This window comes from Azorhizobium sp. AG788, assembly GCF_004364705.1.
GTDB classification, from domain to species: domain Bacteria; phylum Pseudomonadota; class Alphaproteobacteria; order Rhizobiales; family Xanthobacteraceae; genus Azorhizobium; species Azorhizobium caulinodans.
Genome location: NZ_SOBM01000009.1, coordinates 167021 through 222757, shown reverse-complemented (window position 1 = coordinate 222757; position 55737 = coordinate 167021). Strand labels below are relative to the sequence as shown.

The following is a 55737-nucleotide window of genomic DNA, read 5'->3' as shown; positions in this document are numbered from 1 at the left end:
TGATGCCGTTGTACTGGCTGCGCAGCACGATTTTGCGCTCGATGCCCATGTCCGGATTGGCCTCGGCGAGCTGGGCGCCGATGACGTTGTTGGAGCCGAGCAGGTCGGTCTGGCCGGAGATGAAGGCCTGGGCGGCGGTGGCGTCGTCGTCGAAGCGCATGATGGTGGCGCCCTTCGGCACGGCGGCGGTGAGCGCGGTGTCCTGCGTGGAGGCGCGGGCGACGGCGATCTTCTTGCCGACCGTCTGGTCGAGGGTCTTCACGTCAAGCTTCTTCGGGCCGAGGAGCTGGATCTCGATGGCCGAATAGGGAATGGAGAACTGCACCTGCTTGGCGCGCTCCGGCGTGATGCCGAAGGTGGCGACCAGCGCATCGACCTTGTTGGTCAGCAGGTAGGGAATGCGGTTCGGGCCGGTGACCGGCACGATCTCGACTTCGACGCCGAGATACTTGCCCATCAGCTTGGCGACGTCCGCGTCATAGCCTTCCGGCTTGCCCTGGGCATCGAGGAGGCCGAAGGGCGGCAGGTCCACGAGCATGCCGATGGTGAGCTTCTTCTTCGACAGGATGTCGTCGATGGACTGGGCCGAGGCGGCATGCGGCACGGCAAGGCCGGCGAGCGCCGCAAGGCCGGTTGCGGCGATGACGCGCCGCGCGGATTTCAGGACCGATCCGAGAAACATCTGCTTTCCTCCAGTTTTGCCCTGTGGGGCGGCATGTCCGGACTTTGGGCCGGTGTATCGGGGCCTCGCCTCAGCGCGAGACGGTGCCGAATTTCTTTTCGAGGCGACGGGAAAAGAGCGAGAGCGGCCAGCACAGCACGAAATAGATCGCCGCCACGATGCCGAACACGAGGAACGGCCGGAAGGTGGCATTGTTGACGATCTGGCCCGCGCGGGTCAGTTCCACGAAGCCGATGATCGAGGCGAGCGAGGTGCTCTTCACCAGCAGCACCAGGAAGCCGACCGTGGGCGCCACCGCGATCTTGGCCGCCTGCGGCAGGATGATCTCCTTCATCCGCGTGGTGTAGTGGAGGCCGAGCGCGGTGGCCGCCTCCCACTGGCCCTTCGGGATCGCCTGGATGCAGCCGCGCCAGATCTCGCCGAGGAAGGCCGCGCCATTGAGCGTGAGGCCGATGGCCGCCGCCATGAGCGGATCGATGGACAGGCCGAAGAAATTGGCGCCGAAGAAGACGAGGAAGAGCTGCATCAGCAGCGGCGTGCCTTGGAACACCTGGATGTAAGCGCCGGCGGTGGCGCGCAGCCACGTCCATTGCGAGGTGCGGGCGAGGGCCACGAACAGGCCGCCGATGGCTCCGCCCATGAAGGCGATGGCGGAGAGCAGCAGCGTCCAGCGCACGGCCATGAGCAGGAACAGGAACTCGGCGGAGGTGAACTGGCGGATCATGTCGCTTCCCCTCAGCGCGTGGCGTCGGACCGCGCGAAGACCGCGCGGTAGATGAGCTCGAAGACGGCGGCGAACATCAGCGACATGGCAAGATACATGGCGGTGACGACGATATAGATCTCGAACGAGCGGAAGGTCTGGGCCTGCAAGTTGTTGGCGATGGCGGTCAGTTCCTCCGCCGAGATGGCCGACACCACCGAGGAGGTGAGCATCAGCAGGATGAACTGGCTGGTGAGAGCCGGATAGATCGCCTTCAGCGCCGGGAAGATGACGATGTAGGTGAAGACCTGGACCGGCTTCAGCCCCAGCGCCAGCCCCGCCTCGATCTGACCCTTGTGGATGGTCTCGATGCCGGCGCGCACGATCTCGGTGGCATAGGCGCCGATGTTCACCACCATGGCCAGCAGCGCCGCCTCATTGGCGTCGAGCCGGATGCCCATGCGCGGCAGGCCGAAGAAGATGAGGAAGATCTGCACCAGGAAGGGCGTGTTGCGGATCACCTCCACATAGGTGTCCACCAGCCAGCGCACCGGGCGCGGACCGCCGGTCTTGCCGAGCGCGCAGACCACGGCCACCACGAGGCCGATGGCCATGGCCATGGCGGAGAGGCGGATGGTGAGCAGGGCACCCATCAGCAGTTCGGGCCAGGCGTTGAACACATCGCCGAACTGGAAGACGTAATTCATTGCGTGCTTCCTCTTGCGGGATCAGGCGGGGCGCGCGGCGGCGCGCCGGGCGGGCGGTTTGCCCGCGCCCGCCGTCCGCGCCGGAGCGCCGAAGGCGGCGCCGCAGGACTGGCGGATAACGAGGCGGGGCGGAATGATGATCTGCTCTGGCGGCAGTTGCGGGCTCTCGATCCGCCGGAGCAGCAGGCGGGCGGCCTCGCGGCCCACCACCCGCGGATCGGTGGTGAAGGTGGTGAGGGCGGGGCGGTGGAGGCCCGCCTCCGCCACGTCGTCGCAGCCCACCACGGCCACGTCCCGGCCCGGCGCGAGGCCATGTTCCGTCAACGCCAGCATGACGCCGAAGGCCACCACGTCATTGTAGCAGACAAGCGCGGTGGGGTGGTCTCCGGCCGCCAGCAGGCTGCGGGCGGCGGCATAGCCGTCGGCCCGGTCGAGCACGGGGCAGGGCACCACCGGTCCGCTCTTGAGCTTGTGCCGCCGCAGCGCCCGGCGGAAGCCGGTGAGACGCTCGGCCAGCGGCGAAATGCGACGCAGGCCGCCGATGAAGCCGATGTGGGTGTGACCGAGGGCGATGAGATGCTCGGTCACCATCTCCATGCCGGCGGCATAGTCCGGCCCGACATAATCGGTGGGAAAGCCCTCGATGCGCCGCTGGGCCACCACGCAGGGCACGCTGGTGCAATGGGCCTCAGTCAGCGCATCGGGGCGGGTGTGCTCGGCGGGCACCAGCACGATGCCGTCCACCCCATGTTCCTGCATGCGGACCAGGAGGCGGCGCTGGCGGGTGGCATCTTCCTCGGAATTGGTGATGAAGGCAGCATAGCCCTCGCCATCCAGCACTTCATCAATGCCGGAGGTGAACTGGGCATAGTTGGGCGTGATGATCTCGCACAAGACGAGGCCGATGGTGCGCGAGGCGCCCGAGCGCAGATTGGCGGCGCGGCGATTGTAGATATAGCCGAGCTCCACCATGGCTGCGTCCACCCGGGCGCGGGTGTCGTCGGCAACCAGCGGGCTCTTGCGCAGCACGAGCGAGACGGTGGCACGGGAGACGCCGGCATGGGCCGCGATGTCGTTGAGCGTCACGCGCGCCGGGGCGCCGCTGCCGGTGTGGCCGGCGCCGGCCGCAGATGGCCGCGAGGCATCGGGCGCTGGTCCCTTGCGCGTCTTCACCTTGGCGTTCTCCCCCGGGGCCTTGATGGCCGGAAAACAGGCAATGGACATGCTTTTCCAGGCTCTATTGAGCCGGAATGCAGTTCTCATTCTTCCGTGCATGCGGGATGCGAAACGGCGCCGCCTAGCGTTCTGCCCCTGCGGCGTGTGATTGTCTAACGGAGCGCTTTGGCGGTGGTCAACGACTTTTTTAGACCGATCTAAAACTTTGCCTGCGATGAAATCGCCTCGGTCCCTTCTTGCTGCGGTGCGAAACAGCGGTGGCGTTTCAGGTGCGAATATGCGGGAAGGCAGGCGCATTCACGAATGCCAAAGCAACGTCAGCGACGTTCGTGTACAAATATATCAATTTGGCAGCGCTTGCGTCTGCCCGGCCTGTTGCGCTGCAAAAATTATGACGTTCGCCTGTGGGTTCCGCCACGGCGCGTTGGGCGCCGTGGCGGAACACTTCAGCCGGCGCGGCGCGCCATATAGGCGCGCCAGCCACCGAGCGCGGTGATCTCCCGCGCGTTTTTCACCGCATGTGCCTCACAGAGGAAGCCGGAGGCTTCGCTTCCATCCTCCAGCCGCACCTTGCCGATGCCGAGCGGCGCCGGGATGCGGGCGACGAAGGCGCCGAAGGCGGCGGCGTCCAGTTCCCACACCTCCACATCGAGGCCCGGCCCCTCGAAGCCGGGCTCGCGCACGAGGCCGGGCTTCTCCGGCACCGTGCCGGGCAGGGCATAGAGGCGGTAGTCGGGCGCGGTGCGGCAGCGGCGCAGCAAGCGGCCGCCGGGCTCCGTCAGCTCGCGGTTGAGCGGCATGCCCGAGAGATGGGCGCCCACCACGACGATGGGCAGGGTGTTTGCGGTCTCGCTCATGCCACGGCCTCCAGCACGGCCACCACATCGCCGGTGCGCACGGTGCGGCCGGGCACCGCCCGCACCTCGCGCAGCCGGCCCGCCGCATGGGCGGTGATGGCGATTTCCATCTTCATGCTCTCGATGATGGCGATGGTCTCACCCGCCGCCACCGGGGCGCCGGGCTCCACCAGCACCTTCCAGACGTTGCCCGGCACATTGGCGCTCACCCCGAAGCAGCCGTCGGGAATGGCATCGGGCGCGAGCGCCGGGCCGCCTTCGTCGGAGACGAAGCTGTCGAGCCCCTCCGCCTTCCAGCGCGCCTTTTCTGCTTCGAAGGCGGCCTGTTGGCGGGTCTTGAAGGCAGAGATGGCGGCCGCGTCCCGCTTCAGCCCGGCGGCATAGTCCGCATAAGAGAAGCTGCCTTCCTCGATCCGCACCGGATAGGCCCCGTGCGGGAAGGCGGCGCGCGCTTCGGTCAGTTCCTGATGGGAGACCGGGAAGAAGCGGATCTGGTCGAAGAAGCGCAGCAGCCAGGGCGTGCCGGGCGCGAAAGCCGGGGTGGAGCGCCACGTGTTCCACATCTGGATGGTGCGGCCGAAGAGCTGGTAGCCGCCCGGCCCCTCCATGCCGTAAATGCACATGTAAGCGCCGCCGATGCCCACCGCATTCTCCGGCGTCCAGGTGCGGGCCGGATTGTATTTGGTGGTGACAAGGCGATGGCGCGGGTCCACCGGGGTCGCCACCGGCGCGCCGAGATAGACATCGCCCAGGCCCAGCACCAGATAGCGCGCATCGAACACGATATCCTTGACCGCCTGCTCATCGGAAAGTCCGTTGATGCGGCGGATGAACTCGATGTTCGAGGGACACCAGGGCGCGTTGGGGCGCACCAGCTCCTGATACTTGCGCATGGCGAGCTGGGCGTCGGGATCGTCCCAGGAGAGGGGCAGGTGCACGGTGCGGCTTGGCACCACCACATCTTCCGCCGCCGGCAGCGAGGCCTCGATCTCCTGCAACGCGCCCAGCAGGCGGGCGCGGGTGAGGCTCGTGCCGTCATAATGCAGCTGGAGCGAGCGGATGCCGGGCGTGAGGTCGATGAGGCCCGGCAGCTTCGCTTCTTCCACCGCCTGCGCCATGAGGTGGGCGCGCAGGCGCAAGGCGATGTCGAGCCGCATGTCGCCGAACTCGACCAGCAGGTTGTCGTCGCCCTGCCGGCGATAGACCACCTCCACCGGCCCGTCCGTCCGCCGCGCCACGATGGGCGAGCCGGCTTCGGGGGCGGTGAAGACCTCCGGGCCGGCGATGGCATCCTGCGGCCGGGCGGCGGGGCGGAAGCGCACCGTGTCGCCGGGCTTCAGCTGGCCCATCTTCCACTGCTCGTCGCGGGCGATCACCGCCGGGCAGACGAAGCCGCCGAGGGAGGGGCCGTCCGGGCCGAGGATGATGGGCATGTCGCCGGTGAAGTCGATGGCGCCGATCGCATAGGCATTGTCGTGCAGGTTGGAGGGGTGCAGCCCCGCCTCCCCGCCGTCGGTGCGTGCCCAGCGGGGCGTCGGGCCGATGAGGCGCACGCCGGTGCGGGCACTGTTGAAATGCACCTCATAGGCGGCTTCGAACAGGTCCGCGATATCCTCCGGCTGGAAGAAATCCGGCGCGCCATGGGGACCATAGACGACGCCGATCTCCCACTCCCGCGTCAGCGTGGCGGCCGGCGGGAGCTCGGTGGCCTCTTGCCGAGCCGTGCCAAGATGCAACACGTCGCCGCCCTTGAGCGTGCTCGTGGCATGGCCGCCGAAGGCGCCGAGCGCGAAGGTGGCGCGCGAGCCCAGCACTTCCGGCGCATCAAAGCCGCCGCGCACCGCGAGATAGGTGCGCTGCCCGGCTCCGGAAATGGCGCCGATGGCCAGCACCTGCCCCGCCTTCACCGCGAAGGCGGCGTCGTGCGGCACGCTCACCCCGTCCAGCGTCGCCGGTATGTGCGCGCCGGAGAGGGCCACTTCAGCGGCGGTGTGGAAGCGCAGCGTCGGGCCGTTGACGGTGAGCTCCAGCGCCGCCGTGTCGGGGTGGTTGCGCACGAGCGCATTGGCGCGCCGGAAGGAATAGGCGTCCATCGGTCCGCTCGGCGGCACGCCCACATGCCAGAGGTGCAGGCGGCCGGGCAGTTCCTGAAGGCTCGACTGCGCGCCGGGAGTGAGCACCTCGATGCTGCGGGGCGTGAAGGCGAAATCCTTGAGCGCGGTCGTCGCCACCTTTCCGGAGGCGAACAGGTCCGAGGCGGCGATGGCGCGCAGATAGGCAAGGTTGGTCTCGATGCCGGAAAGCCGCGTCTCCGCCAGCGCCGCCTTCAGCGCCGCCAGCGCGGCGGGGCGGTCGGCGCCTGTGACGATGACCTTGGCCAGCATGGGGTCGTAAAAAGGCGTGACCTCGCTGCCGGTCTCAACCCATCCATCCACCCGCACGCCGGCCGGGAAGGCGACTTCGGTGAGCAGGCCGGCGCTCGGCTGGAAATTGGCGTGGGGGATTTCAGCATAGACGCGCGCTTCGATGGCCGCGCCTTTGGGCGTGAGGGGCGTCGCGGGAATGGGGTCTTCCCCCGCCGCCTGCCGCACCATCCATTCCACGAGGTCGATGCCGAACACGGCTTCGGTGACCGGATGCTCAACCTGAAGGCGGGTATTCACCTCCAGGAAATAGAACTCCTCCCGCGCCGGGTCATAGATGAACTCCACCGTGCCGGCAGAGGCATAGCCGACGCTCTCGCCCAGCGCCACGGCGGCGGCGTGCAGGCGCGTGCGCACCGCATCCGGCAGCAGCGGGGCGGGCGTTTCCTCGATGACCTTCTGGTTGCGCCGCTGGAGCGAGCAGTCGCGCTCGCCCAGCGCCACCACGCGGCCCTGCCCATTGCCGAAGATCTGCACTTCCACATGGCGGGCCTCCGCCACGAAGCGCTCCAGATAGACGCGGGCATCGCCGAAGGAGGCGCGGGCCGTGCGCTGCACGCGCTCGAAGGCAGCGGCCAGTTCCTGCGCATCGGCACAGAGCTGCATGCCGATGCCGCCACCGCCCGCTGTGCTCTTGAGCATGACGGGATAGGAAATGGCCTCGGCCGCCGCCAGCGCCTCATCCACGCTGTCGATGAGGCCGGTGCCGGGCAGCAGCGGCACGCCGCTCGCCTGCGCCAGCTCGCGGGCCGTGTGCTTCAGGCCGAAGGCCCGCAGGTGCTCGGGCTTGGGGCCGATGAAGGCGATACCCTCCGCCGCCAGCCGCTCGGCGAAGGCGACGTTCTCGGAGAGGAAGCCATAGCCGGGGTGGACGGCCTCAGCCCCGCTCGCCTTGGCGGCGGCGATGACGGCTTCCACATCCAGATAGCTCTGGGCGGCGGGGGCGGGGCCGAGGCGATGGGCCTCGTCCGCCTCCAGCACGCCGCGCGTGAAGCGGTCGGCATCCGAATAGACGGCTACGACGCGGATGCCCATGGCACGCAAGGTGCGCCCGATCCGGCTGGCGATCTCGCCCCGGTTGGCAATCAGAACAGTGCGGAACATGGTTCAGCCCTCGTCGCCCGCGAAGATCAGCACTTCGATGGGGGTGGGGTTGAAGCCGTTGCAGGGATTGTTGATCTGCGGGCAGTTGGAGATGACGCAGAGCAGGTCCATCTCCGCCTTGATCTCCACATAGTCGCCGGGCTTCGACACGCCATCCACGATGGCGAGCTCGCCATTGGGCGCGATCGGCACGTTCATGAAGAAATTGATGTTCGGCACGATGTCGCGCTTGGACATGCCGTGCTTCGTCACCTCATAAACGAAGTTCTCGCGGCAGGCGTGGAGATAGCGCGTGTGCTGGCCGAAGCGGGCGGTGTTGCTCTCGCACGAGCAGGCGCCCGCCGATGTGTCGTGCCGGCCGCAGGTGTCGGCGGTGACGACGCCCATCAGATGGCCTTCATTGGAGATGAGGCGCGTGCCGGTGGTGACATAGGCCGCGCCCTGCACCCGCAAGGTGTCCTGCGCGGAATAGCGATCGGCGAAATCGGCGGCGCTGTAGAACAGCGTGTCCACCGCCTGCTGGCCCTCAAGGTCGATGATGCGGATGGACTGGCCGCGCTTCACGAGGCCGGACCACGGCGCCTCGGCGGGCACGCGGTGGGTGGCGATGGCGGTCTTGGGGTCGCGAACGGGGGCGGCGAAGAAGCCTTTGGCGTTCATGTCTGTCTCTCCCTTCAGCGCGCGAGGTTCTCGAAGCCGCGGGCGGCCTCGGGGGTGGCGTTGCGGCAGAGGTCGTCAAGGTCCGGCGGCGTCGCCCGGAAACGGATGGCTTCCACGGCGCCGGCCGCATAGTCCGGGCGCGGATCGAGCGGGTGCGGGCAGTTGGAGAGGGCGACCAGCAGGTCCATCTCGGCCCGCAGATCCACGAAATCACCCGCCTGCCGGTTGTCCGTGCCCCACACGAGGCCGCCGGTCTCATCCGTGCCCACGGGGGCGAAGAAGGTGATGGCGGGGGGAATGTCGCGCCGGTCGAGGCCGAGCTTGCCGGCGGCGAGGATGAAATTGTCCCGCGTGTTGCGTAGCCGCTCCACATCGGCCCTCGCGCCATAGCGGGTGCGGTTCGAGGCGGCGGTGGAGCCGCCCATCAGTGCGTCATGAGCACCGCTCGTATCCTCAATGAGCGAGAGCATCACCCGGCCCATGTCGGAGAACAGGACGCGACCCTTCTGGAGGCGGGCGGTCCACTGGATCTTCAGCGTGTCCGCATAGTTGAGGCGCTCGGTGGTCTCGTGCGCGTTCCAGCAGATGAGGGAGACGGCGGCAGGCGCGTCCATGAGCGCGAGGCGCAGCGCCTCGCCCGCCTTCAGCTTCAGGGTGTGGTACCAGCCGGCGGGAATGATCTCGCGGGTCAGCGGGCCGTGGGGCAGGGGCAGGCCGCGCGCCGTCGGGCCGGGGAGCGAGGCGGGGGCGTGGTCGCCCGCCGCCTTCAGCTCCTCATAGCGTCGCCGGTTGGCGGCGATGCGGGCGTCCTTCTCGGTGTCGGCAGCTGTGTTTTCGGCAGTCATGGCTCACTCCTCAGGCGCGCATGAGTGCCGGGTCGTCCCGGCCGGGCCCCTCGACAGCAACCGGGTCGTCCCGGTCGGGGCGGAAAAGATCAAGCTGGCCGGCCACGCGCGGCGGCCAGACCTCGATGTCGCGGGCAATGGTGGCGCCGAAGCGCTCGCGCTCTTCGGGCCGGTTGCGGCGGCGCTCGAAGGCGATGACGCGGGTGGCGAGCGTGAAGGCCTCGCGCAGATCGTGCGTCACCATCACCACCGTCATCTCGCAGGTGTTCCAGAGCTTGCGCATGAGCTGGTGGATGTCGGCGCGGATGCCGGGATCGAGCGCGCCGAAGGGCTCGTCCAGCAGCAGGATGCGCGGCTTGCGCATGATGGCCTGGGCCAGCGCGAGGCGCTGCTGCATGCCGCCGGAAAGCGCGGCCGGATATTTGTCCTCCGCCCCCGCAAGGCCCACTTCCGCGATGAGCGCGCGGGCCTCTTCCACCGCCGCGCGGCGGGCGCTGCCGAACAGGCGGCCGGTGAGCGGCGCGCGGGGCAACTCCGCCGCCAGCAGCACGTTGCCGAGCACCGTGAGGTGTGGAAAGACCGAATAGCGCTGGAACACGACGCCTCGATCCGCGCCCGGCTCAGGCGCGATGGGCTTGCCGCCGATCAGCACTTCGCCGCGCGTGGCGGTCTCCTCGCTCAGCAGGATGCGCAGGAATGTGGTCTTGCCGCAGCCTGACGGGCCGACGAGGGCGATGAAGGAGCGGGGCGCGAACTCGAGATTGATGTCCTCGAGCACGATCTGGTCGCCATATTCCTTCCAGAGATGGCGGATGCTGATGGCGGTCACTTGGTCCTCCCGCCGAACCAGGGAAAGAGCGCGCGGCGCAGCCGCACGAGGGCGTAGTCCATCAGCACGGAGAGGAGGGTGATCCAGGCCACGTAAGGCAGGATCACATCCATGGCGAGATAGCGCCGCACGAGGAAGATGCGATAGCCAAGCCCGCTTTCCGCCGCGATGGCCTCCGCCGCGATGAGGAAGAGGAAGGCGGGGCCGAGGGAGAGGCGCAGCGCGTCGATGAGCCGGGGCGCGATCTGCGGCAGCACCACGCGTAGCGCCAGCTGCCAGGAGGAGGCACCCAGCGTCTCGGCCTTGATGATCTGCTCGCGCGGCAGTTCCTCCACCCGCATGGCAAGGTCGCGGATGAGGAAGGGCGTGACGCCGATGGTGATGAGCGCCACCTTGGACGCCTCGCCCAGCCCCATGACGATGAACAGGATGGGCAGCAGCGCCAGCGGCGGCACCATGGACACCATGGCGACGAAGGGCGCGAGCAGCGCCCGCACGGCCGGCAGCATGCCGATGGTGACGCCCACCACCAGTGCGATGGCGGTGGAGAGGCCAAGCGCCGTGAGCAGGCGATCCAGCGTCGCCAGCGTATCGTTGAGCAGAAGATAATCGCCGGTGCGGGCGTCGGGATTGAAGGCGACGCGGGCGATGGCGTCCGCAATGGTGCCGAGGCTCGGCAGCAGCTTGTCGGCGGGGTTCTCCGCGAGGCGCGCGGCCGAGCCGAGGATATAGGTGATGAGCACGAGCACGAACGGCAGCATGGCCAGCAGCAGCGCTGCCGTGCGGTCCGGCCGGCGGTTGATGAGGCGCATGGGCGTTGCGGGCTCCGGGTTGGGTTTGGAACCTCCCTTATGTGGGAGGCGTGGTAAGCTCCCTCCCCCCTTGTGGGGGAGGGGTGGGGAGGGGGGTAAGACGCTCTCCGCATATGCGGCCGGGCCCGGCCCCTCCTCCCCCTCGCCTCAGAGCTTGCCGTCGGCGGCGAGGGCCATGTAGGTGTCCACGAAGCGCAGCTTCACATTCTTGGCGTCGCCCAGCACCTTGCCGTCGGGCAGGGCGATGCCCACCGCGTCGGCGGATTTGGCATTCTCGCCGAGCAGCTTCTTCTCGAACAGGAACTTGCGCACCCGGTCCATGGTCGTGCCCACCGCCGGCGACTTCACGAAGGCGACGGCATCGGCGGCCTTGTCGAACAGCTTGGTGGCCTTGAGCTGGCTTTCGAAGCCGGCGAGATCGGTGCCGGAGGCCTTGCCCATGTCGGTGCGGGCCTGCTTGCCGGCCTCGCTCTCGGCGGTCATCAGGGCGACGGTCTCGTACCAGATGCCGGCGAGCGCCTTGCCGAAGTCCGGATTGTCATTGAGCGTCTGCGTATTGGCGACCATCAGGTCCATGATCTCGCCGGGGATCTTGGAGCTGTCGAAGACGCTGTGGGCGCTCTTCTCGGCGAGGATTTCGGAGACCAGCGGGTTCCAGGTCACCACCGAGGTCACGGCCTTGGTCTTGTATGCGGCCACCATGTCCGCGTCCGAGGTGTTCACCACCTTCACGTCGCGCTCGGTAAGCTTGATGCTCTCCAGCGCGCGGGCCAGCAGATAATGGGAGACGGAGAATTCGACCAGATTGACCTTCTGGCCCTTGATGTCCGAGAGCTTGTCCTTGCCCTTGAGGATCACCGCGTCATTGCCGTTGGAGAAGTCGCCCATGATGACGGCGGTGGTGTCCACGCCGCCGGCGGCGGGCACGGAGAGGGCGTCCATATTGGTCACGGTCAGCGCGTCAAAGGCGCCGGCGGTGTACTGGTTGATGCTCTCGACATAGTCGTTGAACTGCACCACGTCGATCTTGATGCCGTATTTGTCGGCCCACTTCTTCACGATGCCATGGTCGGCGGCATAGCCCCAGGGCATCCAGCCCACATAGATGGACCAAGCGACCTTGAAGTCCTTCTTGGGCGCGGCTTCGGCGGGTGCGGCAAGGCCGGAGACGGACAGCGCCAGCGCGGCGGCCGCGCCGAGCACCGCCGTGCGGCGGGCAATGGACGAGGGAAGAAGCGTCGAAAACGAGAAGCGCATTGTGTTCCCCTTGCTGAAAAATCGGGGAATTGGCGGAGACTCGCGTGCCACCAATTCCTTGGCCACCGAGGTCTCCCGGGCTTTTATCCCGCCGTGCGCCCGATCCGGATGTCTCCCGGACCGGTGGCAGCTCTCGGACCAGACACGCCTTCCGGCGTCGGAACCCTAGCCACCAACTCTGTCGTCCTATGAAGCAAGCCGCGTGCCACGAAAAAGGTCTGTAGAATCAAGGGTAGGCATATTGCAGTGCATCGGAATGCCGCCCAGCGGCGGGGCATTTGTCTAAATTTTAGCCAAAATTACCTCGCTTACGCGCTTTTGCATACAGGTGGCCCGCCTCACTTTTCGGTGGCGGTCAGCCCTTCGACGAAGAGGCGCTGCATGAGCAGCACCACCGCCACCGGCGGCAGCAGCGCGAGGATGGCGGTGGCCATGACCAGATGCCATACGGGCGCCTCCTGCGTGGCGGTGGAGACGAGGCGCTGGATGGTGGTGACAACGGTGTAGTGGTCGGCGTCCGTCGTCACCATGAGCGGCCACAGATACTGGTTCCAGCCATAGATGAAGAGGATGACGAACAGTGCCGCGATATTGGTGCGCGAGAGCGGCAGGAGGATGTGCCAGAAGAAGGCGAGAGGCCCCGCGCCGTCCATGCGCGCGGCTTCCGTCATTTCGTCCGGAATGGTCATGAACACCTGCCGAAACAGGAAGGTGGCGGTGGCGCTGGCGATCAGCGGCAGGATGAGGCCACCCTGCGTGTTCAGCAGGGAAAGGTCGGCCACCACCTTGTAGGTGGGCAGGATGCGCACCTCCACCGGCAGCATCAAGGTGATGAAGATGATCCAGAAGGCCGTCACCCGGAAGGGAAAGCGGAAATAGCAGATGGCGAAGGCCGAGAGCAGCGAGATGGCGATCTTGCCGGCGGCGATGCCGAGCGCCATGACAAGGCTGTTCCAGAGCATGGGCCCCACCGGCGGGAAGCCCTGAAGGCCCGCGCCCGTGCCGATGAGCCCGGCATAATTGGCGACGAGATCGGGCCCCGGCAGCACGCCGATGCGGCCGGAGAGAAAATCGGCGCCCGGATGGGTGGAGGCGATGAAGGCGAGATAGACCGGCAGCACCATGATGGCGACGCCGAGGATGAGCAGGGCATGGGCGGCCACCGTCAGCCCGCGATCGCGCTCCACCATTCCGTCGCGGGCCATCAATAGTGCACCTTGCGTTCGATATGGCGGAACTGGATGACGGTGAGGCCCGCCACGATGGCGAGCAGCACCACGGACTGGGCCGAGGAGGCGCCGAGGTCCAGCCCCTCGAACCCGTCCTTGAACACCTTGTAGACCAGCGTCGTGGTGGCCCGCCCCGGCCCGCCGCCGGTGGTGGCATGGATCACGCCGAAGGTGTCGAAGAAGGCATAGGTCACGTTCACCACCAGCAGAAAGAAGGTGGTGGGCGCCAGCAGCGGAAATACGATGGCGGTGAAGCGGCGGAACGGCCCTGCTCCGTCGATAGCGGCCGCCTCGATCAGCGGGCGCGGAATGGCCCTTAGGCCCGCATAGAAGAACAGGAGATTGTAGCTGACCTGCTTCCAGGTGGCGGCGAGGATGACCAGCAGCAGCGCCTGACGGCCGTCGAGGAAGTGGTTCCAGGTGATGCCGAGGGCCTTCAGGCCCCGCGCGGCGATGCCGACGCTCGGATCGAACATGAACCAGAACATCACCGCCGCCACGGCGGGCGCCACCGCATAGGGCCAGATCAGCAGCGTGCGGTAGAGGCCGGCGAGCTTGCCGGCCTTCTCCGCCGCCAGCGCCAGCAGCAGCCCGAGGCCGAGCGAGAGGGTCGCCACCGCACCGGAAAACAGGAAGGTGACGCCCACCGCCTCCAGATAGGCCGAATCCCGGAACAGGGCCGCGAAATTCTCAAGGCCCACGAACTGCTTGGAGAGGCCGAAGGCGTCTTCGGTGAAGACCGAGCCGGTGAGCGCTTCCAGCGCGGGCCAAATGAAGAAGATGAACGTCACCGCCAGCTGCGGCGCCAGCAACAGATAGGGCAGCAGCCGGTTGGGAAAGGTGACGCGCTTGGCCTGCATGGCGGCTCGGATCAGCTTTCAGGAGAGCGGAGAGGCCCGGCCGGACGCTCCGGCCGGGCCATGTGAGTTAGGCGCCAAGAACCTACTGGTTCGCCTTCTCGAAGGCCCGCAGCAGCGTGTTGCCGCGCTCCTGCGCCGCATCGAGCGCCGCCTTGGCTGTCTTCTGGCCGGCGAGCGTCGCCTCCAGCTCCTCCTCGATCACGTCACGGATCTGGGCGAAGGAGCCAAAGCGCAGGCCCTTGGAGTTTTCCGTCGGAGGGTTCAGCGTCATCTGCAGAATGGAGATGTCGGCCCCGGGGTTCTTCGCATAGAAGCCCTCCGCCTTGGCAAAGTCATAGGCGGCCGGAGTGATGGGCAGATAGCCGGTCTGCTCGTGCCACCAGGCCTGCACCTCGGGCTTCGACAGATAGGTGAAGAACTTGGCGAGGCCCTTGTACTCGGCCTGCGGACGGCCCGTGAGCACCCACAGGCTGGCGCCGCCGATGATGGAATTCTGCGGCGCGCCCTTCACCTGCGGCCAGTAGGGCATCATGCCATAGCCGAGATCGAATTTGGCATTGGCGAGGATGGCGGCGCGGGCGGCGGAAGAGCCGATGGACATGCCGCATTCGCCGGAGAAGAACTTCGGGTCGGCCTTCGCCTGCCGGCCGCCGTAATCGAAGATCTTCGTCTTCTGCCACTCGGCGAGCTTCTCCCAGTGGCTCTGCACCAGCGGGTTGGAGATGGTGAGCTGGGTGTCGAGCCCGCCCATGCCGTTTTGCTTGGTGCCGATGGCGACGTTATGCCAGGCGGACAGGTTCTCCACATTCACCCACGAAGGCCACTGGGTGGTGAAGCCGCATGCCGTGCCGGAGGCCTGGAGCTTCTTGGCCATTTCTTCCAGTTCCGGCCAGGTCTTGGGCGGCGTGTTGGGGTCGAGGCCCGCCTTTTTGAACAGATCCTTGTTGTAATAAAGGATCGTGGTGGAGGAGTTGAACGGGAAGGACAGCATGTTGCCCTGCGTGTCCGAATAATAGCCCGTCACCGCCGGCAGATAGGTCTTGGTGTCGAACGGCTCGTTCTGCTCGGCCATGAGCTTGTAGACCGGATAGACGGCGCCCTTGGCGGCCATCATGGTGGCGGTGCCGACCTCGAACACCTGCACCAGAGCGGGGTTCTGCTTGGCGCGGAAGGCGGCGATCGCCCCCGTCATGGCCTCGGGATAGGAGCCCTTGAACACCGGAACGATCTTGTAGTCGCTCTGGGAGGCGTTGAAGTCGCTGGCGATCTTCTCCAGCTTCTCGCCGAGCGGGCCGGACATGGCGTGCCACCACTGGATCTCTGTTGCCGCCTGCGCGCCCGCGCCGCCCAGCATCACGCCGGCGAGGCTTGCCGCCAGCATGCGCGCCGCTTTGCTCCATACGGTCTCGTGAATGCCCATGTCCGCCTCCCTCTGCTGGCCGCGCCAGCCTCGTTCGTTGCTTGCGAGGAATGCGTGACGCGGCCATGACGTCCCTATGAAGGCCCGATGACGGCCTTACCGCAATAACGAATGGCCTTGATCCCGCGGCGACGAGCGCGTACCAAGCCCGCCCCTCGGAGATCCCCCATGGCGGCCTGCGGCCTCGATTTCGGCACATCCAACACCACGCTCGGCCTGCCCAATGGCCATGGCGCCGTGCTCGCGGCACTGGAGGACGGGCGCGACACCGTGCCGAGCGCGGTCTTCTATGACCGGGCCGGCCATCCGCGCATCGGCCGCGCCGCCGTGCGCGCTTATGTGGAAGGCGAGGACGGCCGCCTCATGCGGGCGCTGAAATCCGTGCTCGGAACGGCGCTCCTCGACGAGACGACGGCTGTCGGCCGGCGGCGCATCCCGTTCCGCGCCGTGATCGGCGAGTTCATCGCCACCGTGAAGGCCCGCGCGGAGGCGGACCGGGGCGTTGGGCTCGACAAGGTGGTGATGGGGCGCCCGGTCTTTTTCGTGGACGACGATGCGGCGGGCAATGCGAAGGCGCAGGACGCGCTGGAGGAGATCGCCCACAGCATCGGCTTCTCGGCGGTCTCCTTCCAGTACGAGCCCATTGCCGCCGCGCTCGATTACGAGCAGCAGGTGACACACGAGGAACTGGCGCTGATCGCGGACATCGGCGGCGGCACGTCGGACTTCTCCATCGTGCGCCTTGCCCCGGAACGGCGGACGAAGCCGGACCGGGTGGACGACATTCTCGCCAATGACGGCGTGCGCATCGGCGGCACGGATTTCGACCGCCAGCTCTCGCTCAGCATCGTCATGCCCCTCCTCGGCTATCGCAGCCCCATGAAGCAGCCGGGCCGAGATGTGCCGAGCGCCTATTATTTCGACCTCGCCACATGGTCGGCCATCAACCGGCTCTACACGCCGAAGACCGTGCGTGAGATTGTCGAAGTGAAGCGCGATGCCGCCCATCCGGCGCTGCTGGATCGCCTCCTGAAGGTGATCGAGGATCAGCGCGGCCACACGCTCGCCATCGCCACCGAAGGCGCCAAGATCGCGCTGGCGGAGGATGGCGCGGCCCGGCTCGATCTCAAGGAAGTCGAAGCCGGCCTGATCGCCGAACTCGACCGCGGTGGCCTTGAGACCCACACCGCAACGCTCGCCGAGCGGGTGGCCCGTCGCGTCGGGGTGTGCCTGGAACAGGCGGGGCTCACGGCCGATCAGATCGATGCGGTCTTCCTCACCGGCGGCTCCACCCGCCTCGCCCATGTGCGCTCCGCCATCCTCGCGGCGGTGCCGAACGCTCGCGTGGTGGATGGCGACACCTTCGGCTCGGTGGGCACGGGCCTCGCGCTGGAAGCCCGCCGCCGCTTCGGCTGAGGGGGCGCTGCCGGCCTATTGCTGCGAGGCCATGAAGCTGCGGAAGCGGGCGAGGCTGAAGGCGAAGAACAGGCCGCCGATGGCGAGCACGGCCAGGAAGCGCGGCCACACCACCTCGAAACCCGCGCCCCGGTAGAGGATCGCCTGTGCGAAGGCGACGAAATGGGTGGAGGGCGAGAGCTGCGTCGCCCACTGCATCCATTGCGGCATGCTCTCCAGCGGCGTGAAGCCACCCGAGAGCAGGTTCATGGGCAGGATGGTGAGGATGAACAGCAGGCCGAGCTGCGGCATGGAACCGGACACTGTGCCGAGAAAGATGCCGAACGAGGCCGAGAAGAAGAGATAGAAGGCCACCCCCAGCAGGAACAGCGGGATAGAGCCGGCGATGGCCATGCCCATTACCCCTTGCAGTACCCCGAGGATGGAAAGCGCGGTCACCAGCAGGATCACCGCGCCATTGGCGATGATCTTGGCCATCATGATCTCGACCGGGCGCACCGGCAGCACCAGCACATGCTCCAGCGTGCCGTGCTCGCGCTCGCGGATGAGGGCCGCGCCGGCCAGCAGCACCGAGAGCATGGTGATGTTGTTGATGAGGCCCATGGTGCCGGTGAACCAGGAGGATTCCAGCGTCTGGTTGAAGGCGGCGCGGATGTGCAGTTCCACCGGCGTCTGGGCGCCGTTGCCTTCCCGCTGGAGGAAGCGGTTCACCTCCTGCTGGAAGATCTCCGAGATGTAATTGGCACCGAGCCCGGCCTGCATCAGCGCCGTGGCATCGATGAGCAGTTGCACCGACGGGGAACGCCCCGCCAGCACGTCCGACTGGAACTTGGGCGGGAAGTTCAGCACGAAAGTGTAGCGTGCGCTGTCCATCAGCCGGTCCACGTCCTGCGGCGCCAGCGCGACGGGCGTCTGGAAGCGGGGCGGCATCAGGGCGTCGATGATGGCGTGGGACAGCGTGGAATTGTCCTCGTCCACCACGCCCACGGTGGCGCGGTTGAGGTCATGCTTCATGCCGTTCGCCTGCATGTAGATGGCGGCGGTGAAGGCATAGAGCACCAGGATCAGCATCCCCCGGTCGCGCCAGAGGCTGATGAGTTCCTTGCGGATCAGGGCAGAGAGGGCGCTGAAGTTCATCTCACGTCTCCTGCTTTCTGAGGAGCGTATGGGCGATGAGCAGCAGCGCCGGCCAGAAGGCGAAGCAGACGAGGGCGAAGGGCAGCAGCGCCCCGAAGTCGAGCCCCTTGGTGAAGGCGCCAACGCTCGCCCGCAGGAAATAGCTGGTGGGGAAGAGGGTGCCGATCACCCGCGCGCCGCCCTCCAGCGTCGCCACCGGCTGGAGCATGCCGGAGAACTGGGTGGCTGGCATCATGGTCGCGAGCGTGGTGGCGAAGAGGGCGGCCACCTGCGTGCGCGTGAGGGTGGAGGAGACGAGGCCGATGGCGGTCGTGCCGAGCACATAGCCCACCGCCGCCAGCGAGAGGCCGAGGAAGCTCCCCTTCAGCGGCACGCCGAAGATGACGAGCGCCATGCCCACCATGACCAGATAATTGAAGCAACCAAGCGCCACATAGGGCAGCTGCTTGCCCAGCAGGAATTCCAGCTTGGTGACCGGCGTCACATAGAGATTGGTGATCGATCCCAGCTCCTTCTCCGTCACCACGCCGAGCGCGGTCAGCACGGAGGGAATGAAGACCAGCATCAGCGCGATCACCGCCGGCACCATGGCATCGATGCTGCGGAAGGACTGGTTGTAGCGATAGCGCATGGCGAGGCTGGCGCCGGTCGTGACCGTCTTGCCCGCGGCCGCGGCCATCTCAGTGAGGAACTGCGTGTGCGCGCCTTCCACATAGCCCTGTATGGTCTCGGCGCGGAACGGCATGGCGCCATCAACGGTCACCAGCACTTCGGTCTGCCGTCCCGTGCGCAGGTCGGCGCCGAACTGGGGCGGGATCTCGATGGCGAAGGCGATGTCGTTGGATTGCAGCCGCCGCTCCAGTTCCGCCGGCGAGGCGAGGGGCGCCTCAACGTCGAAATAGGAGGAGTGGGCGAAGGTGTCGGCATAGAGCCGGCTTTCCGGCGTCTGGTCGCGGTCCAGCACGGCGAAGCGGACATGGTCCACGTCGAGCGTGATGCCATAGCCGAAGATGAGCATCAGCAGCGCCGTGCCCAGCAGCGCGAAGGTGAGGCGCACGGGATCGCGGCTCAGCTCCACCGCCTCGCGGCCGGAATAGGCCCGCATGCGGCGCAGGGAGAACAGCTTGCGCCGGCCATTCTCGGCCGGGGATGGCGGCAGGCGTGGCGGGCCACCGGCGCTGCGGCCACCCGCCTCCATATAGGCGACGAAGGCCTCTTCAAGGCTCGCGGCGTGCTTGTCTTCCTGCAACTGCGTCGGCGTGCCGGTGGCGATGACGCGGCCCGCATGCATGAAGGAGATGCGGTCGCAGCGGCTCGCCTCGCCCATGAAGTGGGTGGAGATGAAGATGGTGACGCCATCCTCGCGGGAGAGGCGCAGCAGATGCGACCAGAAGCCGTCGCGGGCCACGGGATCGACGCCGGAGGTCGGCTCGTCGAGGATCAGAACTTCCGGCCGGTGCAGCACCGCGACCGCGAGTGACAGGCGCTGCCGCACGCCGAGCGGCAGGCTGTCGGCGAGCGTGTCCAGCACGTCTGCGAGGTCGTAGTCGCGCGCGAGTTCTGCGATGCGCGCCTTGCCCGCTTCCTCGGGCAGGGCGAACAGACGGGCGTGCAGGTCGAGGTTCTGCCGCACCGTGAGGTCGCCATAGAGCGAGAAGCTCTGGGACATGTAGCCGACGCGGCGCCGGGTCTCCATGTCGTTGGCCCCCACCGGCTTGCCGAACAGCAGCGCCTCGCCGCTTGAGGCGGGCAGGAGGCCGGTGAGCATCTTCATGGTGGTGGACTTGCCGCAGCCGTTGGAGCCGAGGAAGCCGAAGATCTCGCCCTTGCGGATGGTGAAATTGACCGCATCCACCGCGACGAAGTCGCCGAACCGCCGGGTGAGTCCGCGCGATTCGATGGCGACGGGGGCATCATCCGGGATCGCCGCACGGGCCCCGGGCGCGATGTCGCTGCCCCGCGCCTCGGGGGGCAGCAAGGCGATGAAGGCGCGCTCGAGGTCGCCTTCCCCGGTGCGGGCGAGGAGCTCAGCCGGGGTGCCGTCCGCGAGGATCTTGCCATCGTTCATCATCACCACGCGCGGGAAGCGGGCGGCTTCCTCCATGTCGGCGGTGGCGACCAGCAAGGCGAGGTTCGGCCGGTCGGCGCGGATGGCGTCCACCAGTTCCCAGAACTGGCGGCGAGAGAGGGGATCGACGCCCGTGGTGGGCTCGTCGAGCAGCAGCAGATCGGGCTCGTGCACGAGCGCGCAGCACAGACCGAGCTTCTGCTTCATGCCGCCGGAGAGCTTGCGCATCAGGCGGTCGGCGAAGGGGGCAAGGCCGACGGCTTCCAGCAGCGGCGCCATGCGGGCCTCGGCTGCCTTGGCGTCGGCACCGAAGAGGCGGGCGAAGAAGGCGATGTTCTCGCGCACCGTCAGGCCGGGATAGAGATTCTTGCCGAGCCCCTGTGGCATGAAGGCGATGCGCGGCTGCACTGCCTCTCGGGCGCGCCGGGAGGCGAAATCCGCACCCAGCGCCTCCACCTGTCCCGTCTGGATGCGCTTGGCCCCGGCGATGAGGGCGAGGAGGGTGGACTTGCCCACCCCGTCCGGCCCCACCAGTGCCATGGCCCCGCCGCCCGCCAGCGCCAGCGTTACGTCGTTGACGGCGGTCACCGGGCCATAGCGGTGCACGACGCCGGCGACGCGGAAGCCGCCGGTTGCAGCCGGGGCTTGCGCGATCATGGCGTGGTCCGGGTCAGGTCGGATTCCAGCCAGCTCGGCCAGGGTGTATTGGGGTCGATCCGCACATAGGCGACGCCGGTGACGCCGGTCTTCGCCTGTTCCATGTATTTCTGCACCAGCTCGGTGGGGATGCGCACCTTGGTGCGGAACATCATCCGGTCCCGTTCGCTCTGCGTTTCCACCTGCTTGGGCGTGAACTGGGCGCGGGCCGAGATGAAGGAAACCTTCGCGGGGATGGCGAGATCCGGGATCGGCTCCAGCAGCAAGCGGGCGTCGGCGCCGAGCCCCACCTTGCCGGCCGCGGCTGCGGGCAGGAAGACGGTCATATACACGTCGGACAGGTCGAGCAGGGTCAGCACCTTGCCGCCGGCCGCCAGCACCTCGCCGGGCTCGGCGAGGCGGTAGAGCACGCGCCCCGACCGCGGCGCGGTGAGCGTGCCGTCCACCACCTGACGGGTCAGGCGGTCCACCTCCGCCTTGGCCGAGCGGATCGCCGCCTCGTAGGCGGCCACGGCACTCAGGGCCGCATTCAACGCGGCTTCCGACGTGACCTTGGCGGTGCGCTGCTGGTCCACCTTCTGCTGGGTGGCAAAGCCCTTGGTGAGCAGCGTCTCGTCGCGCTCCAGTTCCTTGACCGCGAGATCGAGTTCGCCGCGCCGCTGCTCCACCACGTGCTTGGCCTGCTCATAGGAGCGCTGGGCCTGTTCGGCTTGTGCCTGTGCGCTCCGCAGCGAGGCTTCCGTTTCCTGCACATCCATGCGCGCGAGCACCTGGCCCTGGCGCACGAAGTCCCCTTCCTCCACGAGCACTTCCGCGACGCGGCCGGCATATTTCGCCGCCACGTCCACTTCGGTTGCCTCGATGCGCCCGTTGGCGGCGAGGATGCCGGGGGGCAGGGTCTGGCGGTGCTGGTACACATAGTATCCGCCGCCGGCCGCTAGGACGACGATGGCGAGGAAAACGAGAAGCCCGATGCGTCGCGTCATGAAGCTGGCTCAAGTATCTCTGGACTGGAGTGTGGCGCCTCCTCGATGACAAGGGGGCAACTGAGGAGGTGTTCGATGCGCCGGGACAGCGCACTCGCATCGGCCTTGGCGAGAGCGGGCACGGCCATGACCTTGCGCATGACGGCGATGCCGAAGCAGCAGGCCGCGACCAGTGCCACGCGCTCCGCCACTTCCGCCTCCGATACCGGGCGGCCACCCGATCGCAGGATGCGGGCGACGGGCTCGAGGAAGCTCTCTTCGCACCAAGCGCGCAGGATGGGGCCTGCGTGCGGATCGGAGACCGAGCGTACGAGCATCTGCAGCGGATCACCCTCGGGGGCCTCCCGCTCCACCAGAAGGTCCTGCGCGATCTCCTGGGCGAGGCTGCGTCCGTCGGTGGAGGTCCAGTTCCAGCCGCCGAAGGCCCGCCGCACGCAGGCCGCGAACAGCGCTTCCTTGGAGCCGAACAGCCGGTGGACGCGGGCGACGTCGAGACTGGCGTCCGCAGCCACCTGCCTCAGGCCCACCTGATCATAGCTCTGCTGCGAGAAGCGCCGCACCGCCGCCGCCAGAGCCGCTTCCCGCGCCAGATCGCTTCTCTTTGCTGTCGTGCCATGTTCCAACATTGGATTCCGCCCTCCCAAAATCCCCCTTGATCGCAATACTAGAGACGCCGAACACAACGGGCGTTGACCCAAATCAAGCATTGCAAGCAAAGATTTAATGCATCCACGAATCGCAACTATGGTTTGCGCTGCACGTTTGGCAACCTGGGGTTTCTGCCTGCGATCTTGTCTGGGTGATATTGCGCCGGAGCGGCGGAGGCGTTGCGCATGAAGATCGGCATCGTGGGTCATGGCGCCATGGCGGGCGCGCTCCGCGGCGTGTTGGCGCAGGAAGGCGCGGCGCTTGGCGCGGTTCTGGCCCGGCCCGGCGGCGCAGAACGGGTACGGGCGGCTCTGCCGGCCGATGTTACGGTGGCCGAGACCCTGGCTGATTTCCTCGCCAGCGGCGTGACCGTGGTGGCGGAATGCGCGGGGCATGGGGCGCTCCAGGCCCACGGGCCCGGCATCCTCGCGGCGGGTCGGGATCTTGTTGTCGCGGCCGTGGGCGCGCTGGCCGATCCGGGGCTGGAGACACGCCTGCGGGCGGCAGCAGCTGGCGGTGGGCGGCTTGTGATCCCAGCGGGTGCCGTGGGCGGGCTTGATGCGCTGGCGGCGGCCCGGCGGGCTGGCCTTTCGTCGGTACGCTATGTCTCGCGCAAGCCCCCGGCCGCATGGCTCGGCACGCCCGCCGAGCGGGTGGCCGATCTGTCGGCACTCACCGCGGCCGCCGCGATCTTCACCGGCACCGCACGGGAGGCGGCCCTCGCCTTCCCGCAGAATGCCAATGTGGTGGCGGCCATTGCGCTGGCCGGGCTCGGCTTTGACGGGACGCAGGTGACGCTCATGGCCGATCCGGCGGTGACGGGAAATCGCCACACGATCGAGGCGGAGGGCGCCTTCGGGCGCATGTCGGTGACGATGGAAGGCCGCCCGCTGCCGGACAATCCGAAGACCTCGATGCTGGCGCCCTACAGCCTTGCCCGTGCGGTTCTGAACCTGGACGCGCGGGTCGTCGTCTGATCAGGCGGCGGCGACGGTCTGCGGCAGCAGGAAGGGTCCGTCCGGCACCGCATTGACCCGTGCGGCCACGCCGAAGCTCGCGCCGATGATGGCGTCGGTCATGATTTCGGCCGGCGGTCCCTCGGCGACGATGGCGCCCTGCACCAGCACCACGAGCCGATCCGCCGCCATGGCCGCGAGATTGAGATCATGCAGGATGGCGAGGACCGCGCCACCCTGTTCCGCATGCCGGCGGGCGTGCCGCAGCACCAGCAACTGATGGGCGAGATCGAGGCTCGCGGTGGGCTCGTCCAGCAGCAGATAGCCGGGCTGGTCGGGGGCCATCACCTCCAGCTGTGCGAGAGCACGCGCGAGTTGCACCCGCTGGCGCTCCCCGCCGGAGAGGCTGTCATAGGTGCGCGCCGCAAAGCCCGGCAGGTCCACCTGCTCCAGCACGCGCTCCACGCGCGCCCGCGCAGACGGCTGATCGCCGAGAAGGCCAATGGCCACCACTTCCTCGACGCGGAAGGGAAAGGCGACCTCGCTCGACTGGGGCAACACCGCCCGTCGTCGGGCGAGGGCGGCCGGGCTGAGCGTGCGGATGTCGGTGCCGTCGAGTGTCACGCGCCCGGAACTGGGCTTCACCTCGCCGGCCAGCAGCTTGAGCAGGCTCGATTTGCCCGCGCCGTTTGGGCCGACGATGACGGTGACGGTGCCGGGCGTGAGGCTGAGAGAGACGTCTCGCACGAGGGCGCGCCCCTGACGGATAAGGCTGGCGGCTTCGGCCTGATACGCTTGGGTCGGATCCACGGCGTCACCCGATCATGCGGCGGCGCAGGAGCAGCCAGAGGAAGAACGGCGCGCCGACCAGCGCCGTGACGACGCCCAGCGGCAGTTCGGCCGGGGCCACAGCGATGCGGGCGCAGATGTCGGCGGCGATGAGGACGGCGGCACCGAGCAAAGCGGACGCGGGCAGGAGCACGCGATGTCCCGGCCCCAGCCACATGCGCACGAGATGCGGCACCACGAGCCCGATGAAGCCGATGACGCCTGCCGCGGCGACGCAGGCGCCGACGCCCGCCGCGACCGCGATGATGGCGAGGCGCTTCAGCCGCTCCACCGGCACGCCCACATGAAAGGCTTCCGCCTCCCCGAGCGCCAGCGCATCGAGCCCGCGCGCCAGGACGGGCGCGCATACCACCAGAAAACCGACGAAGGGCGCGACGAGGGCCACCTTCGGCCATGTGGCGCCGCCGAGGCTCCCGAGGGTCCAGAAGACGAATTCCCGCGACTGCTGCTCGCTCGAGATGAAGACCAGAAGGCCCGTCCCGGCGCTGGCCAACGCCCCGAGCGCGAGGCCCGAGAACAGCAATGTCGCCACCGACATGGCCCCCTCGCGCATGGACAGGCGGGCGATGAGGAGGGTGGTGATCAGACTGCCGGCAAAGGCGCAGAGCGGCAGGGCCAACGTCTGCGCCAGCGGCGGTAGGAGGGCGACGAGCGGCGCGCCGAGGACGAAGAAGGACACTGCCGCCAGCGCCGCGCCGGGGGCGACGCCCACGAGGCCGGGATCGGCCAGCGGATTGCGGAACACGCCCTGCATCACCGCCCCGGCCATGGCCGTGCCGGCCCCGGTGAGAAGGCCGAGGACGGCGCGGGGCAGGCGGATATCCAGCACGACGATGCGCTCGCGCATGGCGGCGCCTGCCTCGTCCGCATGCGTGGAGAAGGCCCCCGCGAGGATCTCCAGCACCCGGCCGGGGCTGATGCTCACGGCGCCGACCGCCAGAGCCGCGAGGAAGGCGAGGGCGGCAAGGAGCGCGCAGGCCACAAGGCCGGCGGGCGCCGCCGGCCGCAGCCGCCTCGGATGCGCGGGGGCGGTGGCCTTCAGCGCCGCGAGGCTCACGGGTTGGGCTCGCTGGACCAGGAATGGACCGGCAGCGGTGCGAGCTTGGCATTGGCGCGGGCGGCCAGCGCGAGGTCGAGCGCGGCTTCCGGCGTGCGTGGGCCGAAGCCGAGCAGATAGGAGCCCGGCAGGGTGATGAGCCGCTTGTGCTTCGCCGCCGGGGAATTCCGGAAGGCGGGAATGGCGAAGATCGTCTCCGGCGGCAGGGGCTGGCCGCCGCCGCTCATCACCACGATCACGTCCGGCTGGGCGGTGAGGAGGACTTCCTCGCTCGCCGGCTTGTACCCCTTCACGCCCGCCACCGCATTCTCGAGGCCGGCGAGATGGAACATGGCGTCGGCGCTGGTTCCGGCACCGCCCACGATGGGGGCGCCGCCTGCGGTGGAGAGCACGAAGACCGCGCGGGGGTGATGCTTCAGCGTGGCGATCTCATGGGCGAGCTGGCGAAAATCGGAGCGCACCGCATTGGCGAGCTCCTGCCCCTTCTCCGGAATCCCGACCGCATCGGCCACCATCTCGATCTTGCGCACGATGGCGTCCTGCGAATGGCCATCGGGAATGAGCACCACGGGGACGGAGGAGTGGGACAGCACCTCTATGGCCTCGCGGGGGCCGGACCCTTCGCTGGCAATGATGACGCTCGGCGTCTTCGACAGGACGCCCTCGGGCGAAAGGGCGCGCATGTAGCCCACGTTGGGGAGCTTGCGTGCCGCCTCCGGATAGACGCTGGTCTGGTCCACTGCCACCACCCGCTCGCCGACGCCGAGGGCGAAGAGGATTTCGGTCACCGCGCTGCCGATGGAGACGATATGGGCGGTATCGCGCACCTCCACCCGGCGGCCACTGGCGTCGGTCACGTGATGGGCGGCGGCGGGCGTGACGGCGAGCAGAGCGCAGAGGGCACTCGCGGCGAGGGTGCCGGCGAGGGCGCGCGCATTCGCGGACATGCCGCACAGCAATGAGCTGAAATGAGAGTGCCGTTTCTGCATTTCGAATTCTTCCAACTTAACTGCGCCCGCCACGTTGCATACTGTTACGTTGGATCGATTATTTTGTCATCCGCTCTAGTTTAGAGGTAATCAACTTGACCCTCGGTCATGCGGGCGCTACCCAAAGCCTGTTCGTGGCCGTGGCATGGGCCGCGTCGGTCGGGGGGGCGCGCTCCGCTTGCATGATTGCATGGCGGAAACGTGCCGTTTCTCCCTTTCGTGTCAGAGCCTGGTGAAGCGGCCGGAAGGGTTCCATCCGGTCGGGCCGGGATCTGATGACAATGTGATCGACATGGGCCTGCCGGGCGTTCGTTCACCGTATTCTCAAGGCGCGGGCTCAGGCCTGTGACCTGTCGGGCGCCGTCTCTAAGGGATCGGTGTCTGTTGCAAGTAATCAGAGAGTCAGTTGCGTGCGGTCCGCGCGCGTCGGTCATGCCCGCCAAGCCCGGTTCCGGGTGGTAGCCAGCTCGACATTTCAGGAGATGGTGTATGGGTCGCCTGACAGCGCGCGCGTCTGCGCGTTCGGTTTCCGCCGTATCGCTCTGCCGGAAGGGATCGGGGCCGTTCCGCCGCGCCGCCGCGCGGGGGCTTTCCAGTGTCGCCGGCGCTGCGCTGGTCGCCGGAGGCCTCGCCTGGGCGGGACCCGCGGCGGCGCAGTCCGCCACCACGGCGCCAGCCGGATCGTCCTCCGCATCCTGGCCCGCCTCGTCCCAGCCGGCCATGACCACCGGGCCGGGCGGGGAGATCGCCCTTGATGCCATCACCGTGGTGGCCACCTACACGCCCATCTCCACCATCAACGCGCTGGCGGGTGTGAGCACGGTTCGGCTCGATCAGCTTCAGGAGTACCTGCCGGACCGCACGGCGGATGTCTTCTGGGGCATGCCGGGCGTGACCGCCATCCAGAACGGCAACAGCACCCAGACATCCGTGAACATCCGCGGCCTTCAGGATTTCGGCCGCGTGGCGGTGATCGTGGACGGCGCGCGGCAGAACTTCACCCAGCTCGGCCATGCCAATTCCGCAGGCTCCTTCTTCGTCGAGCCGGGGTTGTTGGCGGGCGTGGACGTGATCCGTGGTCCCGTGTCCAACATCTACGGTTCGGGCGCCATCGGCGGTGTCGTCACCATGCGCACCAAGGATGCCAACGACATCCTGAAGCCCGGCCAGACCTGGGGTGTGGAAGGCACCGGCGAAATGGGCTCCAACGGGCCCATGGGCTTCGGCTCGGCCTTCGGCGCGGCGCGCGTTGGTCCCAACATCGACCTGTTCTGGGGCGGCACCTATCGCGACCAGGGCAACTATTCCGACGGCGACGGCAATGAGGTGCCCGGCACCGCCAACACCACCTGGACCGGCATCGCCAAGGCCACCATCCGCCCGGCGGATTTCCACGAGATCAAGCTGTCGGCGCTGAATTACGACAGCTCCTACACCACCAGCTCGGCGAGCGTGATCACCACGCCCACCACCAGCCAGTACGGCACCGACATCACCAACCGGACGGTGAGCGCCAGCTACAATTACTCGAACCCGGACAACAACCTGTTCGACTGGCGCAGCACCGTTTATTGGAACCAGGTGCAGCAGGATCAGGTGAAGGTCGCCGGCACCAACAGCACGGTGACCGGAAACGTGGGCAATCCCCGCAGCTTCACCATCGATACGGTGGGCTTCGACGCCAACAACACCACGCGCTTCGCCCTCGGGCCGGTGCGCAACGCCGTTACGGTCGGCGGCGACTATTTCCATGACGACGTGAGCAACATCGACCGCTACGGCTTCGGCGACGGCTACAATCCCTCGGGCACGCGGGGCGTCGGCGGTGCCTTCGTGCAGTGGCAGGCGAACTATTCCACCTGGCTCGAGGCCATCGGGGCGGTGCGTTACGACAGCTATACGCTGAACGGCAACGGCGTCTCCAACAGCGGCGACCGCTTCTCGCCCAAGCTTACCATCGGCCTCACGCCGCTGCCCTGGTTCACCGTCTATGGCACGTACGCGGAGGGCTATCGCGCGCCCGCAGTGACCGAGACATTGGTGGCAGGTGCCCATCCCCCGGCCATGCCCATCGTCACCTGCCCGGATGGCAGCATCGGCACCTTCTGCTTCCTGCCTAATGCAAATCTCCAGCCGGAGGTGGGCAAGAACAAGGAAATCGGCGTCAACCTGAAGTTCGACGACCTGCTCACCAAGGGCGACAAGCTGCGCCTCAAGGCGGACGTCTATCGCAACGACGTGAGCGACTTCATCGAGCTCGTGCAGTTCGGCCGCACCCGCTTCGGCACCACGGCCTATGCGCAGTACCAGAACATCGCCTCCGCCCGCCTGCAGGGCTTCGAGCTGGAGAGCATGTATGACGCCCGCCTGTGGTTCGCGGGTATCTCGGCGACCGTGAGCGAGGGCAAGGACACGAGCGACAACCAGCCGCTCTCCAGCATCCAGCCGGACAATGTGGCGACCACCATCGGCCTGCGCTCGCCGGACCAGACGCTGAGCCTCTCGCTGCGCTGGCAGTGGGTGGCGGCGGTGACGGCGGCGGACCTGCCCACAAACTCGGTTTATGCGCCCACCTCCAGCTTCAATCTCGTGAACGTCTATCTCGGCTATCAGCCGAGTGAAAATGTGCGCATGTCGCTGAGCGCGGAGAACCTGCTGAACGAGCAGTACACGCAGTACCAGCAGTTCCTGCCGAGCGCCGGCCTCACCGTGCGCGGGGCGGTGACCATCCGTTTCGGCGGCGGCGAGGTGGCGTCCAGCAAGCCGGCGGCCCTCACCAAGTAGGCGCCGCTGAGGACGCCTGTGCGCGGCGGGGCGGGCGCATCCGCCGCGCCTCCAGGGACGGAGCCGCTCCGACAGGACGCGGCTTCCGGTCTATGATGGGATCAGTTTATCGTTCGCGCCGTGACAGGGGCGGGCCAGGACTTTCGAGACGGGAAGGAGCATTCCATGTTCATCGCGATGAACCGCTTCAAGGTGAAGAACGGGTCCGAAGCCGAGTTCGAGCGCGTGTGGCGCGAGCGCGACAGCTATCTGCACACCGTGCCGGGCTTCGTCGCCTTCAACCTGCTGAAGGGACCGCAGAAGGAGGACTACACCCTCTACGCCTCTCACACCCACTGGGCGAGCAAGGCGGATTTCGAGGGCTGGACCAAGTCTGAAGCCTTTCGCGCTGCGCACAAGGACGCCGGTACCAACAAGGTGAACTACATTGGCCCGCCGGAATTCGAGGGTTTTGAATCCGTGCTGTCGCTGGACACCACCACGAAGGCCGCCTGAGACCCCCTTAAGGTAAAGCCCGGATTGCCGCCCGTCCGTCGCGGCCTTACCTCTTGGCTCCGGTGCCTTTGGCGCCGGAGCGGGGAGGTGTGCAATGGCAGGCGTTCGATGCGGGATGGGGCGAGGCCTGCTGGCCATGGGCATGGCCGTCCTGATGGGCGGCCCGGCCAGAGCGCAGACGATCGGGCCGGATGAACTCAATGCCCTGGTGAGCCAGTGCGCGCCCTGTCACGGCGTTGATGGTCATGCCCGCGACGTGGAAGTGCCGCACCTCGCCGGCCAGCACGACCGCTACCTGTGGAACCAGCTCATTGCGTTCCGGAAAGGCACACGCCGCCATCAGGATATGCGCTTCATGAGCCGCGCGCTCACAGAGCCGGAAATCGAGGCACTGGTCGTCTATTATTCCGGCCTGCCGCGATAGCGTCTGGCGCCTGACCGCACCTCAGTCAGGCAAAGCGTGGTCGCGGAAGGCCGTTTGAAGCACAGTCACGTCCCGGTGTCCGTTCGCCAGCAGCAGTTGCAGCAGCACGCGCGCCTTGGCGGGGGTATGGTAGCCTGAGGCGACAAGGCCAAGGCGGTCGTCATCCACCTCGATGTTGCGCACCACCGGGCCGGAGGCGGTGCGGCTGGCGCGGACGATCGCAACCCCCGACCGCGCGGCCGCCGCCAGCGCGTCCATCATGGCGGCCGGCGCATTCCCGTCGCCCACGCCCGCGAGAACGATGCCTTGCGCCCCCGCCGCGACGGTGGCCTCCACGGGCCGTCCGTCCGCGCCCGCATAGGCATAGACGATCTCCACCCGGGGCAGCGGGCTGGCAGGCAGAGGCAGATGTAGCCGGGCCTCGGGTGGCCGGAAGAAGGTCACGCTGTCGAAGATGGCCGCGCCCGCCGGGCCGGTGTTCAGCGAGCGGAAGGTTTCGACGGCGGTGGTGCTGGTCTTGGTGACATCGCGGGCGCCATGGATGGCGTCATTGAGCACGACCATCACGCCCCGTCCCCGCGCCTGCGGCGCCAGCGCCACCTGAAGGGCGGCCTGAAGGTTGCGCGGGCCCTCGGCGCCGACGGCGGTGGCCGGGCGCATGGCACCGACCATCACCACCGGCTTTTCGCCTCGCGTGGCGAGGTCCAGCAGCAGCGCCGTCTCCTCCATGGTGTCGGTGCCATGGGTGATGACGATGCCGGCCAAGTCCGCCTGCGCCTGAAGGGCGGTGATTCGGGCCACCAATGCCTGCCAGACCGCCTCGTTCATGTCCTGGCTGCCGATGGCCGCCACCTGCTCCGCCGCGATCCGCGCCTGCCGGTCCATGCCGGGGACGGCGGAGAGCAGCGTTTCCGCGGAGAGGGCGCCGGCATTGTAGCCGCCGTCCGAGCGGGGATCGGCGGCGCCCGCAATGGTGCCTCCCGTGGCCAGAACCGCAATGCACGGCAGGGAGGCGGGGGAGGTTTTGGCGCTGTCGGTCATGGTCTCGATCTGGATGGCTGCGCACGCCCACCCCATGCGGGTGGTCCAGGAGCAAAGCAATCGGAAGTTCTGCGGGAAATCAATGACGGGCGCGTTCGCGCCATATATCCGTGAGAGTATGATGACCCAAGGGCGGGCGCTCGCAGCAGGGATTCGCCGGCTGCACGCCTTGCCCGAATGTCACGGCCCCGGTTGCAATCGGACGGGGCGAGAGGAGTGAAGGGGCGGCGAGATGTCGATGTTGAGGAAGGAGAGCGCGGCTGCGCTCCCCATGTGCATCGTGGTCGGGGTGATCTTCGGCGCGGTGTGTGCGCTGGGTCTCGTCTGGGTGCTCGCTGGCGTTCACTGAGGCGCCCCCGGACCTTGCCGGGAACGCCCAGGGCGTCGGGTGACGCCGGATCAGACGTTGCGCAGCAGGCCGCCGTCCACGCGGATCTTGCTGCCCGTGACGTAGGCCGCGCGGGCCGAGCACAGGAAGGCGACCATGTCCGCGAATTCCTGCGGGTCGCCATAGCGGCCGACCGGGATCTGCGCCTTGGAGGCGGCTTCGATCTCCTCGCGGGTCTTGCCCTGTTTCGCGGCATTGGCCGTATCGAGCTGGCCGATGCGCTCGGTGAGGATGCGGCCGGGCATCACGATGTTCACCGTCACGCCATCCTTGGCCACTTCGCTCGCCAGCGTCTTCGACCATCCGAGCACCGCCGCGCGGATGCCGTTGGACAGGGCGAGGTTCGGGATGGGCTGCTCCACGCCCGAGGAGGCGATGGTGACGATGCGGCCCCAGCCCTTCTCGCGCATCTTCGGCAGCAGGCGGCCGGCGAAGTGGAACAGGTTCGCGGCCATGGGCGCGAAATTGGCGATCCACTGGTCGCGGGTGATCTCGGCCGCGACGCCGGGGGGCGGGCCGCCCGTGTTGCCCACCAGAATGTCCGTGCCGCCCTTGGCCAGCACATGATCGGCCAGCGCGTCGATGGAGGCGAGGTCGGCGCCGTCAAGGTGGATGGCTTCCACCCGTCCCTGAACGTCCGCCGGCAGGGCCGCGCGCCACTTCTCGATGTCCGCCACCGTGCGGGCGGCGGCGATCACATGCGCGCCTTCCAGCGCCAGCGTGCGCGCGCTCGCCGCGCCAAGGCCGCGGCTGGCGCCCATGACGACGGCGGTCTTGCCTGTGAGACCCAGATCCATGCTTTCGCTCTCCTGAGGACGTTGGGCGCGCCGGAAGTGCCGCCGGTCACGTGCGGTATGCCGCCGGTGCGCCAAGATGCCGGCCGGGATTTGCTCGCGTTTCTGCGGCGCTGGCAAGAGCGTTGACACAAAAGTGCACCGGCTCGGTCAGCGAAGTCTCCCGGTTGGCAGCCCGCCTTCCTATCTTCGCCCCGCTGAATGCCAAGCGAAGGCAGGCAAGCCCTGCAACCACGCAAGGACGATCCCATGAGCGCAATGCAGACGCCTTTTCCCACCCGACCCTTCGGCCGCACCGACATGGCCATCACCCGTGTCGGCTTCGGCGCCTGGGCCATTGGCGGGCCGGACTGGGCGGTGGGCTGGGGCGCGCAGGATGACAGCGCCTCCGTGGCGGCCATCCGCCATGCCGTCTCGCGCGGCATCAACTGGATCGACACCGCCGCCGTCTATGGCCTCGGCCATTCCGAGGAGGTGGTGGCCGCCGCGCTGAAGGACATTCCTCTGTCCGAGCGGCCCTATGTCTTCACCAAGGCCGGCCTCGTGTGGGATGAAGCGGACCGCACCGCGCTGCCCAAGCGCGTTGGCAAGGCTGAGAGCATCAAGCGCGAGGTGGAAGCCTCCCTCAAGCGCCTTCAGGTGGAGCGCATCGACCTCTACCAGATGCACTGGCCGGCGCAGGACGGCTCACCCATCGAGGAATACTGGCAGGCCTTCCTGGACCTCAAGCGGGAAGGCAAGGTGCGGGCGGTCGGCCTCTCCAACCACAGCGTGGAGCAACTGGAGCGCGCCGAGGCACTGGGCCATGTGGATACGCTCCAGCCGCCCTTTTCGGCCATCCGCCGCGATGCGGGCGCGGCGGAGATCGCCTGGTGTCACGCCCATGGCACGGGCGTCATCGTCTACAGCCCCATGCAGTCCGGCCTGCTCACCGGCCGCTTCACGGCCGAGCGCGCGGCGCAACTGCCGGCGGACGACTGGCGCTCGCGCAATGCCGAGTATCAGGGCGAGAACCTGACCCGGAACCTCAAGCTCGCCGATGCGCTGAAGCCCATCGCCGCCCGCCACAACAGCTCGGTGGCCGCCGTGGCAGTGGCCTGGACGCTGGCATGGCCGGGCGTCACCGGCGCCATCGTAGGCGCCCGCTCGCCCGATCAGGTGGACGGCTGGCTGGACGCCGCGACGCTGGAACTGACGGCGGACGACCTCTCCGAGATCGCCAAGGCCATCGAGACCACGGGCGCCGGCACCGGCCCCATCCGCCTCGCGGCCTGACGGCAGGCGCCTGCGCGTTGAATGGCGTGCGGGCGCTTATGCGCTGACGCGCGGCGTGCGGCCGGCGCGTTCCCACAGCCCCCGTGCCACCTTCTGGGCGGCGGCGACCACCTCGTCGCCGTCGAAGCGGGTGGGGCGGCCGCCTTCCAGCAGAACTGTGCCATCCACCACCACCGTGTCCACATTGCCGCCGGAGGCGCTGTGAACCACGAGCCCCGGCCCGTCGATGAGCGGGGCGAGGTTCGGCGCGCGGGTGTCCAGCAGCACCAGATCCGCCCGCGCCCCCACCTTCAGCACGCCGATCTCGCCTTCGAGCCCGAGCGCCGCGGCGCCATTGTGGGCGGCCCAGCGCAGCACATCGTGGGAGGAGACGGTGAAACCCTCGCCGCGAATGCGGGTGGCGGCAATCGCCATGCGCATGGCCTCGAACATGTCGCCCGACTTGGTGTCGGTGCAGAGGCTGATGCGTGCCCCCGCGCGCTCCAGCGCCCGCATGCTGGCCACCGAGCCGTGGGCCGCATTGCCCACCGGTACATGGGCGACGACCGCGCCGCGTGACCCGAACAACGCCATGTCGCTCTCGGTCATGTGGATGCAATGCCCTGCGATGAGGCGGGGGCCGAGCAGGCCCACTTCGTCCATCAGTTCCACCGGCCGCTTGCCGTCGCGGGCCTGAACGATCTCCACCTCCATGGGGGACTGGTGGAGGTGGGTGTTGAGGATCATCTGCCCCACCTCGGCCACCTCTGCCACATGGCGCAGCAGGCCGGGCGAGCACGTATCCGGCGCATGCGGGCCAAGGATCGGCGAGATGAGCTCCGAACGGCCGGACCAGACCGCAACGAAATCCATCGCCTCGCGCAAGGTGCGCTCGCCCTGGTCCCGGTCCGCGCGCCATTCGCGGCGGGCGAGGGCGGACGTGTCCGCATCCATGATGCGGCCGCCAATGAAGCTGCGCAGGCCGATCTCGTGGGCGGCGGCGGCGAGCGCCATGGGATGGCGATAGAAGTCGACCACCGTCGTGGAGCCGAAGCGCAGCATCTCATAGGCGCCGAGACGGGCGAGGAGGAAGGCCTCCTCCTCGGATAGCATGTCGCCCTGGGGGATGCCGGGCGTATAGGCCGGGGCAAAGCCCACGTCCTCCACCATGCCGCGCACCACCATGAGGGGCGTGTGATTGTGGGTGTTCACCAGCCCCGGCATCAGCAGGTGATCGGGCGAGCCGACGGTCTGCCGGGGCGCGAACAGCCGGGCGGTCTCCGCCGCAGGCCCGATATGGGTGATGCGGTTGCCGGTGATCGCCAGCGCGACATCGGACAGCACCGTGCCATCGGCATCGAGGACCAGCGCCGCGCGGGCGCGGACCAGCAGGTCGCAGGGCTCTGGGGCGGCGAGGGTGGCGGTCATGCGGCGGCCTTTGCGAGATTGGCGAGCACGGCCGTGCCCGTGCGGCGGGTATGATCGGCAAGCGAGGCAGCGAAGCCGGCCGCGTCGCGGGCGCGCAGCAGGGCCATGAAGGCCTCATGCTCGGTCAGCGAGGCGTCCCAGCGCTCGTGATCGTAATTGGCCTGCGCGCGGGCGCGATAGATCTTGGCGTTCATGGCGCTCCAGGTGCCGAGCAGCACGGGATTGGCCGCGAGGCGGGTGATCTCCGTGTGGATCTGCTGGTTCTGGCGGAAATAATCGGATCGCCGCTCGTCGCGATGGAAGGCGACAAGATCCGCATGCATCCCTTCCAACCGGGCGATGTCCTCGTCCCGCGCGAGCGTGCAGGCGAGGCGGCCCGCCAGTTGCTCCAGCGCCTCCATGAGCTGGAACACGTGGGCGATCTCCTCCGCATCCACCGGCGTCACCACCGGCGTACGGTGCGGCCGCAGCTCGATCAGACCTTCGGTGGCGAGCACCTTGAAGGCTTCGCGCAAGGGCGTGCGGGAGACGCCGAAGGTCTCGCACAGCATGCGTTCGGGCAACGGGCTGCCGGGGCGCAGCTCGCCATCGAGCACCATCTCCCGCAGGCGGGCCAGAAGCTGGCCGTGCAGCGAGGCGGTCTGCAACGGCCGGCTGGCCTCCTGCGCCGAGAGCTTGAGCCGCATCGGCTTGAAGCGGACGCGCACCTTCGGCCGGGCTGGCCGGTCGCTATCCGCCTCTGCGCCCTGCCCATTTTGCAACTCTGGCGTTTTTTTAATCGACTTGCCCATAAATGCGGCTTTCAAACCGAAGCATTGCGTGAATATATCATTGAAAAAACGCACGAAAACAAAAATCGCATACCGAATTCAACTTCCTCAGGGGCCGTGCGGAGACCGCCGCCGGGCCGGTGACAATTCAGGGGATCTCCATGAAGCGTTTGCTCAGCCGCATCGCTGTCGCGCTCGCCGTGGTGGCGGGCGTTGCCTCCGTCGCGCAGACCGATGCCCGCGCGCAGTCCGAGCCCACCATCAAGCTCGGCTATGCCAAGTGCGCCCACTGCACCCCGCTGGTGCTGGTGCCGGACTATGCCAAGGGCGCGAAGGTGGAAGCCATCGGCTTCAACACCGGCAATGACGTGCTCACCGCGCTGCTCTCCAAGAGCATCGATGTCGCGCAGGTGACCTACCTCCATTACATCACCGCCCTCGACAAGGGTTTTGACGTGGTGGCCATCTCCGGGCAGGTGGAAGGCGGCTCGCAGATCGTGGTGCAGAACGACCTGCCCCTGAAGGAGAATGACTGGGACGGCCTCAAGGCGCTGATCGCCAAGTACAAGGCCGAGGGCAAGCCCTTCCGCGTCGCCGCCTCCCGCGGCAATGCGCAGGACATCCACATGCGCGGCGCCTTCGCCAAGCATGGCATCGACGTCAACAAGGACGTGCAGTTCATCAATATCCCGAACCCGTCCGACCACATTCAGGCGCTGCGCCGGGGCGAGGTGGAGCTGATCTGCACCGTGGAGCCCTTCGCCACCCAGATCGTGCAGGCCAATGCGGCGAAGCTCTTCGCCTATCCCTATGATCAGGCGGCCGGCAACCTCACCAATCTGATGCTCACCCGTTCGGACGTGGTGGCCGCCAACCCCAAGGGGCTTGAGTCCACCGTCAAGGCCATCGTCGATATCGACAACAAGATCGCGCAGGACAAGCCGCTGTGGGTCGGCGTCATCACGAAGGTGACGGGCCTCGACAAGACGGTGGCGGAAGGTGCGATCAACAACCTGATGCCGGACTACAAGATGTACCGCAAGGAGGCGCTCGCCATCGCCACCATGATGCGCGACCTCAAGTACATCTCCAACGACGTCTCCGCGCAGGTGGAGAAGAACCTGAACTACCAGTTCCTTGAGGCGGCCACCGGCAAGCCCAAGACCGAACTCGGCTACTGACGGGCGGACGCACCACCATGGCCATGCTGCTGCGGAGCTGGAGGCCGGAACGCTTTGTCGTTCCGGTTCTCATCCTCGCCGGCTGGGAGATGTTCTCCCGCTCCGGCGCCCTGCCGCCGGCGCTCCTGCCGGCGCCCTCCGCCGTGGCATGGGCCTGGCTGGACTGGGTATTCGACATTGACGGCAATACCCAGTCCTATGCCGGTCATTGGATCTTCGACGTGATGGCCAGCACCTGGCGCGTGGCGGCGGGCTTCGGCATCGCCACCGTCATGGCGGTGTTCCTCGGGGTGGCCATCGGCTGGTCGCGCTTCATCGAGGTGACCATCGAGCCGACCCTGCAGATGCTGCGGCCCATCCCGCCCGTGTCGTGGATCCCGCTCGCCATCATCTGGTTCGGCATCGCCGACAAGCCGGCCATCTTCCTGGTTTTCCTCGGTGCCTTCTTTCCCATCCTGCTCAACACCATCCATGGCGTGAAGACGGTGGACCGCAATCTCATCCGCGCCGGCGCCATGGTGGGCGGCGGCCAGCGGCAGCTGCTGCGCTTCATCGTGCTGCCCGCCGCCATGCCCTCGATCTTCGCGGGTCTGCGCATCGGCATCGGATCGGCCTGGATGCTGACGGTGACGGCGGAGATGGTCGCGGTGAAGAGCGGCGTCGGCTACGTGCTGTGGGACAGCTATTACTTCCTGCGCTACGACATCGTGCTCGCCGCCATGGCCTCCATCGGCCTGCTCGGTTACCTGAGCGATCTCCTCATCCGCCTCATCTCCGCCCGCGTGCTGCGCTGGCAGCAGGGCACGACCCTCAGCGGCTCGGAGGGCTGATCAGATGGCCACCATCGAGATTTCCGGCGTTTCCAAGATATTCAAGGACGCCAAGCGCAAGACCGACGTCACCGCTCTGTCCAACGTGGACGTGACGGTGAAGCGCAACGAATTCCTGTGCCTGCTCGGCCCCTCGGGCTGCGGCAAGTCCACTCTGCTCAACATGATCGCCGGCTTCGACAAGCCTTCCACCGGCACGGTGAAGGTGGACGGGCAGGTGGTGGCGGCGCCGGGGGCGGACCGCGGCGTCGTCTTCCAGCAAGCCAATCTCATGCCCTGGCTGCCGGTATGGGAGAATGTCGCCTTCCACCTGAAGATGCGTGGCGCCCAGAAGGGCGAGCGGCGCGACAAGGCGCAGATCTATATCGACATGGTGGGGCTCAGGGGGTTCGAGAACCATTATCCCTCCGAGCTTTCAGGCGGCATGAACCAGCGCGTCGGCATCGCCCGTGCCCTGCTCATGAACCCCGGCGTCATCCTCATGGACGAGCCCTTCGGCGCGCTCGATGAGCAGACGCGCATGGACATGCAGAACGAGCTGGTGCGCATCTGGGAAGAGCACAAGGGCACCATCGTCTTTGTCACCCACGGCATCGACGAGGCGCTCACCCTTGGCACCCATGTGGCGGTCATGTCGGCCCGACCCGGCCGCATCGCCGAGATGATCGAACTCGATTTGCCCCGCCCGCGCGACATCACCTCCCCGCGCTTCAATGACGTGAAGCGCCACATCCTCGACCTGCTGCGCCCCCACGGCGCGGCGCACGGCTGACCCTTTCTCTTCGAGACATCAGGCGCATCATGACGAAACGTGTTCTCCTCGGCATGCTCACCCCCTCGTCCAACACTGTGCTGGAGCCGGTGACGCAGGCGATGGTGGCGGGGCTGCCCGAGGTCTCCGCCCATTTCGGTCGCTTCAAGGTGACGGAAATCGCCTTGTCCGCCACTGCGCTGAAGCAGTTCGACGACACCGAGATCCTGCGCGCGGCCGAGCTTCTGGCACACGCCAAGGTCGATGTGATTTCCTGGAACGGCACCTCGTCCGGCTGGCTGGGTTTCGAGGCGGATGAGCGCCTGTGCGAGCGCATCACCGCCGCCACCGGCATTCCCGCCAACACCTCCATGCTGGCGCTGAATGAAATCCTCGCGGCCAAGGGGGCGAGGACGCTCGGCTATGTGACGCCCTATCTCGATGCGGTGCAGGAGAAGATCGTTGCCAACTACGCCGCGCTCGGCCATGCCTGCAAGGGCGACAGGCATCTGAATCTTCAGGACAATTTCTCCTTCTCGGAAGTCAGGGCCGAGCAGCTGATCGCCATGACCCACGAGGTCGCCACCGAGAAGCCGGACGCCATCGCCGTCATCTGCACCAATCTGCGCGCCGCGCCGCTGGTGGAGAAGCTGGAGGCCGAGACCGGCATCCCGATCTACGACACCATCGCGACCTCGGTCTGGAAGAGCCTGAAGATGGCCGGCGTGGATACCCGGCGGGTCACCGGCTGGGGCTCCCTCTTCCGGGATCTCTGAGCGGCCATGACCGTTCTCGTCACCGGCGCCTCCGGCTTCATGGGTCTTGCGGTCAGTGAGGCCCTGCTGGCCCGTGGCGCGCATGTGGTGGGGCTGGACCTTGCCGCCCCGCCGGAGGCCGCACGGCGCGCCTTCGCCCGGCTGCCGGGACGGTTCGAGGCCTGCACGGCGGACATGCGCGATGCGACCGCCGTTCAGCGCGTCGTGGCGGAGAGCGGCGCCCGGCGCATCGTCCACCTTGCGGCCGTGACCGCGGATGCGGCCCGAGAGCGGCGGGCGCCGGCCTCGGTGTTCGAGGGGAATGTCCTCGGCACGCTGAACCTCATCGGCGCCGCGCAGGCGGCGGGGGTGGGGCGTATCGTGCACGTGAGTTCCGGCGCCACCTATGGCGCCAGCGGGCGGGAGCCGGATCTGCTGCGCGAGGACGTGACGCCGCTGAAGCCGGAAGGGCTCTATGGCATTTCCAAGCAGGCCGCGGAGGCCGCCGCGCTGCGGCTGAAGGCCCTGCACGGGCTGGATCTTCTGGTGGGCCGCCTCGGCACCTGCTTCGGACCGTGGGAATATGTGACGGGTGTGCGCGACACGCCGAGCGCGCCGCTTCAGGTGCTGCTCAAGGCGGCGCGTGGTGCGCCCGTCATCCTGCCCCGCCCGCATGTGCGTGACTTCCTCTATGCCCGCGACGGGGCGGCGGCCATCCTCGCCTTGCTCGACGCCGAACGGCCTTCCTTCGACATCTACAATCTCGTGGCGGGTTTCGTCTGGTCGCTGGAGGAGTGGTGTCGGGGGCTTTCCGCCCGCTGCCCCTCCTTGTCATGGCGTTTCGGCACGGCCGATGAAGAAGGCGCCATTGCCCTTTATGCGGACTACGACCGCGCGGTGATGGATGCGTCGCGGCTTGCCAGCGATCTCGGCTTCGCGCCCCGCTTCGGGCTGGCGGAGGCGCTCGCGGATTACGTGCCCTGGTTCGAGGCCAATCCGGACCTCTTTTTCAACTGATCGGGATTTCAGCATGCTTCCACCCGACGCACGGCGCCTCACCGGGCGCGTGGCCATCGTCACGGGCGGCGCCTCGGGCATCGGCCGGGCCATTTCTCGCCTTTTCGCAGCGCATGGCGCCCGCGTCATCGTCGCGGACGTGACGCAGACGGTGATCGAAGGCGGCATGCCGACGGTGGAACTGATCGCCGCCGAGGGCGGGCAAGCGCTCTTTCAGGGGTGCGATGTCTCGGACGGAACGCAGGTCGATGCGCTGGTGGCGCGCGCCGTCGCGGAATTCGGGGCGCTGGATGTCATGGTCAACAATGCCTGCATCCGGCATCCCCGGGCCCTGCTGGAACTGGACGTGGCGGACTGGAAGCGGGTTCTGGATGTGAACCTGACCGGCGTCCTGCTGTGCTGTCAGGCGGCGGTGCGCCAGATGCTCACGCAGGCCCCGCGCGATGAGGTGCGCGGGCGTCTCATCAATCTCTCTTCCCAGCACGGCATGATCGCGGCGCCCGGCGATCTCGCCTACGGCACCACCAAGGCGGCCATTGATTACATGACGCGGCAGATTGCGGCCGACTATGCCAAAGAGGGCATCGTCTGCAATGCGGTGGCGCCGGGGAAGATCGTGACCGGGCAGGGCGGGCGGCTGCTGGACGAGGACGTGCTGGACCGCGCCCGCCGCCGCACGCCCTGGCCGCGCTTCGGCAGGCCCGAGGACGTGGCGCGCGCGGCGCTGTTTCTCGCCAGCGATGAGGCAAGCTTCATCACCGGCGAGACACTGATGGTGGATGGCGGCTGGATGGCTGCCTGAACCCTCAACCTGTCCGATCAGCGCGAAGGCGGGTCCACCTTCACGCCGTTCGGGCCCACCTGGATCTGGAGCGAGCGCTCCTTCTCTTCGTGCGCCTGATAGGCCTGATAGGCAAAGACGCCGCCGCCCACGACAAGGACGGCGATGATGGCGTAAAGCGCGTTGCGGCTCATGGGGGCAGCCCTCCGTTGGATTTCGGTGGGTCAACGCAAGCTCGGCATTATCGGTTCCATGGTCCCGTTCGCGCTTTCGCCAGCCGCAGTGAGCGTGGCATAAGCCTGCGGAAAGCCGGGAGAACGATGTGGCGCGGGTCTATCTTGCGGGGCCTGAGGTGTTCCGCCCCGATGCGGCGGCGGAAGGAGAACGGCTGCGCGCGATCTGCGCCGGCCATGGGCTGTCCGCCATCTATCCGCTGGACGGGGGATCGGCAGAGGACCATGCGCTGGGCATTCGCGCCCGCTGCATTCTTGGTCTTCGGGCCGCCGATGCGGTGGTGGCGAACATCTCCCCGTTCCGGGGCGCGCATATGGACCCGGGCACGGCATGGGAGATCGGCTTTGCGCAGGCGCGCGGCCTGCCTGTCTTTCTGTGGTCGTGCGATCCCCGCCCCATGGCCGAACGCATACCCGCCGCGGATGGAGACGGCACCCCGCGCGATGCGGACGGCCATCTGATCGAGGATTTCGGGCAGCCGGAGAATCTGATGATCGCGCCGCCGGGCACGCCGGTGCACGCTTCCCCGGAAGCTGCGATCGCAGCGGCAGCCCACCATATCGAACTGGCGGGCAAGCTGCGCATCGGGCTGCTGCCGAAGATTCTCATCGCCCTCGCCGCCGCCTGGGCGGCCGGAATGCTCGCCCAGCTCTTCTTCCGGCACTGACCTCTCAGGTCGCGGAGTCGATCTCGCGGAAGACCTCCTGCGCGAGGCGCGTGGTTTCCAGCGCCACCGGCACGCCGCAATAGACGCCGATCTGGAGGATGGTCTCCTGGATCTCCTCCCGCGTCGCGCCATTGGTCAGCGCACCGCGCACATGCAGCTTCAGTTCGTGCGAGCGGTTGAGCGCGGAGAGCATGGCGATGTTCAGCAGGCTGCGGGTGCGCCGGTCGAGGCCCGGACGGCCCCAGATGTTGCCCCAGCAGTATTCCGTCACCATCTCCTGCACGGGCGTTGAGAATGCGTCCGCGTTGGCCAGCGCCCGCTCCACATATTCGGCCCCGATCACCTCCTTGCGGATCTTCAGGCCCGTTTCATAGAGCGGGCGGGGCGTCTCATCGGCCATGGCAACCTCTGTGGTGTGTTCGCGGCGCGCTTGCCGCATCGGATGCCGCAGCAGAGCATCCGTTTCCACGCCATGCAAACGCTTTGCCGCCCATGATCGGGTGGATCGGAGAGGGCTGGTCAGCACCTTGGGCGCGGCGTATCAAGGCCGTGGAGCGAGGGGCAGGCTGAGGCGATGTCGCAACCCGAGGCAGCGGCAAGGAAGGTCCATCCGCTGGACCGCTGGACGGGCGAGTTCACCGAGCGGGGCCTGGAGGCGGCCTATGAGCAGGCGAGCCTCGGGGCAAGCCGGGCCACCGCCTTTGTCGCCATTTTTGGCACCACCCTCGCGAGCCTGTCGTTCCTGCCGCTCGACCTGCAACTCATCGGGCCGCCGGATCTCTATCTGTTCGTGGGCATCCGCTGCGTCATTCTGGTGCTCGGTGTCTGCGCCTTTCTGGTCGTGCGGCGCGAGGACACGCTGCGCGGCATCATCATCGCCACCTATGTCCAGCAGATCCTGTTCTATTTCCTCAACGGCATCATCTTCGACCACCCCGCCCTGACGCGGCACGGTGGCCTGCTGCTGCCGATCATGGCGCTGGCGCTGCCCATGCTGCTGCCGGGGCGGATCTGGCTCGCGGCGCTGGTCGGCGCCTACGGACCGCTCATCAGCCTGCTGTTCTGGGGCGCGTTGAAGGTGCCGCCGGAGAGCCCAGCTAATCTCAGTGTCATCCTGCTGGTGGTGGGCGTCGCGCTCGGCGTGGGAATAGCCGCCCGCCGTCAGCTCAACGGCATGCGCCGCGCGCAATTCCTCCACATCGAGCGCGAGCGGCAGGTCAATGTCGAACTGCTTGAAGCCAAGGAGGCGGCGGAGGCCGGCGCGCGGGCCAAATCCCAGTTCCTCGCGGTGATGAGCCACGAGATCCGCACCCCCATGAACGGCATTCTGGGCATGGTGCGGCTCGTCCTCGACGGCCCGCTGGAGGCGGCCCAGCGCGAGCGCCTGCGCGTGGTGCTGCGCGCCGCAGAGGCCTTGCAGGTGACCCTCGACGACGTGCTCGACCTCTCCGAGCTGGAACAGGGTGCGCGGCTCGAACTGGCGCCGCTGGAGCTCTCGCGCGTGCTGCGGGATGCGGTGGACTTGATGCGGCCCCGTGCCGATGAGAAGGGGCTCGCCCTCGAGGTGGCGCTGGCGCCCGACGTGCCGCCTTGCGTGCATGGCGACGCCGCCCGGCTGCGGCAGATCCTGCTCAACCTGCTCGGCAATGCCATCAAGTTCACTGAGGTCGGTCACGTGCGGCTGACCGTCTCGCGCACGAGCCGGCCGGAGAGCGCCGGCCGTATGGGCCTGCGCTTCACGGTGGCGGATACCGGCATCGGCATTCATCCGCAGGAGCGGGCGGGCCTCTTCCACGAATTCGTGCAGGCCGATGCCAGCATCCGCAGGCGCTTTGGCGGCTCGGGCCTCGGGCTCGCCATCTGCAAGCGGCTGGTGGAAGCCATGGGCGGCGAAATCGAGGTGGAGAGCACGCCGGGCGTCGGCAGTTGCTTTACCTTCGAGGTGCCGATGGACGTCGCCTCGGCACCCGTGCCGGAAGAGCGCTTCGCCGTGGTCTCTCCTGCCGCGCGACCGCTGAAGGTGCTTCTGGTGGAAGACAATGAGGTGAACCGGCAGGTGGCGCTGGGGCTTCTGGAGCGGGCGGGGCATGCCTGCGCCGTTGCCGAGACGGGCCCGGAGGCCATCGGGCGCGTGGCGGCGGAGATGTTCGACGTGGTTCTCATGGACATCCAGATGCCCGGCATGGACGGCCTCGAAGCCACGCGCCGCATCCGCGCCGCGGGTCAGAGCCTGCCGATCATCGCCCTGACCGCCAATGCCATGCCCGAGGATGTGGCCCGCTCTCTGGCGGCGGGCATGAACGGACATCTGGCGAAGCCCGTCCGGCCGGAGCAATTGGAGGCTGCGCTTGCGCGCCTTGCGGGACACCCCGCTGGGGCCGGGCTGGCCGAAGGCGCTGACGTGCTGCTGGTGTCCCGTTCGGGGACAAGCGCCCGCAGCCGGCTGGAACGCCTCGGCTTGCGGGTTTTCCCTCTGCCCGACCTTGCCGCCGCCAGAACCATGCTGGCGCACCGGAGCTTCGCGCTGATGGTGGTGGCGGGCGACGTGGATCTGGCGATGGCGCGGGAACTGGCTCGCTCATCCGGCCTGCGCCTCGCCCTCTGGGTGGAGGGCGCGGACGGGCCGGCACCAGCTCCGGGCGAGATCCGGCTGGACCCGGCGGCGCCGGATGCGGTTCTGGAGGCGGCGCTGTTTCAGCAGCCGGACCCGGCGAACCTTGCGCCTGTGGACTTCGCCAGCCTGTTCGATCCGGGCAAGCGCGAGATGCTGCGCGCATTGTTCGTGAAAGGGCTGTCGGATCAGCACGCGGCGCTCCGGCAGTGCACGGCTGGAGACGAGGCGCGCGCCATTGCCCACCGCCTCAGCGGCAGCGCTGCCAATATGGGTGAGGTTGATCTTGCCGATCGCGCCCGCGCCGTGATGGTTGCAGACCCGGAGAGCTTCAAGCCGGCGATGGCCGAACTGCTGGCGGCGCTCGCGGCCCGGCTTGAGGCCGGGCAGGACACCATGGTGCCTACGCAATGAGTGCGACTGTTCTGATCGTCGAGGACGCGCCGGAGAGCCTGGAGATGATCTCCACCTTTCTGGAGGAGAACGGCATGCGGACGGTCCGCGCCGCCTCCGGAGCCGAACTCAAGTCGCGGCTTCAATCGGTGCAGCCGGACATCATCCTGCTTGACGTGAACCTGCCGGATGCGGACGGCATCGCATTGGCCCGCCAGCTTCGGCTCGGCGCCAGCTTCGGCCTGATCTTCGTGACCGCCCGCGATTCCGACGAGGACGTGCTGGCCGGCCTCGATGCCGGGGGCGATGACTATGTCACCAAGCCCATCAATCCCCGCACGCTGCTCGCCCGCATCCGCAGCGTGCTGCGGCGGGCGCGCGAGCCGGTCATTACCTTCGATGGCTGGATCCTCGACGTGGTGCGGCGCGAACTGTTCCGGCCGACGGGCCAACTCGTGGAGCTGACAGCGGGCGAGTTCAACATTCTCGTGGCGCTCGCCTCGCGCCCGCAGGAGCCGCTGTCGCGCGATTTCCTGCTGGACGTGATCTCCAACCGCGATCCGCGCGAGATCTCTTCCCACACGGTGGACAATCTCATCGCCCGCCTGCGCAAGAAGATGACCCATGAGGGCCTGCTGCCGCCCATCGCCACCGTGCGCGGCGTCGGCTATGCCCTGATGCCAACGCCACCCCGCTGAGGCGATAGGCCCGCCTGATCCTCAGAGCGCCTTGCGGCTGATGATGAGATGGTCCGCCCACAAAGCGTGGGGCCGGAAGTGGCGGTCCAGCAGCCGGCAGACCTTCGCCCCGTCGTTGAGGGTGGGGTGCAGGACGACGGTGGCGCCGGGGCCCTGTGTCTCCTCCAGCGCGGCGAGCCAGGCATCCATGGCCAGAAGCATGTGCGAGGGGCCGGTCTCGCACCAGCCGATGGGCGCGAGCCACCGGCCAGAGGCCGCTTGATACTGCGCCATGAGCCACCCGCGGATCATGCCGTGCCCATCCACCAGCAGTTGCGAGACGGTGGGCGTGCCGATGGGCAGCCAGGGCGCGGGATCAGCCCAGGCCGGAAGGCGGCCAGCCGCCTGCACCGCCTGCGCATGGGCGAGGAGGCGTGGGATCGCCTCTGCCCCCGCGGCCGCCAGGGTGAGGGACGACAGGCCGGCTTCGCGTGCGGCGGCAATGCGGCGTGCGGCCAACTGCATCGCCTCTTCACGGTCGCCCACCCGGAAGCTCATGCGCAGCCTCCATGGCGTCGGAGCCTCCCAGCCCTCGCGCATCAGCACGGCATGGAAGCTCTCCAACTGGGGCAGCCTGTCGGACCAGACGGCGCCGAGGGCCTTGCGACCGGTTTGTGCGATGTCCGCCGACAACTGCCGCAGCAGTGCGCGTCCGATGCCCCGCCGCCGGAAGAGGGGCGTCACCATGAGCGAGACGAGGTCCTGCACCTCGGGCTGCTGGACATTGGGCCGCGAGACGAGGAGGCCGGCGGCGATATTTCCAATGCGGGCGACCAGATGATGGTCCCCCGCCGCAGCCGGGCCCTCCGCCAGCCGCGCAAGGAGGTTCTGGGTCGCAAGGCCCGCCAGGGCTTCGACGTCCTCCGCGCCGGCACGGCGGATGGACATCTCAGGACCGGCGGATGCGGCATCCGGTGACAGCAGGATTGGACGCATCAGTGGACCTGTGACTTCGGCGGGTGGTCGGGTTGATCCGGCGTCCGGGCGCGCCTGATTGGTACGGACGAACGCGACGACGTCAATGGGCGCCATCTGCCGCCGACGGGATTACGCACGCCGGAAGCTGCCCCGCCACCGCATTCGGCAGGTGCGGGCGCGTCCACAGGGAGGCTGCGGCCAGATGGGCGGGCCCATCCGCGTTCCCAATCGTTGCCGCCTCAAGGATAGGTGGCATGTGGAAGGCGTCCGAATGCATGTTCATCGCGGCATCTCGACAATCCGCCAGACGACTCCACTGGTGTCGACCTGTCTTTCCGTCATGTGTACTGGCAAACGGGTGGCAGGGCTTGGCAATTTTCAGGTCCATCCGGCGGCTTGGCTCGGTGCCAAATATAGTTGGGTACAGGGGGCGGTGCGGAAGGCTCGTGTGGTGCGCGGTTGTTGTCCATGTGCTGCAATGGCCTTCCAGGGTGGCGCGGCCGTTTGAACGGGTGCATTCTGCCACCCGATGGCAAGCGGAGTGAGATGCCGCGTCTTGAAGGATGTGATGATGCCCAGCGCCCTTGATCCGATGACCTTGGCGAACCGGGCTATTGAGCGATCATTGATTTCGGCGGCTCGGCAGGATGCCGACTTCCGGGCCCTGCTCCTGCGCGATCCCCGCGCGGCGCTGGTGGCGTTGCTGGGCGTGGATCCCATTCCCTCCTACACGATCCGAGTGGTGGAGGAGCAGCCCGGTGAGGTGGTGCTGGTGCTGCCGCGCGACGTCAGCCTCGACGAGCTCCCGGATGATCTTCTGGACGGCGTTGTCGGCGGGACGAGCCCGCTCGGGGACGGGCGTTGGGGCCAGATCGATGCCCAGATCGACGAGATGGTCCGGAACCAGCTTTCCGAGTTCAGGCGCCGGTCCGGCCTTTAGCCGGTCACGCCGCGCCTTCCGCGTGCGGGTGCGCTCCGCGCAGGACTCGTGCTGCTTGAGCCCGTGATGGTGCGGCGGGCGGCGGGTGTCGTCAGTCGAGGCTGAGATGGAAGGCCGCGAGGCTCGCGAACCACGCATCGGCCGCGTCCCGGAACTGCTCCGTCACCTCCACCTCGCGCCCGCCCTTGGCGTGGAGCCGCAGGAAGCCGCACGCTTCGGCCTGCTCCGTCAGCAGCCGGGCATGGGTGCGCGAGATGCCGGTATGATTCGACAGAGTTTCATAGGGCAGGCTGATGCGGGCAGAGCCGCGCGCTCGGGCTTCATCGAGCAGCAGAAGCAGCGCCATATAGCCGCCGTCGCGTGTCGCCAACTGCTGGATGGACGCATGCGTCCCGCGAAGCGCCAGATAATCGTTGAGCCGAGGTGCGAACAGACGGTGCCAGTTGCGATGCCCGGCGCCGGCGGCAGCCACATCGCGGGTGGACCAGGCCGGCGCCTGCGGATCGCAGGTGGGCGCGCCACCCGTCTGGGTTGCGGAATTGAGGCTGAGGCGGGAGAGCAGCTCGCGGGCGGCTGCGCCGGTGGGGGGCGTGTCGGCGAGACGGGCGAGCGGCTGCACCATCGCTTCCACGAACAGGGCGTCCGACCCCCAGAGGCGGGCGGTGGGCAGCAGCAGGGTGAGGCGGAGATCTTCCTCGGCCTTGCGCCGCTCAACGAAACCGTAACGCTCCAGCACGGCCACCAGCGCCTCGATGCGGTTGCGGCTGGCCAGCTCCGAACCGGCGAGGCTCTGCTGCAGGCGTCCGAGCGTCAGCCAGGTGCTGCGTTCCTCGGCCTGTTGCGTGGCGGCCAGCGTCAGGAGCATCTGGATGGTGACGTAGCGGCCTTCCTCCAGCATGAGGCGGCTCAGCAGATAGTCGCCGCGGAACAACTGGACGATGTTCTGGATGACGGCGTCCCGCATGACCGGGAAGCCGGGGTCGCCTCGCACATGGGCGGCGAACGCGGCGAGGTCGACTGGCGCAGCCCGGAGCTGAATGCGCCCGGCGTCAAGGCCGGCAGCCGGCAGTCGCTGGGCGAGAGCGTTCATCCATGATCCCCGATCAGCAGGCGCGGCGCGACGCACCAGCTACCCCGACGCAAGGGCCATGCCCTAGCCGGTGCATCGACGATCTCATCTTATCATGGTGCCGTTGCGCATAAACCCTGATCCCATCAATGGGCATTGATGTTCGGGCGCCTGTTGGTCATGGGCGCGTATCCAGGGTTTTATTTATATGCAGCTCAACGATAGCGGGTGATGTCGCGGAGCGTCAAGTCCACGCTCCCCATCTCGTGGGAGGTATGATGGCGCGATGCACTCCTCTGGTGCAAGCGTCTTGTCGCCGGACAGGCGGAGAAAAACAGGTCGATCCCCATGGCTGCGGACGCTGCCCCTCCGTCCTGCGACCGGGCCGGATATCGGAATGCGTCGCGATCCCGACCTTTCATCGTGCGAGCCGTGGCGGCCTGTGCGTCGTCATTGAATGATGTTTAAAACATCATAATTTTATGTTTGATATTCACTCCTGACGTGATTAGGCTAATTCATCAATTCTCAGCCATGGGTCTTTCGGCCACATGATCACCGCTGCGCAACTGCGTGCCGCTCGCGCCCTGCTCGGGCTCGACCAGAAGGCGCTGGCCGCGCTGTGCGCGCTCTCCGTGCCGACCATCCAGCGGATGGAGGCCAGTGACGGGGTCATTCGCGGCAATGTGGATTCCCTGATGAAGCTCGTGGGCGCGCTGGAGGGCGCGGGCATCCAGCTCCTCAGCGAGGGCATGGTGAGTGAAGGGGGCGGGCGCGGCGTGCGTCTGCGCGAGGCCCCCGTCCGCCGCCCGGCGCCGCTTCCGGACGAGGCCTGACCCATGCCCGTGATCGTCGAGCTCTGGTGCATCTGTGCGCTGCTGGCTCTGGCGGTCGCAGCCATTCCCCTGTCGCGCCATGGCGGTGCGCATGCGGTGATCTATGGTGGCACGGGGCTTGTCTGCCTCGTGGGCCTGTTGAACGCTCTCACGGCCCTGCCGGCCAGCCCCGCCACGCTCGCGTTGCCGCTCGGCCTGCCGGGCCTCGGCACGCAGGTGCGCCTGGATGCGCTGAGTGCGGTCTTCCTGGCCATCGTCAATCTGTGCGGCGCGGCTGCCAGCCTCTATGCCATCGGCTATGGCCGCCATGCGGCTGAGCCCGCGCGGGTGCTGTCCTTCTTTCCCGCCTTTCTTGCCGCCATGAGCCTCGTGTTGCTGGCGGATGACGCCTACAGCTTCCTGTTCGGCTGGGAGGTGATGTCGCTCGCCTCCTGGGCGCTGGTGCTGGCGGATCATCGGGAGGCCGCCAACCGGCGGGCCGCCTTCATCTATCTCGTCATGGCGAGCGCCGGCGCGTTCCTGCTGATGCTCGCTTTCGGACTTCTGGCGGGCAGCGCGGGGAGCGTGGCCTTTTCCGTCCTGCGCGCCCACGCGCCGGAGGGTGTGCTGGGTACCGTCGTGCTGTTCCTGGCATTGGCTGGCGCCGGCTCCAAGGCGGGTCTGTTTCCGCTCCACGCCTGGCTGCCGCTCGCCCATCCCGCCGCCCCGAGCCACGTTTCCGCGCTCATGAGCGCGGGCATGACCAAGGTGGCGGTCTATGGCTTCGTGCGCATCGCTTTTGATCTGCTGGGCCCGCCCGAATGGTGGTGGGGCATGCCGGTGCTCGCCATTGGCGCCGCGACGGCGGTGCTGGGCGTGCTCTATGCGCTGATGCAGGCGGATTTGAAGCGGGCGCTCGCCTTCAGCACCATCGAGAACATCGGCATCATCTTCGTCGGGCTCGGCCTCGCGCTCGCCTTCTCCGCCAACGGCATGAAAGCGGCTGGGGCGCTGGCCCTGACGGCGGCGCTGTTCCACGCGCTGAACCACGCGCTGTTCAAGAGCCTTCTGTTCTTTGGCGCCGGCGCGGTACTGCACGGCACGGGAACACGGGACATGGAGCGGCTCGGCGGCCTCATCCATGCCATGCCGGTGACGGCCTTCACGATGCTGGTGGCCTGCGCGGCCATTTCGGCGCTGCCGCCGCTGAACGGCTTCGTCTCCGAATGGCTGACCTTCCAGGCCATATTGCTGAGCCCGGACCTGCCCGCCTGGGGGCCGAAGCTGCTGGTGCCGGCGGCCGGCGCCCTGCTTGCCCTTGCCGCGGCGCTGGCGGCGGCTTGCTTCGTGCGCATCTACGGCACCGTCTTCCTCGGCCGCCCGCGCTCGCCCGCTGCCGCGCAGGCCCATGAGGTGGACCGCTGGTCGCTGGCCGCCATGCTGGGGCTGGCCGGGCTTTGTGTGCTTGCCGGCATCCTGCCGGGGCTGGTGATCGATGCGGTGGCCCCCGCCGTGGAGGCGCTGGTGGGTGCGCGCATGCCGCCTCAGGCTGGCACGGCCTGGCTTTCCATCATTCCCGTGGCCGAGAGCCGCAGCTCCTATAACGGGCTGCTGGTGCTCCTCTTTGTGCTCGGCTCGGCTGGCCTGATGGCGCTGCTCATCCATCGCTTCGCCTCGCGGACGGTACGGCGCGGCCCGGCCTGGGACTGCGGTTTTCCCGATGCGGGCCTGCGCACGCAGTACAGCGCTTCCAGCTTCGCCCAGCCCATCCGCCGCGTTTTCGGCACCACCCTGTTCGGCGCGCGCGAGCGCATCACCATGCCGCCGCCGGGCGATCTCCGGCCGGCGCGTTTCGTGCTGCGTATCGTCGATCCAGCGTGGGAGGGGCTCTACCTGCCGCTGGCGCGGGGCGTGTGGCGCCTCTCGGGGCGGATGGACGGCCTGCAATATCTCTCCATCCGGCGCTATCTCGGCCTCGTCTTCGGGGCGCTCGTCCTGCTGCTTCTGGTGCTGGCGCTATGGGCCTGATCCACGCTCTCGTCGTGCAAGGCCTCCAGATGGCCCTTGTGCTCGCGCTGGCGCCGCTGCTCACCGGCTTCGTGCGCGTGGTGAAGGCCCGCCTGCTGCGCCGGCGCGGGCCGCCGCTGCTGCAGCCCTATTTCGATCTCGCGCGCCTCGCCCGCAAGGATGTGGTGCTGGCGGGCAATGCCTCCTGGCTGTTCCGCGCCGCGCCCTATCTCATCTTCGCTTCCACCTGGGTGGCAGCGGCGCTGGTGCCCACCTTCGCCACCGGCCTTGTCTTCAGCTGGACGGCGGACCTCATCGCCATCACGGCCCTGCTCGGCAGCGCGCGCTTCTTTCAGGCGCTGGCGGGCATGGACATCGGCACCAGCTTCGGCGGCCTCGGCTCCAGCCGGGAGGTGATGATCGCCTCGCTCGCCGAGCCCGCGCTCATCATGATCGTCTTCACGCTGGCGCTGGTCGCGGGCTCGACGCAGCTCTCCACCGTCGCCGAACACATGCTGGCGGCCCATGTGGGCCTGCGTGTCTCGCTGGGGCTAGCACTGATTGGCCTCACCATGGTGGCCATTGCCGAGAATGCCCGCATCCCGGTGGACAACCCGGCGACCCATCTCGAACTCACCATGGTGCATGAGGCTATGGTGCTGGAATATTCCGGCCGCCACCTCGCGCTCATCGAGCTCGCCGCATCGCTGAAGCTGGTGCTCTATCTCTCCCTCATCGCCTGCGTGTTCGTGCCGTGGGGCCTTGCCCCGGCGGGCGCAGCGCCGCTGGCGCTCCTCATCGGCATGCTGGCTTATGGGGCGAAGCTCGCGGTGGGCGGCAGCCTGCTGGCGCTGTTCGAGACCTCGATCGCCAAGATGCGGGTGTTCCGCGTGCCGGATTTCCTCGGCGCGGCGCTGATGCTGGGGCTGCTCGGCACGCTGCTGCTGTTCGTGTCGCGGAGCTTCTGAGCATGGGCAGCCTTCTCTTCGATGTGGCGCATCTTCTGGCGGGCGGGCTCGTCTTCACTAGCCTCGTGATGCTCTATCAGGCCCGCCTGCCGAACCTCATCCGCGTCTATGGCCTTCAGGCGCTGCTCCTTACCCTCTCCGTCGCGTGGCAGGCCTATGCGCAGGATGCGCCGCATCTCTATGTGACCGCCGCCATCACGCTCGCCTTCAAGGCGCTCATCATTCCCGTGGCGCTGCTGCGGATGATCGAGCGGCTCGGCATTCACCGGCAGGTGGAGTCCGCGCTCAGCACCGGCCTCACCATGATGGCCGGCATCGGCCTCATTGCCCTGTCCATGGTGGTGATGCTGCGCGTGACCTCCGGGGCCGATCCTCTGGCGCGGGAGGACCTCGCCTTCGCCCTCTCCGTCGTGCTGCTTGGCCTCCTGATGATGGTGACGCGGCGCAACGCCGTCAGTCAGGTGGTGGGCTTCATGTCGCTGGAGAACGGGCTGATCCTCGCCGCGACGGGCGCCAAGGGGATGCCGCTGGTGGTGGAAATCTCGGTCGCCTTCTCGGTGCTGGTGGCCTTCATCGTCATCGGCATCTTCCTCTTCCGCATCCGCGAGCGCTTCGACACTGTGGATTCCACGGCCCTCGACCGCTTCCGGGAGGGCCGCAGATGACCCTCGGCCTTGATGCGGCTTCGGCCCTGCTTCTGCTGCCCGCCGCCAGCGCGCTCCTGCTGCTGGCGCTGCCGGCGCCCCGCCTCGGCGCATGGCTGAATGCGGCGAGCGCCGCCTTGTCCTTCGTCGCGGCCGCCTCGCTGCTGCTGGTGCAGCCGCCGGAGGGAGAGTTCCTGCGGGTTGACGATCTCAACATCGTCTTTCTGGTGCTGAACAGCTTCGTGGGCGCGACCACGTCGCTCTACAGCGCAGGCTATATCGCGCACGAGCTGGAGACGGGCCGCCTCTCGCCCGCGCAGATGCGCGTCTATCACGCCATGTATCAGGTGCTGCTGTTCGCCATGAATCTGGCGCTGCTGGCGAGCAATCTCGGCGTGATGTGGGTGGCGATCGAGTTGGCGACGCTCACCACCGTGCTGATGGTAGGCCTCTATCGCACGCCCGCCGCGATCGAGGCGGCGTGGAAATATTTCATCCTCGGCAGCGTCGGCATCGCGCTCGCCTTGTTCGGCACCATCCTCGTCTACATGGCCGCCCGGCCAGTGGTGGGGGAGGGGCATGACGGCATGCTCTGGACCGTGCTCATGAGCCATGCGGCGGCCTTCGATCCGGCGCTGCTCAACCTCGCCTTCGTCTTCCTGCTGCTGGGCTACGGCACCAAAGTCGGCCTCGTGCCGCTGCACTCCTGGCTGCCGGACGCCCACGCCGAGGGGCCGACACCCATTTCCGCCGTGCTCTCGGGTCTCCTGCTGAATGTGGCGCTCTATGCGGTGCTGCGCTTCAAGCTGCTGCTGGCGGCCGCGCCGGGCGCGCTGGCGCCGGGGCCGCTGCTCATGGGGCTTGGGCTGCTGTCGCTGCTGTTCGCCGGGCTGATGCTCTACCGGCGGCGGGACATCAAGCGTCTGTTCGCCTTCTCCTCCATCGAGCACATGGGGCTGATCGCGTTCGCGTTCGGTATCGGCGGGCCGGTGGCGAATTTCGCCGGCCTGCTGCACATGGTGATGCACAGCCTCACCAAGTCCGCCATCTTCTTCGGCGTCGGTCATGCGGTGCAGGTGAAGGGCACGCAGGCGCTCTCCGAGATCCGGGGCCTCACCACCAGCCATCCGCTGCTCGGCTGGGGGCTGGTGGCGGGCGTCGCCGCCATCGTCGGCCTCCCGCCGGCCGGTGTGTTCATGAGCGAATTCCTCATTCTCACCTCGACCGTTGCGCGGGCGCCGGTACTGGCGGGGCTGCTGGCGCTCGGGCTCGTCATCGCCTTCGCGGCCCTGATGCTGCGCCTGCATGCGCTGGCCTTCGGCGCGCCGCGCGGGCCCTCGGCACCGGTGAAGGGCACACAAGTGCCCATGCTGGTGCATCTGGCGCTGGTGTGGTGCGCGGGTGTGTGGTTGCCGGGGCCGCTGGTAAGCTGGTTCCAGCACATCGCGCATCTTCTGGGCTGAGGGGGCGAGATGGGCGCACTCACCGATATTCTCGCCACCGGCCGCATCCGCACCGACCACCGGCCGTGGCTGCGCGCCGAAGTGGACGCCGCGACATGGGAGGCGCTGTCCGGGGGGCTGGCGGCGGGCCGCTGGACGCTCATGGCCCTGTGGGGCGAGCCCGACGCCGTGCACATGGCGCTGCTGGATGAGGCCGCGACCTCGCTGGGCACGGCCACCTATCTTCCGGGCGACGGCACGTTCCCCTCCGTTGGCCGCCACCATGCGCCGGCCCAAAGGCTGGAGCGCACCATTCGCGACCTGTACGGCCTGGTGCCAATCGAAGCGCCCGATACGCGCCTCTGGCTCGATCATGGCCGCTGGCCGGTGTCACGCCCCCTCAACGCGGCCCCTATTCCGCCCGACACGACGCCCTATGCCTTTCTGCCCGTGGAAGGCCAGGGGCTGCACGAGGTGGCCGTGGGGCCGGTCCATGCGGGCATCATCGAGCCCGGCCATTTCCGCTTCACCGGCAATGGCGAGGCGGTCGTGCGGCTGGAAGAGCGGCTCGGCTATGTCCATCGCGGCATCGAGGGACTGATGCGCGGGGCATCGCTGGAGCGCGCCGCCACCTTCGCCGGCCGGGTGTCTGGCGACAGCACGGTGGCCTATGCTTTGGCCTTCGCCGGCGCCGTCGAAGCCGCCCTCGAGATGGAGGCACCGCCACGCGCCCGCTGGCTGCGTGGCCTGATGGCGGAGCTGGAACGCCTCGCCAATCACTTCGGTGACATCGGTGCCGTCTGCAACGACGCCGCCTTTGCGCGGATGCTCGCCCCCTGCGCGGTGCTGCGCGAACAGGTGCTGCGGGCGAGCGAGGCGGCCTTCGGCCAGCGCATGATGCGCGATCTGGTCGTTCCCGGTGGCGTGCTGGTCGATCTCGCGCCGCGCGGAGAGGGCAGGCTGCGATCGCTGGTGGAAACTGCGCGTTCGGCCTTGCCGGAACTGCTGGCACTTTATGACGGCACCGCCTCCTTGCAGGACCGCACCGTGGGTACGGGCATCGCGCAGCCGGATCTGGTGCGCCGCTTCGGTTGCGGCGGCTTTGTGGGGCGGGCATCGGGACGGGGCTTCGATGCCCGGCGGACGCTACCTTACGCTCCTTACGATGCGCTGCGCTTCGACGTGGCGGTGCTGGAGGCGGGAGACGTGGACGCGCGGGTGCGCATCCGCTTCAGCGAGGCGGAAGAGAGCCTTTCGCTCATCACGCAGATG

Annotated in this window: 50 protein-coding genes, 1 pseudogene and 1 riboswitch (2 of these 52 only partly in view); of the genes and pseudogenes, 22 read left to right on the top strand and 29 right to left on the bottom strand. The window is 67.9% G+C overall.

The window, feature by feature from the left end:
* The 14 genes and pseudogenes from DFO45_RS22340 to ugpB form a co-directional block, all read right to left on the bottom strand.
* Nucleotides 1-682 carry the 5' portion of a transporter substrate-binding domain-containing protein gene (locus DFO45_RS22340; RefSeq protein ID WP_012172927.1) on the bottom strand. The gene continues 134 nt to the left of window position 1, outside the view, so 682 of the gene's 816 nt are visible here — the first part of the coding sequence; it begins with the start codon at nt 680-682; its stop codon lies beyond the left edge, outside the window.
* Nucleotides 683-752: 70 nt separating this feature from the next.
* Complete coding sequence (locus tag DFO45_RS22335; RefSeq protein WP_133866585.1) at nt 753-1406, bottom strand: amino acid ABC transporter permease; 654 nt, start codon at nt 1404-1406, stop codon at nt 753-755.
* Between the two features lie 11 nt (nt 1407-1417).
* Nucleotides 1418-2092, bottom strand: coding sequence for an amino acid ABC transporter permease (locus DFO45_RS22330; RefSeq protein WP_012172925.1), 675 nt, complete (start codon nt 2090-2092; stop codon nt 1418-1420).
* Nucleotides 2093-2113: 21 nt separating this feature from the next.
* Nucleotides 2114-3316, bottom strand: coding sequence for a LacI family DNA-binding transcriptional regulator (locus DFO45_RS22325; RefSeq protein WP_133866584.1), 1203 nt, complete (start codon nt 3314-3316; stop codon nt 2114-2116).
* 398 nt (nt 3317-3714) lie between these two features.
* Nucleotides 3715-4104: pseudogene (locus tag DFO45_RS22320) on the bottom strand (amidase); the annotation flags it as partial.
* A gap of 17 nt (nt 4105-4121) precedes the next feature.
* Nucleotides 4122-7652 carry an urea carboxylase gene (gene uca, locus DFO45_RS22315; RefSeq protein WP_133866582.1) on the bottom strand — a complete coding sequence of 1177 codons (3531 nt, stop codon included), beginning with the start codon at nt 7650-7652 and terminating at the stop codon, nt 4122-4124.
* 3 nt (nt 7653-7655) lie between these two features.
* The gene (locus tag DFO45_RS22310; RefSeq protein WP_133866581.1) at nt 7656-8312 is read right to left on the bottom strand and encodes an urea amidolyase associated protein UAAP2; all 657 of its coding nucleotides are present in this window, start codon (nt 8310-8312) and stop codon (nt 7656-7658) included.
* A gap of 14 nt (nt 8313-8326) precedes the next feature.
* Nucleotides 8327-9157: an urea amidolyase associated protein UAAP1 gene (locus DFO45_RS22305; protein ID WP_133866580.1), complete on the bottom strand. Its 831-nt coding sequence runs from the start codon at nt 9155-9157 to the stop codon at nt 8327-8329.
* Between the two features lie 10 nt (nt 9158-9167).
* Nucleotides 9168-9986, bottom strand: coding sequence for an ABC transporter ATP-binding protein (locus tag DFO45_RS22300; RefSeq protein WP_133866579.1), 819 nt, complete (start codon nt 9984-9986; stop codon nt 9168-9170).
* Entirely contained in the window at nt 9983-10798 is an 816-nt protein-coding gene (locus DFO45_RS22295) for an ABC transporter permease subunit (RefSeq protein WP_133866578.1), read from the bottom strand. The genes DFO45_RS22300 and DFO45_RS22295 overlap by 4 nt, the downstream gene beginning before the upstream one ends.
* 147 nt (nt 10799-10945) lie before the next feature.
* Nucleotides 10946-12055 (bottom strand): putative urea ABC transporter substrate-binding protein, encoded by a 1110-nt coding sequence (locus DFO45_RS22290; RefSeq protein WP_133866577.1) that lies wholly within the window; start codon nt 12053-12055, stop codon nt 10946-10948.
* A gap of 70 nt (nt 12056-12125) precedes the next feature.
* Nucleotides 12126-12235, bottom strand: a riboswitch (guanidine-I (ykkC/yxkD leader).
* A gap of 158 nt (nt 12236-12393) precedes the next feature.
* Entirely contained in the window at nt 12394-13245 is an 852-nt protein-coding gene (gene ugpE, locus DFO45_RS22285; RefSeq protein ID WP_133866618.1) for a sn-glycerol-3-phosphate ABC transporter permease UgpE, read from the bottom strand.
* A 14-nt stretch (nt 13246-13259) separates the two neighbouring features.
* Nucleotides 13260-14144, bottom strand: coding sequence for a sn-glycerol-3-phosphate ABC transporter permease UgpA (ugpA, locus tag DFO45_RS22280; protein WP_133866576.1), 885 nt, complete (start codon nt 14142-14144; stop codon nt 13260-13262).
* An 82-nt stretch (nt 14145-14226) separates the two neighbouring features.
* Complete coding sequence (ugpB, locus tag DFO45_RS22275; RefSeq protein WP_208299854.1) at nt 14227-15525, bottom strand: sn-glycerol-3-phosphate ABC transporter substrate-binding protein UgpB; 1299 nt, start codon at nt 15523-15525, stop codon at nt 14227-14229.
* A gap of 207 nt (nt 15526-15732) precedes the next feature.
* Here ugpB and DFO45_RS22270 point away from each other — a divergent pair, with 207 nt between their 5' ends.
* A complete protein-coding gene (locus DFO45_RS22270; protein ID WP_133866574.1) occupies nt 15733-16980 on the top strand; it encodes an Hsp70 family protein in 1248 nt (415 codons plus the stop codon).
* 15 nt (nt 16981-16995) lie between these two features.
* On the opposite strand, the gene DFO45_RS22265 is transcribed toward DFO45_RS22270, so the two are convergent.
* From DFO45_RS22265 to DFO45_RS22250, 4 genes are read right to left on the bottom strand one after another with little or no spacing between them, the layout of a single operon-like run.
* Nucleotides 16996-18117 (bottom strand): ABC transporter permease, encoded by a 1122-nt coding sequence (locus tag DFO45_RS22265; protein ID WP_133866573.1) that lies wholly within the window; start codon nt 18115-18117, stop codon nt 16996-16998.
* A gap of 1 nt (nt 18118) precedes the next feature.
* Entirely contained in the window at nt 18119-20842 is a 2724-nt protein-coding gene (rbbA, locus tag DFO45_RS22260; RefSeq protein ID WP_133866572.1) for a ribosome-associated ATPase/putative transporter RbbA, read from the bottom strand.
* Nucleotides 20839-21828 carry an HlyD family efflux transporter periplasmic adaptor subunit gene (locus tag DFO45_RS22255; protein ID WP_133866571.1) on the bottom strand — a complete coding sequence of 330 codons (990 nt, stop codon included), beginning with the start codon at nt 21826-21828 and terminating at the stop codon, nt 20839-20841. Before DFO45_RS22255 ends, rbbA begins: the two co-directional genes overlap by 4 nt.
* Complete coding sequence (locus DFO45_RS22250; RefSeq protein WP_052286045.1) at nt 21825-22454, bottom strand: TetR/AcrR family transcriptional regulator; 630 nt, start codon at nt 22452-22454, stop codon at nt 21825-21827. The genes DFO45_RS22255 and DFO45_RS22250 overlap by 4 nt, the downstream gene beginning before the upstream one ends.
* Nucleotides 22455-22661: 207 nt before the next feature.
* Here DFO45_RS22250 and DFO45_RS22245 point away from each other — a divergent pair, with 207 nt between their 5' ends.
* Nucleotides 22662-23453, top strand: coding sequence for an aspartate dehydrogenase (locus DFO45_RS22245; protein WP_133866569.1), 792 nt, complete (start codon nt 22662-22664; stop codon nt 23451-23453).
* Here the strand turns inward: DFO45_RS22245 and DFO45_RS22240 are convergent, their stop codons facing one another.
* From DFO45_RS22240 to DFO45_RS22230, 3 genes are read right to left on the bottom strand one after another with little or no spacing between them, the layout of a single operon-like run.
* Nucleotides 23454-24242 (bottom strand): heme ABC transporter ATP-binding protein, encoded by a 789-nt coding sequence (locus DFO45_RS22240; RefSeq protein WP_133866568.1) that lies wholly within the window; start codon nt 24240-24242, stop codon nt 23454-23456. It abuts the gene before it with no gap.
* Between the two features lie 4 nt (nt 24243-24246).
* A complete protein-coding gene (locus DFO45_RS22235) occupies nt 24247-25338 on the bottom strand; it encodes an iron ABC transporter permease (protein WP_133866567.1) in 1092 nt (363 codons plus the stop codon).
* Nucleotides 25335-26285 carry an ABC transporter substrate-binding protein gene (locus DFO45_RS22230; RefSeq protein WP_166657226.1) on the bottom strand — a complete coding sequence of 317 codons (951 nt, stop codon included), beginning with the start codon at nt 26283-26285 and terminating at the stop codon, nt 25335-25337. The genes DFO45_RS22235 and DFO45_RS22230 overlap by 4 nt, the downstream gene beginning before the upstream one ends.
* 531 nt (nt 26286-26816) lie before the next feature.
* Here DFO45_RS22230 and DFO45_RS22225 point away from each other — a divergent pair.
* The 3 genes from DFO45_RS22225 to DFO45_RS22215 all read left to right on the top strand — a co-directional run bounded on the left by DFO45_RS22225 (nt 26817) and on the right by DFO45_RS22215 (nt 30030).
* A complete protein-coding gene (locus tag DFO45_RS22225; RefSeq protein ID WP_133866565.1) occupies nt 26817-29111 on the top strand; it encodes a TonB-dependent hemoglobin/transferrin/lactoferrin family receptor in 2295 nt (764 codons plus the stop codon).
* A 165-nt stretch (nt 29112-29276) separates the two neighbouring features.
* Nucleotides 29277-29606, top strand: a complete 330-nt coding sequence (locus DFO45_RS22220) for an antibiotic biosynthesis monooxygenase (RefSeq protein WP_012172903.1) — start codon at nt 29277-29279, stop codon at nt 29604-29606.
* 136 nt (nt 29607-29742) lie between these two features.
* A complete protein-coding gene (locus DFO45_RS22215; RefSeq protein WP_166657225.1) occupies nt 29743-30030 on the top strand; it encodes a c-type cytochrome in 288 nt (95 codons plus the stop codon).
* Nucleotides 30031-30051: 21 nt separating this feature from the next.
* Here the strand turns inward: DFO45_RS22215 and DFO45_RS22210 are convergent, their stop codons facing one another.
* Entirely contained in the window at nt 30052-31107 is a 1056-nt protein-coding gene (locus DFO45_RS22210; protein ID WP_208299851.1) for an asparaginase, read from the bottom strand.
* 363 nt (nt 31108-31470) lie between these two features.
* On the bottom strand, nt 31471-32256 hold the full coding sequence (locus tag DFO45_RS22205; protein ID WP_012172899.1) for an SDR family oxidoreductase: 786 nt from the start codon (nt 32254-32256) through the stop codon (nt 31471-31473).
* Nucleotides 32257-32502: 246 nt separating this feature from the next.
* Between DFO45_RS22205 and DFO45_RS22200 the strand changes: the two genes are divergently transcribed.
* A complete protein-coding gene (locus DFO45_RS22200) occupies nt 32503-33528 on the top strand; it encodes an aldo/keto reductase (RefSeq protein ID WP_245518223.1) in 1026 nt (341 codons plus the stop codon).
* A 36-nt stretch (nt 33529-33564) separates the two neighbouring features.
* On the opposite strand, the gene DFO45_RS22195 is transcribed toward DFO45_RS22200, so the two are convergent.
* Nucleotides 33565-34935, bottom strand: a complete 1371-nt coding sequence (locus DFO45_RS22195; protein WP_133866563.1) for an amidohydrolase family protein — start codon at nt 34933-34935, stop codon at nt 33565-33567.
* A complete protein-coding gene (locus tag DFO45_RS22190) occupies nt 34932-35696 on the bottom strand; it encodes a GntR family transcriptional regulator (protein WP_348633849.1) in 765 nt (254 codons plus the stop codon). The genes DFO45_RS22195 and DFO45_RS22190 overlap by 4 nt, the downstream gene beginning before the upstream one ends.
* 170 nt (nt 35697-35866) lie before the next feature.
* Here DFO45_RS22190 and DFO45_RS22185 point away from each other — a divergent pair, with 170 nt between their 5' ends.
* From DFO45_RS22185 to DFO45_RS22160, 6 genes are read left to right on the top strand one after another with little or no spacing between them, the layout of a single operon-like run.
* A complete protein-coding gene (locus DFO45_RS22185) occupies nt 35867-36886 on the top strand; it encodes an ABC transporter substrate-binding protein (protein ID WP_012172895.1) in 1020 nt (339 codons plus the stop codon).
* A 17-nt stretch (nt 36887-36903) separates the two neighbouring features.
* Entirely contained in the window at nt 36904-37716 is an 813-nt protein-coding gene (locus DFO45_RS22180; RefSeq protein ID WP_012172894.1) for an ABC transporter permease, read from the top strand.
* Between the two features lie 4 nt (nt 37717-37720).
* Nucleotides 37721-38488, top strand: a complete 768-nt coding sequence (locus DFO45_RS22175) for an ABC transporter ATP-binding protein (RefSeq protein WP_012172893.1) — start codon at nt 37721-37723, stop codon at nt 38486-38488.
* Nucleotides 38489-38517: 29 nt separating this feature from the next.
* Complete coding sequence (locus tag DFO45_RS22170; RefSeq protein WP_133866561.1) at nt 38518-39243, top strand: aspartate/glutamate racemase family protein; 726 nt, start codon at nt 38518-38520, stop codon at nt 39241-39243.
* Between the two features lie 6 nt (nt 39244-39249).
* Complete coding sequence (locus DFO45_RS22165; RefSeq protein ID WP_133866560.1) at nt 39250-40239, top strand: NAD(P)-dependent oxidoreductase; 990 nt, start codon at nt 39250-39252, stop codon at nt 40237-40239.
* A gap of 13 nt (nt 40240-40252) precedes the next feature.
* A complete protein-coding gene (locus DFO45_RS22160) occupies nt 40253-41041 on the top strand; it encodes an SDR family oxidoreductase (RefSeq protein ID WP_133866559.1) in 789 nt (262 codons plus the stop codon).
* A 17-nt stretch (nt 41042-41058) separates the two neighbouring features.
* On the opposite strand, the gene DFO45_RS25020 is transcribed toward DFO45_RS22160, so the two are convergent.
* On the bottom strand, nt 41059-41214 hold the full coding sequence (locus DFO45_RS25020) for a hypothetical protein (RefSeq protein WP_012172889.1): 156 nt from the start codon (nt 41212-41214) through the stop codon (nt 41059-41061).
* A 128-nt stretch (nt 41215-41342) separates the two neighbouring features.
* Between DFO45_RS25020 and DFO45_RS22155 the strand changes: the two genes are divergently transcribed.
* The gene (locus DFO45_RS22155; RefSeq protein ID WP_133866558.1) at nt 41343-41921 is read left to right on the top strand and encodes a nucleoside 2-deoxyribosyltransferase; all 579 of its coding nucleotides are present in this window, start codon (nt 41343-41345) and stop codon (nt 41919-41921) included.
* A 4-nt stretch (nt 41922-41925) separates the two neighbouring features.
* On the opposite strand, the gene DFO45_RS22150 is transcribed toward DFO45_RS22155, so the two are convergent.
* Nucleotides 41926-42321 carry a carboxymuconolactone decarboxylase family protein gene (locus tag DFO45_RS22150; protein WP_133866557.1) on the bottom strand — a complete coding sequence of 132 codons (396 nt, stop codon included), beginning with the start codon at nt 42319-42321 and terminating at the stop codon, nt 41926-41928.
* A gap of 174 nt (nt 42322-42495) precedes the next feature.
* Between DFO45_RS22150 and DFO45_RS22145 the strand changes: the two genes are divergently transcribed.
* Together DFO45_RS22145 and DFO45_RS22140 are read left to right on the top strand one after the other, a co-directional pair.
* Entirely contained in the window at nt 42496-44946 is a 2451-nt protein-coding gene (locus DFO45_RS22145; protein ID WP_133866556.1) for an ATP-binding protein, read from the top strand.
* Complete coding sequence (locus DFO45_RS22140) at nt 44943-45623, top strand: response regulator transcription factor (RefSeq protein ID WP_133866555.1); 681 nt, start codon at nt 44943-44945, stop codon at nt 45621-45623. Before DFO45_RS22145 ends, DFO45_RS22140 begins: the two co-directional genes overlap by 4 nt.
* A gap of 21 nt (nt 45624-45644) precedes the next feature.
* Here the strand turns inward: DFO45_RS22140 and DFO45_RS22135 are convergent, their stop codons facing one another.
* A complete protein-coding gene (locus tag DFO45_RS22135) occupies nt 45645-46550 on the bottom strand; it encodes a GNAT family N-acetyltransferase (RefSeq protein ID WP_133866554.1) in 906 nt (301 codons plus the stop codon).
* Nucleotides 46551-47151: 601 nt separating this feature from the next.
* On the opposite strand from DFO45_RS22135, the gene DFO45_RS22130 reads away from it, so the two are divergent.
* Nucleotides 47152-47520: a hypothetical protein gene (locus tag DFO45_RS22130; protein ID WP_043879754.1), complete on the top strand. Its 369-nt coding sequence runs from the start codon at nt 47152-47154 to the stop codon at nt 47518-47520.
* Between the two features lie 91 nt (nt 47521-47611).
* Here DFO45_RS22130 and DFO45_RS22125 read toward each other — a convergent pair whose 3' ends face one another.
* The gene (locus DFO45_RS22125; protein WP_133866553.1) at nt 47612-48610 is read right to left on the bottom strand and encodes a hypothetical protein; all 999 of its coding nucleotides are present in this window, start codon (nt 48608-48610) and stop codon (nt 47612-47614) included.
* 530 nt (nt 48611-49140) lie between these two features.
* On the opposite strand from DFO45_RS22125, the gene DFO45_RS22120 reads away from it, so the two are divergent.
* The 6 genes in view from DFO45_RS22120 to DFO45_RS22095 are tightly spaced (at most 9 nt apart) and all read left to right on the top strand, a layout consistent with a single transcriptional unit that may run on beyond the window.
* The gene (locus DFO45_RS22120; protein ID WP_012172881.1) at nt 49141-49425 is read left to right on the top strand and encodes an XRE family transcriptional regulator; all 285 of its coding nucleotides are present in this window, start codon (nt 49141-49143) and stop codon (nt 49423-49425) included.
* 3 nt (nt 49426-49428) lie between these two features.
* The gene (gene hyfB, locus DFO45_RS22115; RefSeq protein WP_133866552.1) at nt 49429-51432 is read left to right on the top strand and encodes a hydrogenase 4 subunit B; all 2004 of its coding nucleotides are present in this window, start codon (nt 49429-49431) and stop codon (nt 51430-51432) included.
* The gene (locus DFO45_RS22110) at nt 51423-52379 is read left to right on the top strand and encodes an NADH-quinone oxidoreductase subunit H (protein ID WP_133866551.1); all 957 of its coding nucleotides are present in this window, start codon (nt 51423-51425) and stop codon (nt 52377-52379) included. The genes hyfB and DFO45_RS22110 overlap by 10 nt, the downstream gene beginning before the upstream one ends.
* Before the next feature lie 2 nt (nt 52380-52381).
* Nucleotides 52382-53044: a hydrogenase-4 component E gene (locus DFO45_RS22105; RefSeq protein WP_012172878.1), complete on the top strand. Its 663-nt coding sequence runs from the start codon at nt 52382-52384 to the stop codon at nt 53042-53044.
* Nucleotides 53041-54486, top strand: coding sequence for a hydrogenase 4 subunit F (locus DFO45_RS22100; RefSeq protein ID WP_133866550.1), 1446 nt, complete (start codon nt 53041-53043; stop codon nt 54484-54486). The genes DFO45_RS22105 and DFO45_RS22100 overlap by 4 nt, the downstream gene beginning before the upstream one ends.
* A 9-nt stretch (nt 54487-54495) precedes the next feature.
* Nucleotides 54496-55737 carry the 5' portion of a nickel-dependent hydrogenase large subunit gene (locus DFO45_RS22095; RefSeq protein WP_133866549.1) on the top strand. The gene runs 273 nt beyond the window's last position, so only the first 1242 of its 1515 coding nucleotides appear in the window; its start codon is at nt 54496-54498; its stop codon lies beyond the right edge, outside the window.

Bases quoted from the DNA above. Each gene is read 5' to 3' on its own strand.
- DFO45_RS22105 (WP_012172878.1), top strand. From the start codon at position 52,382: ATGGGCAGCCTTCTCTTCGATGTGGCGCATCTTCTGGCGGGCGGGCTC.
- DFO45_RS22175 (WP_012172893.1), top strand. From the start codon at position 37,721: ATGGCCACCATCGAGATTTCCGGCGTTTCCAAGATATTCAAGGACGCC.
- DFO45_RS22270 (WP_133866574.1), top strand. From the start codon at position 15,733: ATGGCGGCCTGCGGCCTCGATTTCGGCACATCCAACACCACGCTCGGC.
- DFO45_RS22245 (WP_133866569.1), top strand. From the start codon at position 22,662: ATGAAGATCGGCATCGTGGGTCATGGCGCCATGGCGGGCGCGCTCCGC.
- DFO45_RS25020 (WP_012172889.1), bottom strand. From the start codon at position 41,214: ATGAGCCGCAACGCGCTTTACGCCATCATCGCCGTCCTTGTCGTGGGC.
- DFO45_RS22225 (WP_133866565.1), top strand. From the start codon at position 26,817: ATGGGTCGCCTGACAGCGCGCGCGTCTGCGCGTTCGGTTTCCGCCGTA.
- DFO45_RS22250 (WP_052286045.1), bottom strand. From the start codon at position 22,454: ATGTTGGAACATGGCACGACAGCAAAGAGAAGCGATCTGGCGCGGGAA.
- DFO45_RS22330 (WP_012172925.1), bottom strand. From the start codon at position 2,092: ATGAATTACGTCTTCCAGTTCGGCGATGTGTTCAACGCCTGGCCCGAA.
- DFO45_RS22265 (WP_133866573.1), bottom strand. From the start codon at position 18,117: ATGAACTTCAGCGCCCTCTCTGCCCTGATCCGCAAGGAACTCATCAGC.
- DFO45_RS22205 (WP_012172899.1), bottom strand. From the start codon at position 32,256: ATGGATCTGGGTCTCACAGGCAAGACCGCCGTCGTCATGGGCGCCAGC.
- DFO45_RS22170 (WP_133866561.1), top strand. From the start codon at position 38,518: ATGACGAAACGTGTTCTCCTCGGCATGCTCACCCCCTCGTCCAACACT.
- DFO45_RS22120 (WP_012172881.1), top strand. From the start codon at position 49,141: ATGATCACCGCTGCGCAACTGCGTGCCGCTCGCGCCCTGCTCGGGCTC.
- DFO45_RS22145 (WP_133866556.1), top strand. From the start codon at position 42,496: ATGTCGCAACCCGAGGCAGCGGCAAGGAAGGTCCATCCGCTGGACCGC.
- hyfB (WP_133866552.1), top strand. From the start codon at position 49,429: ATGCCCGTGATCGTCGAGCTCTGGTGCATCTGTGCGCTGCTGGCTCTG.
- DFO45_RS22110 (WP_133866551.1), top strand. From the start codon at position 51,423: ATGGGCCTGATCCACGCTCTCGTCGTGCAAGGCCTCCAGATGGCCCTT.
- DFO45_RS22215 (WP_166657225.1), top strand. From the start codon at position 29,743: ATGGGCATGGCCGTCCTGATGGGCGGCCCGGCCAGAGCGCAGACGATC.
- uca (WP_133866582.1), bottom strand. From the start codon at position 7,652: ATGTTCCGCACTGTTCTGATTGCCAACCGGGGCGAGATCGCCAGCCGG.
- DFO45_RS22100 (WP_133866550.1), top strand. From the start codon at position 53,041: ATGACCCTCGGCCTTGATGCGGCTTCGGCCCTGCTTCTGCTGCCCGCC.
- DFO45_RS22200 (WP_245518223.1), top strand. From the start codon at position 32,503: ATGAGCGCAATGCAGACGCCTTTTCCCACCCGACCCTTCGGCCGCACC.
- DFO45_RS22195 (WP_133866563.1), bottom strand. From the start codon at position 34,935: ATGACCGCCACCCTCGCCGCCCCAGAGCCCTGCGACCTGCTGGTCCGC.
- DFO45_RS22165 (WP_133866560.1), top strand. From the start codon at position 39,250: ATGACCGTTCTCGTCACCGGCGCCTCCGGCTTCATGGGTCTTGCGGTC.
- DFO45_RS22135 (WP_133866554.1), bottom strand. From the start codon at position 46,550: ATGTCCATCCGCCGTGCCGGCGCGGAGGACGTCGAAGCCCTGGCGGGC.
- DFO45_RS22125 (WP_133866553.1), bottom strand. From the start codon at position 48,610: ATGAACGCTCTCGCCCAGCGACTGCCGGCTGCCGGCCTTGACGCCGGG.
- DFO45_RS22130 (WP_043879754.1), top strand. From the start codon at position 47,152: ATGCCCAGCGCCCTTGATCCGATGACCTTGGCGAACCGGGCTATTGAG.
- DFO45_RS22140 (WP_133866555.1), top strand. From the start codon at position 44,943: ATGAGTGCGACTGTTCTGATCGTCGAGGACGCGCCGGAGAGCCTGGAG.
- DFO45_RS22160 (WP_133866559.1), top strand. From the start codon at position 40,253: ATGCTTCCACCCGACGCACGGCGCCTCACCGGGCGCGTGGCCATCGTC.
- DFO45_RS22210 (WP_208299851.1), bottom strand. From the start codon at position 31,107: ATGGGGTGGGCGTGCGCAGCCATCCAGATCGAGACCATGACCGACAGC.
- DFO45_RS22230 (WP_166657226.1), bottom strand. From the start codon at position 26,285: ATGTCCGCGAATGCGCGCGCCCTCGCCGGCACCCTCGCCGCGAGTGCC.
- DFO45_RS22305 (WP_133866580.1), bottom strand. From the start codon at position 9,157: ATGACTGCCGAAAACACAGCTGCCGACACCGAGAAGGACGCCCGCATC.
- DFO45_RS22185 (WP_012172895.1), top strand. From the start codon at position 35,867: ATGAAGCGTTTGCTCAGCCGCATCGCTGTCGCGCTCGCCGTGGTGGCG.
- rbbA (WP_133866572.1), bottom strand. From the start codon at position 20,842: ATGATCGCGCAAGCCCCGGCTGCAACCGGCGGCTTCCGCGTCGCCGGC.
- ugpE (WP_133866618.1), bottom strand. From the start codon at position 13,245: ATGGTGGAGCGCGATCGCGGGCTGACGGTGGCCGCCCATGCCCTGCTC.
- DFO45_RS22180 (WP_012172894.1), top strand. From the start codon at position 36,904: ATGGCCATGCTGCTGCGGAGCTGGAGGCCGGAACGCTTTGTCGTTCCG.
- DFO45_RS22325 (WP_133866584.1), bottom strand. From the start codon at position 3,316: ATGTCCATTGCCTGTTTTCCGGCCATCAAGGCCCCGGGGGAGAACGCC.
- DFO45_RS22220 (WP_012172903.1), top strand. From the start codon at position 29,277: ATGTTCATCGCGATGAACCGCTTCAAGGTGAAGAACGGGTCCGAAGCC.
- DFO45_RS22255 (WP_133866571.1), bottom strand. From the start codon at position 21,828: ATGACGCGACGCATCGGGCTTCTCGTTTTCCTCGCCATCGTCGTCCTA.
- DFO45_RS22150 (WP_133866557.1), bottom strand. From the start codon at position 42,321: ATGGCCGATGAGACGCCCCGCCCGCTCTATGAAACGGGCCTGAAGATC.
- DFO45_RS22295 (WP_133866578.1), bottom strand. From the start codon at position 10,798: ATGCGCCTCATCAACCGCCGGCCGGACCGCACGGCAGCGCTGCTGCTG.
- DFO45_RS22310 (WP_133866581.1), bottom strand. From the start codon at position 8,312: ATGAACGCCAAAGGCTTCTTCGCCGCCCCCGTTCGCGACCCCAAGACC.
- ugpA (WP_133866576.1), bottom strand. From the start codon at position 14,144: ATGCAGGCCAAGCGCGTCACCTTTCCCAACCGGCTGCTGCCCTATCTG.
- ugpB (WP_208299854.1), bottom strand. From the start codon at position 15,525: ATGCTGGCGGCAAGCCTCGCCGGCGTGATGCTGGGCGGCGCGGGCGCG.
- DFO45_RS22335 (WP_133866585.1), bottom strand. From the start codon at position 1,406: ATGATCCGCCAGTTCACCTCCGCCGAGTTCCTGTTCCTGCTCATGGCC.
- DFO45_RS22290 (WP_133866577.1), bottom strand. From the start codon at position 12,055: ATGCGCTTCTCGTTTTCGACGCTTCTTCCCTCGTCCATTGCCCGCCGC.